Origin of the sequence: Roseospira goensis (assembly GCF_014197795.1) — a bacterium.
GTDB lineage: Bacteria > Pseudomonadota > Alphaproteobacteria > Rhodospirillales > Rhodospirillaceae > Rhodospira > Rhodospira goensis.
Genome location: NZ_JACIGI010000009.1, coordinates 55,245 through 111,633 on the forward strand (window position 1 = coordinate 55,245; position 56,389 = coordinate 111,633).

Below are 56,389 nucleotides of genomic sequence, written 5' to 3' on the forward strand. Positions count from 1 at the left end.
AGGCCCGGCTGGCGGTGCCCGGATTCGAGCGGAGGTCGCCGTGACCAAGAGCGACGAGGAGGTCCTGCGCGTCGAGGACCTGCACAAGCGATACGGCGATCACGCGGTGCTGCGCGGGGTCTCGCTGACCCTGACCCGGGGCGAGGCCAAGGTGGTCATGGGCTCGTCGGGCACCGGCAAGTCCACCCTGCTGCGCTGCATCAACCATCTGTCGCCGCCGGACGCCGGCCGGGTGCTGCTGGAAGGCCAGCCCCTCACCCCCGCCACCCTGAACGCCATGCGCCGGCACATCGCGTTCGTGTTCCAGGACTTCAACCTGTTCACCCACCTGAAGGTGATCGACAACGTCCGCCTGGGGCAGCGCCGCATCCTCAAGCGCAGCAAGGCGGCGGCCACCGAGCGCGCCATGCAGGAGCTGGAGCGGGTCGGGCTGGCCGACCGCGCGCACTACTACCCGGCGCAGCTCTCCGGCGGTCAGCAGCAGCGCGCCTCGATCGCCCGCGCGCTGGCGATGGACCCGAAGGTGATCCTGTTCGACGAGCCCACCTCGGCGCTCGATCCCGAACTGACCGGCGAAGTGGTCACGGTCATGAAGCAGCTCGCCAGCGAGGGCATGACCATGCTGGTGGTCAGCCACGAGGTCGGATTCGCCCGCACCGCCGCCGACGAGATCGTGTTCATGGACGGCGGCACCATCGTCGAGCAGGGGCCGCCGTCGACCCTGTTCGCCAACCCGGCGCACGAGCGCACGCGGGCCTTCCTGAAGGTCATCACGCATCAGGAGTCGGCGTGATGGAGTTCCTGGATTTCGCCGGCGAACACCTGCCCTTCATCCTGGAGGGGGTGCCGGTCACGCTCGGGCTGTGGATCCTGGCCATCAGCTTCGGGTTCGTCTTCGGGCTGGTGCTGGCCTGGTGCCGGATCTACGCGCCGACGCCGCTGTACCTGCTGGCGACCGGCTACATCGAGATCTTCCGCGGCACGCCCATGCTGGTGCAGATGTTCTTCATCTACCTGGGCCTGCCCGAAGTGGGCATCGTGCTGGACCCGTTCACCTCCGCGGTGGTCGCCATCGGCCTCAACACATCGGCCTATCAGGCGGAGTACTTCCGCGCCGCCCTGCTGTCGGTGCCGCAGGGCCAGATGCAGGCGGCGCGGGCCATGGGCATGGGCCAGACGCAGGCGCTGATCCACGTGATCCTGCCCCAGGCGCTGCGCCGGGTGCTGCCGCAGTGGTCCAACGAGGCGATCCTGGAGTTGAAGTTCACCTCCATCGCCTTTGCCATCGGCGTGAGCGAGATCACCGCCCGCGCCGAGCAGGTCGGCTACCGCACGTTCGAATTCTTCGACGTCTTCCTGCTGGTGGCGCTGGTCTACCTGGTGCTGACCGGGGTGGTGGCCGAGGTCCTGCAGTGGGTCGAGCGCCGCGTGCACGTGCCCGGCGTGACCACCACCGGCGCGGCGGCGGGCTGACCCCGGTCGCTGACCCCCGTCGCTGCCCCCCGTCGCTGACCCCGTCGCCCCGGTCCCCCGGGGCGCCAGCCTCAGCCGGCGCCGGTCGGCGCCGGCGCCCGACGGATCGCCGCCGCGACCGCCGCCCCGAACTCGGCCGTCGTCGCCGTGCCCCCGATGTCGGGTGTGCCGGTCCCGGCGGCCAGGGTGGCGGTGATGGCGTCGCGCAGGCGCCGCGCCGCGTCGGGCCGCCCGGCGTGGTCGAGCATCAGGCCGGCCGCCAGCAGGAGCGCCACCGGGTTGGCCTTGCCCTGGCCGGCGATGTCGGGGGCGGAGCCGTGCACGGCCTCGAACACCGCGGCATCGGGGCCGATGTTGGCGCCCGGGGCGAAGCCCAGCCCACCGACCAGCCCGGCCACCAGATCCGACAGGATGTCGCCGAACAGGTTGGTGGTCACGAGGACGTCGAAGCGCGCCGGGTCGAGCACGAGCTGCATGGCGCAGGCGTCGATGATGCGTTCGTCGAACGCCACCCGGCCCGCGTAGTCCTTGGCGACGGCCCGGGCCTCCTCCAGGAACAGACCGCTCAACACCTTCAGGATGTTGGCCTTGTGCACCACGGTCACGGTCTTGCGGCCGTGCGTCACGGCGTAGTCGAAGGCATAGGTGACGATGCGCCGGCACGCTTCGCGGGTGTTAAAGCCGGTCGCGACACCCACCGCATGGGGGTCGCCGGCCACCGGAATCCAGTGCTCCTGGCCGACGTACAGGCCGCCCAGGTTCTCGCGCACCACCACCAGGTCGACGTCCGAAAAGCGCCCCGGCACGATGGTCCGACAGGGCCGCAGGTTGGCGTAGAGCCCGAAGGCCTCGCGCAGGCGGACGTTGACCGAGCGGAATCCGGACCCCACCGGCGTGGTCAGCGGCCCCTTCAGCGCCAGGCGGGTGCGGCGGATGCTGGCGAGCGTCTCCTCCGGCAGCGGGTCGCCGCCGTGGCGCTCCATGGCGTTCAGGCCGGCCGGTCGCTCCTCGAAGGCGAACGGCGCGCCGAGCGCGTCCAGGGCTGCGAGCACCGCGTCCATGATCTCGGGGCCGATTCCGTCGCCCCGGATCAACGTTGCCGGAATGGGGGTCATCTGCGCTCTCCCGTCGTCTGTGGCGGACCCGCGGCTGTGGCGGGGCCGCGGTCCGCCGGCGACGATACGCGACCGGCATGGCGCGGGGGAAGCCGGCATGGGGCCGGGACCCGTCGCGACGGCCACGGCCCGGGGTCACTCCGCCGGGTAGGCCACCCGCGCCGCGTGCGGCACGCCCTTGCGACCCTCGGAGGCCCCCGGCCGGGTGCCGTCGCGCCCCCCGCGCCGGTCGTCGCCGGCCTGCCCGGCCCCGGGCGGACCCGCGCCCGGCCCGTCGGGTTCCGGGCCGCCGTCGCCGGTGAGCCCGTCCCCGGCCGGTCCGGCGTCGCCGTCGCCGGTGGCCGCATCGCCCGCCGCCGACCCCGCCGCCCCCTCCGGCGCCGGCATGGTCGCCCGCAGGGCGCGGCGGGCGCGCCGGCGTTCCATCCAGCCATGTGCGCGCGCCTGCAACATCAGCGCCGACGGCGTGACCACCAGCGTCAGCACGGTGGCGAACAGCAGACCCACGACCACCGCGGTGGCGAGCTGGGTCCACCATTGCATCGACGGCGCCCCGTAGCTGACCGCCCGGTTGATGAAGTCGATGTTGACCATGAACATCATCGGCAGCAGACCAAGCATGGTGGTCACCGAGGTCAGCAGCACCGGCCGCAGGCGCTGCACCCCGGTGCGCATGATGGCCTCGCGCGGGTCGGCGATCTCGCGTTTCAGACGCTCGTGGGTGTCCAGCAGCACGATGTTGTTGTTGACCACGATGCCGGCCAGGGCGATGACCCCGACCCCGGTCATGATGATGCCGAAGGCCTGACCGGTGACCAGCAGGCCGAGCATGACGCCGACCGTGGACATGACCACCGCGGACAGGATCAGGAAGGCGGAATAGAAGCTGTTGAACTGGGTGACCAGGATCAGCGCCATGATGAACAGGGCGACCGCGAACGCCTTGGACAGGAACGCCTGGCTCTCCTTCTGCTCCTCGTCCTCGCCCTTGAACTCGATGTCCAGCCCGGGCGGGAACCGCCCCCGGTTCTCCGCCAACCAGGCCCGGATCTCCCGCATCTTGTCGTCGGGCAGGATGCCGGGTGCGACGTTGGCCTTGACGGTCATGACGCGGCGGCCGTCGACGCGCTCGATCTGGCTGATCTTGGGCATTGCCGTGCGCTCGACGAAGGCCGACACCGGCACCAGCCCCTCGGCCGTATTCAGGCGCAGGCGATCGAGCTGCGCCATGGAGCGATCCTCCTCCGGGTAGCGCACCACGATGTCGACCTCGTCCTTGGCCGAGTCGGGCCGGAACGACGACACCTTGAGGCCGCTGGTGACGAGCTGGACGATGCTGCCGACGCTCTGCACGTCCCCGCCCAGCTTGGCGGCCTGGCCCATGTCCACGTCCAGTTCCCACTGGATGCCGGGAATCGGGCGGCTGTCCTCGACGTCCATGAAGCCGCCGATCTCGTCCAGGGCCGAGAGCACCAGGTCCACCGCCTCGGGCAGCACGGCGGCGTCGCGCGCCGTCATCTGGACCTGGATCGCCTTGCCGACCGGCGGTCCCTCGTCCGGCTCGTCGGGTTCCACCCGCACGCCGGCCAGATCGCTGGTGCGCGCCCGGATCAGCGCCAGCACGTCGTCGGAGGGCCGGCGGTGCTGCCAGTCCTTGTAGGTCAGGCCGATGATGCCGATGACGTCCTCGGCGGCATCCTGGGGCGAGCGGTTGAAGGTGCGGGCGTAGACCGCCTTGAAGTCGGGCAGCGCCAGCACGCGCTGTTCCACCTCGCGCACCAGGGCGTCCTTCTCGTGAATCGAAAGGTTGCCGCGGGCATGGACCAGGAGTTGCGCCTGCTGCGGCTCCACGTCGGGGAAGAACTCGACCCCGCGGCCGTAGGTGCCGTAGGCCCACCAGCTCGCCGCCAGCCCGACCACCGCCAGCGTGACCACCACGGCCGGCCGGCGCAGCGCCACGGCGAGCAGGCGGGCATAGCCGCCGGTCAGCCCCCCCAGCCGGGTCAGGTCGGTGTCGCCGTCGCCGGCCAGGGCGCGCGCGGTGACGCGCTCGCTGGCGCCGGCCTTGCCACCCTGCGGCCGCCCGATGTGCGAGCCCAGCGTGGGCACGAACACCAGCGCCATCAGCAGCGAGGCCGTCAGAGTGGCCACCAGGGTGATGGGCATGAACTTCATGAACTCGCCCACCACCCCGGTCCAGAACAGCAGCGGCATGAACGCCGCCAGCGTGGTCGCGGTGGAGGCGATCACCGGCCAGGCCATGCGCTTGGCGGCCAGTCCATAGGCGGCGCGGCGCGGCAGGCCCTCGGTCATCTTGCGGTCGGCGTACTCGGTCACCACGATGGCGCCGTCGACCAGCATCCCCACCGCCAGGATGAGCGAGAACAGCACCACCATGTTGACGGTCAGGCCCATGGCCGCCAGCAGCAGGATGGCGGTGAGGAACGACCCCGGGATGGCGATCCCGACCAGCAGCCCGGACCGCAGCCCTAGCGCCGCCACCACCACCACCATGACCAGCAGGATGGCGGCGATGACGTTGTTCTGAAGGTCGAACAGCATCGTCTGGATGTCGTCCGACTGGTCCTGGATGAAGTTCACCGACAGGCCGTCCGGCCACCGTGCGCGCTCCGCCGCCACCACGGCGCGCACCGCATCCACGGTGTCGATGATGTTCTCGCCGACCCGCTTCTTGACCTCCAGGGTCACCGCGCGCTGGCCGTTGACGCGGGCGAAGCCCTCCGGGTCCTTGTAGGTGGCGCGCACGGTGGCGAAGTCGCGCAGCCGCACCACCGCGTCGTCGGTGAACTTGACCGGCTGGTCCAGAATATCGGTGACGTCCTCGTACAGGCCGGGGACCTTGACGGCGAAGCGGCCCTCGCCGGTGTCCATGGTGCCGGCGGCCACCAGCCGGTTGAAGCGGGCGATGACCGCCGCCACGTCGGCATTGGCGAGGCCGTAGCTTTGCAGGCGGACCGGATCGACGATGATTTCCACCTGCTGCTCGCGGTCGCCGCCGATATCCACCTCCAGCACGGCGGGGATCTTCTCGATCTCGTCGGCCAGGGTGTCCGCGATGGTCAGCAGGGCGCGTTCCTGGATGTCGCCGGCCAGGGTGACGACGACGATCGGGAACAGGCTGATGTTGATCTCGTTGACCGTGGGTTCGTCGGTCTCGTCGGGCAACTCGGTCTTGGCGATGTCGACCTGTTCCTGAACGTCGCGCTTGGCCTGCTCGTTGTCGAAGCCGGCCTCAAACTCCAGCACCACGTTGGCGCCGCCCTCGAAGGCGGTCGAGCGCATCTCCTTGACGCCCTCGATGCCCTTCAACTCCTGCTCCATGGGGCGGATCAGCAGCCGTTCGGCGTCCTCGGGCGAGATGCCGCGGTGCGACAGGGCGACGTAGATGATGGGGATCGGGATGTCCGGCGCGCTCTCCTTGGGGATCTCGATGAAGGCCACCGTCCCGGCGACCAGCACCAAGAGCAGCGACGCCAGCACCGCGCGCGAGCGGTCCAGGGCGAAGTCGATCACCGGCTTCATGGCTGCGCGCCTTCCGGCGCCGTCACGCCGTCGACGGTGGCGTCGGGCGCACGTCCGGCCTGAAGGGCGGCGCGGTCGGCCTCGGCAAGAGCCGCGCTGTTGGCGGCGATGGTCTCGACGTCGACCGGCTCGACCCGCTGGCCGGCGCGCACGAATTCCTGGCCCACCACGATCAGGGTGGCCGGATCGGGCAGGCCCTCGACCCACAGGCCGTCGCGGCTGTCGCCGGCCACCTGCACCGGATGGAACACCACGCGGTTGTCGGCATCGACCAGCTTGACGCCGATGCGGCCCTCGTCGTCCAGCGCCAGCAGCGCCGGCGACAGCCGGTGCGCCCGCACCTGCTCCAGCGGCAGCCGCACCTCCGCCGTCATGCCCTCGGGCACGGTGGCGTCCGGATTGGGCACCTCCAGCTCGACCGCGAACGTCCGCGTGACGCCATCGGCGACCGGCGCGATGTAGGACACGCGCCCCTCCAGCCTGCGCCCCGTCACCAGGGTGGCGCGGCCGGGCTGGCCCACCTGAAGGCGGCCGATGTCGGCCTCGGCGACCTTGGCGACCACCTTGAGGGGATCGAGATCGACCACCCGGGCCACCGGATCGCCGATGCCCACGTAGTCGCCAACCTCGGCGAGCCGGGTCTCCAGCACGCCGGCGAACGGCGCCCGGATGGTGGTGCGGTCGATGTCCAGGCGCATCGCCGCCAGGGCGGCGCGGGCCTCCTCCAGCGCGGCCTTCGACTCGAGCACCCGCTGGCGGCTGGTGAAGTCGCGATTGGCGAGGCGCTGGTCGGCGGCGTAGCGGTCCTCCCAGCGCGCCACGGCGGCCTCGGCGCGGCGCACCCGCTCCTGGCGGTCGTCCAGGGCGAGGCGCACCAGCAGCGTGTCGGCATCGACCGTCGCCCCGTCCTCGGCGCCGGTCTCGACCACCCGGCCGCCGGTCTCGGCCTTGACCTCCACGAGGCGCGAGGCCCGCGTCTCGCCCAGCACCCGCAGGTCGGTGAGCCGCGTCTCGGCGGCGGCCCGGCGCACCCGCACCTGCGGCACCGGCGCCTCGCGCTGGATGGCGGCGGGCGGCCGCAGCGTCTCCTCCGCCGCCTGCGGATCCTCCTCGGCGCCGATCATGCCGGAGGCGACCCAGCCGACGGTCACCAGGGTGATGAGCACCGCGATGGCATAGGACGATTTCATCAGCGCTCTTCGTCGTTGTGGGGCCGCCTCCACCCCCGCCGCCCGGACGGACGCGCGGCGGCCGAAGCGGACGGGGCGGCTCAGTCGCCGGTGCCGGCACCAGCCGCGACCGCAGGGTCGCGCGCCGTCAGATCGGCTTCAAGCGCCGCCCGGTGTTTCTCGACACAGCGCGCCCAGGTGAGACAGCCCTCCTGCCCCAGCCGGACCAGGAAGCGCCGCCCGGGGGGCGGGTCGGCGTCGGTGCAGGCCAGGTCCTCGGCCAGCTCGCGATAGCCGCGGGCGTAGTCGTCGAGCAGCCGCGAGACCTGCCCCGGGCTCATCAGATGGGCGAACGCCAGGGCAAACATGAACTCGGAGCGCAGCCGGTCGAAACCCAGCGGCTGCAACAGGGCGGCCCGCAGGGCGGTCCGGCCGGCCTCGGTGATGGCATAGACCTTCTTGTCCGGACGCCCGTCTTGGGCCTGCTCGGTGCAGGTCACCAGACCGTCGGCCAGCAGGGCGTTGAGCGCCGGATAGATCGAGCCGTAGCTGAGGCTCTGATAGAGCTGGAACGGGCCGTCCTCGAACGCCTTGCGGATGTCGTAGCCGGTGTTGTACCCGGCGTCGAGCGCACCCAGGCAGAGGGTCTTCGAATCCAGGGGCATGGCGGACTCCCGGACGGGCGACGGGTCGCCGGGGAACGGTGCCGACGCCGCCGGGCCGCAGCGAACGGGATCGCGACGGCCAGCGCGACACGCGCCGGGTATATGTGACACCGCGATATATATCAAGCCAATATAGGGGCTCGGACAGCGCCCCGTGATCCCCCCGTGCCATGGGGGGACCGTGCGCCGGCCGCCCGAGTGCCCGGCCCTGATCCCAAGGTGCGATGTGGAATGGGGCCGGGCGTGGTATGGTCGACGTGTCACCGCAGCGTCACGGCTGCGTCACGCGCCTGTCGCTTCATCCCGGATTCCGCATGACCGTCATCACCCCGACCCGCCCGCGCCTTGAGATCTCGATTTCGCCCCCGGCCGTGGCGGCCGGCCCCACCTCGGTGGGGGCCGCCGCCGCCCGCGAGCGCCCGGCCCTGGTGTTCGTGCACGGCGCCTTCGCCGGCGCCTGGTGCTGGCAGGAGTATTTCGTGCCCTACTTCAACAACAAGGGCTACATGACGGCCACCTTCAGCCTGCGTGGGCACGGCAGCAGCGAGGGCCGCGAGCGCCTGGACCTGGCCAGCCTGTCCGATTACGCCGACGACCTGGGCCATGTCATGGGGCTGGTCGACCGGCCGGTGGTTCTGATCGGCCATTCCATGGGCGGCATGGTGGTGCAGAAGGTGATCGAGCGCGACCGGCCTGCCGCCATGGTGCTGATGGCGTCGGTCGGCCCCTGGGGGCTGCTGGAAAGCTCCTGGCACATGATGCTGGCCAGCCCTGGACTGGTGCAGGGCATCTCGTTCATGCAGACCGTGGGCAAGTCGTTCATCAATCCGGACGTCTTCTACGCCGGCCTGTTCGCGACCGACGTCCCGCCGGAGCGGGCCGAACGCTACTACCAGGGTTTCCAGCGCGAGTCGCAGCGCGTGATCCTGGACATGGCGTTCTGGGACGTGCCGCGCCAGCCGCCGCGCGAGCCGGTGCCAACGCTGGTGATGGGCGCGGCCGAGGACGCCTTCATCCCGCGCTCGATGGTGCGCCGCACGGCGCGCTACTACGACGCCGAGCCGGTGATCGTGCCCGGGATGGCGCATGCCATGATGCTGGAGGAAACCTGGCGCCACGCGGCCGACCCGATTCTGCACTGGCTGCACGAGAACGGGCTGTAGGGCAGATCCGGATCACTCTGAATCACAGTGTGGATCGGATTGATCGCGTGACTCTGCCCTAAATCAGATGGCCTAGCGCCGATCGCTCGAAATCGGAACCGCAGATGCGGTCCGATTTCGAACGTGACTCGACTCTACCGCGGCGCCATCACCATGATCATCTGACGGCCTTCCATCTTGGGAAGCTGCTCGACCTTGGCCAGCTCGGCCATGTCGTCGCGGACCCGGGTGAGAACCTTCATGCCGAGATCCTGGTGCGCCATCTCGCGACCCCGGAAACGCAAGGTCACCTTCACCTTGTCGCCCTCGGACAGGAAGCGGTGGCAGTTGCGCATCTTGACGGCATAGTCGTGTTCATCAATGTTTGGCCGGAGCTTGATCTCCTTGACCTCGATGACACGTTGGCGCTTCTTGGCTTCGTTCTTCTTCTTCTGCGCCTCGTATTTGAACTTGCCGTAGTCCAGGATCTTGCACACCGGCGGGTCGGCGCTTGGCGAGATCTCGACGAGATCCAGCCCTGCCTCCTCGGCCCGGCTCAAGGCGTCGCGCACGGACACGACGCCGACGTTCTCCCCCTCGGCATCAATCAGGCGAACCTGCGGAACCCTGATCGCTTCGTTGACGCGCGGCCCATCGCGGGTCGGCGGCGCCGTCATCGGTGGTCTAGCTATGGCACTGCCTCGTTCGTTGTGGTCATTGGTCCGGCGCGACCTGGCGGCCGCGTCCCGCGTCCCTCGATCCCCAGTCTCGGGGTCCCCAGTCCCGGGGTCCCCAGTCCCGGGGTCCCCAGTCCCGGGGTCCCCAATCTCGCGGAACCCCGGTCTCGCGGAGACCCGGTCTCGAAGACCTTGACCGTCCGCCCCCCAGCCCCTCCGGCTTCCCGGCGGGAGCCCGGGCGGGCGGTCAGGCCACCCGGTCCATGCCGCCGGGTCCGGCTTCGGCCGACTGGCGCACCAGATCGGGCGGCATTGCCTCCTCTTTGAGTGTATTCAGCGTGTCTTCGAGCGCAAGCACTTCCTGTCGCGCCCCGCCCAGGCGGCGCAGCGCCACCGTGTGGTCCTCGGCCTCGCGCTTGCCGACGACGGCGATCACCGGGACCTTGGCCGCCGAGTGTTCCCGCACCTTATAGTTAATCTTCTCGTTGCGGGTATCCATCTCGGCCTTCAGGCCGGCCCGGCGCAGCGCCGTCACCACCGCGCTGGCGTAGGCGTCGGCATCGCTGGTGATGGTCGCCACCACCACCTGGAGTGGCGCCAGCCACAGCGGGAAGCGCCCAGCCGTGTTCTCGATCAGGATGCCCAGGAAGCGCTCGAAGGTGCCCAGAATGGCCCGGTGCAGCATGACCGGGCGGTGCTTCTCGCCGTCCTCGCCGACATATTCGGCGTCCAGGCGCTCCGGCAGCACGAAGTCCACCTGCAAGGTGCCGCACTGCCAGTCGCGGCCGATGGCATCGCGCAACACGAACTCCAGCTTGGGGCCGTAGAAGGCGCCCTCGCCCGGGTTCAGGGTCCAGTCCAGGCCGGCGGCCTCGGTGGCCTCCTTGAGCGCGGCCTCGGCCTTGTCCCAGGTGGCGTCGGCGCCGGCCCGCACCTCGGGCCGGTCGGAGAACTTCACGGCCACCGACTCGAAGCCCAGGTCCTGGTAGACGCTCTTCAGCAGGTCGCAGAAGGCGCGGGTCTCCGAGACGATCTGGTCCTCGGTGCAGAAGATGTGGGCGTCGTCCTGCACGAAGGCACGCACCCGCATCAGGCCGTGCAGGGCGCCGTGGGCCTCGTTGCGATGGCAGGAGCCGAACTCGGCCATGCGCAGCGGCAGATCCCGGTAGCTCTTGATGCCCTGGCGGAAGATCTGCACGTGCCCGGGACAGTTCATGGGCTTGAGCGCCAGCATGCGGTCGTCGTCGGTCGAGGTCGTGAACATGTTCTCGCGGAACTTGGCCCAGTGCCCCGAACGCTCCCACAGCGAGCGGTCGACCACCGACGGCGTGTTCACCTCGACGTACTCCGCCGCCTCCAGGCGCCGGCGCATGTAGGACTGCAGGGTGCGATACAGCGTCCAGCCCTTGGGGTGCCAGAACACCGCGCCCTGCGCCTCCTCCTGGAGATGGAACAGGCCCATCTCGCGGCCCAGGCGGCGGTGGTCGCGCTTCTCCGCCTCCTCCAGCATGTGGAGGTAGTCCTTGAGCTGCTTGTCCGTGGCCCAGGCGGTGCCGTAGATGCGCTGGAGCTGGGCGTTGCGGGCGTCGCCGCGCCAGTAGGCGCCGGCCAGCTTGGTCAGCTTGAACGCCTTGCCGAGGCGCCCCGTGGACGGCAGGTGCGGCCCCCGACAGAGGTCCTTCCAGTCCCCCTGGCGGTAGACCGTGATGGGCTCGCCCGCCGGCAGGTCGGCGATGATCTCGGCCTTGTACTGCTCGCCCAGCCCCTTGAAGTGGGCGATCGCCGCGTCGCGATCCCAGACCTCGCGCGTGATGGCCTCGTCGCGGTCGACGATCTCGCGCATGCGGGCCTCGATGCGCTCCAGGTCATCCGGCGTGAACGGCTCGTTGCGGGCGAAGTCGTAGTAGAAGCCGTTCTCGATCGCCGGCCCGATCGTCACCTGGGTGCCGGGGTACAGCTCCTGCACCGCCTCCGCCATGACGTGGGCGGCGTCGTGGCGGATCAACTCCAGCCCGGCCTCGTCCTTGGCGGTGATCAGCGCCACGGTGGCGTCGTGCTCGATCGGTCGGGTCAGATCCCACATCTCGTCGTCGACCGTGCAGGCCAGCGCGGCCTTGGCGAGGCCGGGACCGATGTCGCGGGCGATGTCCAGGCCGGAGACCGGCCCCGGGTAGTGACGTCGACTGCCGTCGGGCAGCGTGATGGCAACCATGGGAAACACCTTCAGGACGGGCGACGCGGTCGCGCCGGCATCGGGGCCGGGCGGCACGCGGGCAACACAAGCGGCGGGCGGAAGAGGGACCCCCACGCGGACCGTCCACGCGGCCATACGGCCACCGGTCGGCCTGGGGGTCGAGCGTGACGTCTCACCCCCACACGGGGGTTCGCCGGCCCGCGCACGGCGCTGCGGTCGCGCCGCCGAGGGCGGACGACGGGGGGCAGGACCGGAGGGCAGCGGGCGCGATCATGGCGTCTAGCATCACGAGACGGGGTGGGGACGGCGACCGCCGGGCAGACCGCCGCCTGCGCTCACCTTAGTCCGCCGGACTCCGATGTCAAGGCGACGCCGCGGTGCAACACGCCGGATGCCCGCCGGATGCCCGCCAGATGCCCACCGGACACGCCGCAGGGCGGGCGACGCTGGGCCGCCCGCCCCGCCTCCGGGTGGGGGGTCACCCGACCCGCTCGCGCGGCGCCGGCCGCCCGGCGCCGCACCGTGATCACGCCGCCTCGACCGGAATCTTGCGGGTGTTCTCCTTGGCCTCGGCGCTGCGCGGCAGGGTCACCGTCAGCACGCCGTTCTTGAAGGCGGCCTTGATGCCCGCGGCGTCGACGCCGGCGGGCAGCGGAACCGAGCGGTAGACCGAGCCGTAGCTGCGTTCGGCGACGTAGTACCCGGTCTTCTCCTCCTTCTTCTCAATCTTCTTCTCGCCCTTGATCACCAGGCTGTCGCCGACCACCGACAGGTCGATGTCCTTCTCTTCCATGCCGGGCAGCTCGACCGTCACTTCGACGCCGCCGTCGGTCTCCACCACGTCGGTGGCGGCGCGGGCGCCGAAGCCGGGGCCGAACGGGCCGAAGGGCCGGTCCAGGGCGCCCCAGAAATCATCGAAGGCCCGGTTCATGTCGCGCTGCAAGGCCATCATCGGATGGTCGGACGCACCTTCGCGTCCCCCGTCACGCCCCTTATGGGCCCAGGGAATGATGTCATGGAGTCTCATGATCCGCCTCCCTCTCGCATATCGTGAGCGGACGGATCGTCCCTGCGGATCGCGGGGTCGGCACGGCGGATGCCGGGGCCTGGGCCGGGCGGACGCGGCCGGATCAGCGCATGACGCCAGTCGTTCGGCACAGGCACGGGCCCGCCGCAGTCGCCCACCCGATGCCCCGGGGCGGTCTTCCGGCCGGGCGCGATCCAGCGGACGTCCTCGGTCAAGATGGACCCCGCCCGGCGGGGGATCAAGATATCCGTCCATGCAGCGAATGCATGACAATATCGCCCGTCATGCGGGCAGGCCGCCGCGGCGGCCCCCACTGCAGGACTTCGGTGCAGGACTTCAGTGCAGGCCGAGCACGTCGGCCATGGAATACAGGCCGTTGGGCCGGTCCGCCGCCCAACGGGCGGCCCGCAGCGCGCCGCGGGCATAGATGGCGCGATCGCTGGCCTTGTGGGTCAGTTCCACGCGTTCGCCCGGCCCGGCGAAGACGACGCTGTGGTCGCCCACCACGTCGCCGCCGCGCAGCACGGCGAACCCGATGTGGCCATCCGCGCGCGGGCCGGTGTGGCCGTCGCGTCCGCGGTCGGCCACCGCGTCCAGATCGACCCCGCGGCCGTCGGCGGCCGCGCGCCCCAGGCCGAGCGCGGTCCCAGAGGGCGCGTCGACCTTGTGTCGATGATGGTGTTCGACGATCTCGATGTCGTAGTCGACGCCCAGGGTGGCCGCCACCTGACGGGTCAGCGCGAACAGCAGGTTGACGCCGACGCTCATGTTGGGTGCCTGCACGATGCGGGTGTCGCGGCCGGCCTCGGCCAGCCGCGCCAGCCCGGCGGCGTCCATCCCGGTGGTCCCGACCACCAGGATGGTGCCGGTCTGCGCCGCCAGGTCGGCGTGGGTCAGGGTCGCGGCCGGCGCCGTGAAGTCGATGACGGCATCGACCGCCGCGAACATCTCGGCCGGATCGGCGGTGATCGTGGCGCCGACCGATTCGGCCCCGACCACACCGGCGACGTCGGCGCCCACCAGGGCGCTGCCCGCCCGCTCGGTGCCGCCGGCCAGACGCACCCCCTCGCCCTCCAGGGCCGCCTGGATCAGCATGCGGCCCATACGCCCGCCGCAGCCGGCGATCCCCACCTTCAGCATCGTGCCCCTCTCGTTGGTCGTGACCGGACCCGTACCGCGGGTCGCGGCGATCTACTGTTCGGTGAACGCCTTGGCGAAGTAGTCGGTCATCGGCTTGACGATGTAGTCCAGCATGGTGCGCTCGCCGATCTTCACCACCACGTCGGCCGGCATGCCGGCGGTCAGCCGCTGGTCGCCCAGCTTGGCCAGCTCCTCGTCCGGCACGATCACCTCGATGCGGAAATAGGCGGTGTTGTCGCGCTCGTTGACGATGCGGTCGCGCGACACGGTCGTGACCTCGCCCAGGATGATAGGCGTTGTGCGCATGTTGAGCGCGCTCAGCCGCACCTCGGCCTCCAGGCCGGGATGCACGGCGTCGATGTCGGTCGGCGAGACCTGCCCCTCGATCACCAGCCGGTCGTCCAGCGGCACGATTTCCATGATCGCATCGCCCGGCCGGATGACGCCGTTCTCGGTGTGCACCTGGAGGTTCTGCACCGTGCCGGCGAGCGGCGCGCGCACGTCGATGCGGTCCAGGGTGTCGCGCGCCACCACGACCTTTTCGCGCAACTGGCCGATCTCGTTGCGCACCTCGCGGAGCTGGGCCACCACCTCCTCGCGGAACTTCTGGCGGGTCTGGATGATCTGCAGTTCGGCCTCGCCGATGCCCTTCTCGGCGCGGGCGATGTCGGCCAGGGTGGAGCCGATGGTGCCCTCCAGGTTGGCGACCTCGCGCTCCATCGCCAGGATACGGGTGCGCGGGTAGTAGCCCTTCTCGTACAGCTCACGCAGGCCGACCAGCTCCTCGCGGAAGATATCGCGCTGACGCAGCTTCGAGTCGTGCTGGGCCTCCAGGCCGGCGATCTCCTGGCGGAACTGCTGGATGCGCTGGCGCAGGATGGCGACCTGTCCGTCCAGCGAGCGTTTGCGCTCGCGGAACTGCTCGCGCTGATCGGCGATGATCTCGGCGACATCGGGATCGTCGGCGCGCTCCAGCAGCTCTTCCGGGAAGGTGATGTCCTCGGCATCCCGCTGCTCCGCCACCAGGCGGGCTTCCAGGGCCATGGCCTCGTTCAGGCTCTTGCGGTTGACGGCCTCGACCGCGGCGGCCTTGGTCGGGTCCAGCCGGACCAGGACGTCGCCGGCCTGGACCACGTCGCCCTCGTCGACCAGGATTTCCTTCACGATACCGCCTTCGAGGTGCTGGATCGTCTTGCGATTGCTCTCGACGATCACGGTCCCGGGGGCGATCACGGCGCTGTCCAGCGGGGCCGTGGCGGCCCAGGTGCCGAGCCCGCCGAACATGACCAGCACGACCATCAGGCCGAGCAGGATGACGGGCTTGGCGTTGGTGGGCGGATCCGGGTCGGCGGCCGGCCGGGCGGCGTCGGTGCGGGCCGGCAGCCCGCGCTCCTGGAGCGGAACGATGTTGCCTTGGTTCGACATGGCGCGCGGCGCCCTCCTTCACGGCGGTGCGACGGGCGGTCTTTCACCCGTGCCGGTGTTCGCGTCTGGATACGGACCTTGCAGGCGGAGTCAACCGCCTCTCGATGGCCCTGTTCGATGGCCCTGTGATGGCGGGGCGGCCCGATCAGGCGCCCACGCCCCCGGCCTGACCCCCGGCCTGACCGCTCGCCTGACCGCTCGCCTGACCGCTCGCCTGCCCCCCTGTCCCGGGCAGGCTGCGCGGCCCTGCGCCACCGCCACCGGCCCCGCCGGCCTGGGCCACCGGCTTGGGCTGCATGACCTTGGCCAGGATCTCCTTGCGCGGTCCGATGGCATCGACCATGCCACCCTTCAGGACCAGGATGGTGTCGACGGCGTTGAGCAGGGTCGGGCGGTGGGTGATGACGATGACGGTCTTGCCGGCCTCCTTGAGCCCGCGCAAGGCGTGCATGAGCGCGTTCTCGCCCTCGGAGTCCAGGTTGGCGTTGGGCTCGTCGAGCACCAGGAGCTGGGGCTCGCCGTACATCGCCCGGGCCAGCGCCACGCGCTGGCGCTGGCCGCCCGACAGCACCGCGCCGCTGGCGCCGATCTGGGTGTCGTAGCCCTCGGGCAGCGTCAGGATCATCTCGTGCACGCCGGCGCGCTGGGCGGCGCGCACCACCGCCTCGGGGTCGATCTCGGTGAAGCGGGCGATGTTCTCCGCCACCGTGCCCTCGAACAGCTCGACGTCCTGCGGCAGGTAGCCCAGGTGCTGACCCAGCGCCAGCTTGTCCCAATGCGCCATGTCGGCGCCGTCCAGGCGCACGGTGCCCTGGGCCGGCGGCCACACCCCCACCAGGACGCGCGCCAGCGTCGACTTGCCGGCCGCGCTGGGGCCGATGATGCCCAGCACCTCGCCCGGGGCGACCGCGAACGAGACCCCGCGCAGCACGATGGTGCGGCCGTCCGGCGGGCCGGCGACGACGCGTTCGGCGCTCAGGTTCCCCTCGGGCGCCGGCAGCGCCATACGCTCCTCGTCCATGCGGGTGCTCAGCAGCAACTCGCGCAGCCGGCCGTAGGCGGCGCGGGCGTTGGTGAAGTTGCGCCACTGCGAGACCGCCTGCTCGACCGGCGCCAGCGCCCGGCCCATCAGGATGGACGCGGCGATCATCACACCCGGGCTGACGATCTGCTCGATCGCCAGGAAGGCGCCCGTGCCCAGGATGGCGATCTGCAGGAACATGCGCACCGACTTCGACGTCGCGATGATGACGCCGGCGCGGTCGCTGGCCTGGGACTGCAGCGCCAGCACCTTGCGATGGCGGTCCTTCCAGCGTTTCAGGATGCCAGGCATCATGCCCATGGCTTCCATGGCCTCGGCATTGCGCACGCTGGTGGAGACGTAGTTGTTGGCGTTGATGCTGGCCTGGTTGGCGCCCTTCAGCGGCTCGCGCGACCACAGCGCGTTCGCCAGCGCCAGACCGAAGATGACCACCGCGCCGGCGGTGGCGACCGCGCCCAGGAGGGGGTGCAGCAGGTACACGGCGGCCAGGAACAGCGGCACCCAGGGCGCGTCGATGAAGGCGATGAGGCCGGCGCCGGTCAGGAACTCGCGCACCGAATCGAGGTCGCGCAGGGCCTGCGCCTGACCGCCGCCGGGGGCCACCACACTGCGCCGGAACACCGCCGAGAACAGCGACGTGCCCACCTGGCCGTCGAGCCACGCCCCCGCGCGCACCAGGATGCGACTGCGAATCGTCTCCAGAACGCCCATGATGATGAGCAGCCCGCCGGCCAGGATGGTCAGGCCGATGAGGGTCGGCTCGGAGCGGCTGGTGAGGACGCGGTCGTACACCTGAAGCATGTACAACGGCGCCACGAACATCAGAAGATTGATAAAAAAGCTGAAGACGAAGATCGACAGAAACGCGCCGCGACAGGCGCGCAGGGCGCGGTCCAGCTCGCTATGAAAGGTTTTCGCCACGCCTTGCTCCGTCTCGCGGCCCGGCGTCGCGGGCCGTTGTCATTATCTTGCACGGGGCGTCGCACCGAAGCGGTCTGCCCCACCCCTCGGGTCCGACCTCGAGTCAGCCTTGAGACCGTCCCGCACCCGTCCCGCTGCCGATCACGGCGCGCGCCGGATCGTCGCCACGGCCGCAGCCGGTCATGTCATGGCCGGTCATGGTCGGGGGATCATGCCGGCCGAACTCCCCCTCCGGCGCCGGCGGCCCTCCCGAATTGGGCCTCTGGCGCCGCTTGTCAAGCGACGTGTGGTCGGCCGCCTGGTCCGGCGAAGCCCGGCTCCGGCAGGGCTTGAGTCCGCCCTGGCGACGCGTGTACAGTAACTGTTGAAGGGGTGGCGGATCCAGACTATTGTCCAGGACGCTTCCCGGGAGCGGGGTGCGCCCGATGGGGCCGACAGGGCCGACAGGGCCGGCGCGAGACCGGCGGCGGACGGCACGGTGGCGGACGGCACGGTGCGGACGGCACCGTACGGGCACGCGCCGGAACGGGCCAATCGCCAGCGGCCGGAGCCACCGGAATCGCCGGAGTGCACGACCGTGCCTGCGGTGGTGTCGTATCATCAACTCGTATGGTCAACCATGGGGACCTTGAACCGTGTATTCCCATCCGCAACAAGGGGCCGGCCCTGACGCACAGAAGCTGCGCCGCGCGGCGGGCCGATGGCTCAAGGCCCTGCGCGAAAAGCGCCAGCTTTCGCAGCGCCAGCTCGCCGCCCTGGTCGAGGTGGAGTACTACACGTTCATCTCCCAGATCGAGGCCGGGCGCGGCCGCATCCCGCCGGACCGCTACGAATCCTGGGCCGCCGCCCTCGACGTCCCCGTGATCCCGTTCGTGAAGACCCTGATGGGCTTCTATGATCCGGTCACCCATCGCATCCTGTTCGGCCACGAGGCGCCGGCCCTGCCCGAAGACCTGCGTCCCCAGCCGGTGGCCGACGACGCCGCGGACGGCGGCGATGCGGCCGACGACGCCAAGGGATCCGGCGGCGCCCGGGTGGCCACCACCGGCGGTCACGGCTGACCCGCGAGCCACCGGCCACGTCCTCCACGCTTCACGCGACCCCCGGCGACACGAGTCGATCGGGCGCCGCGACCCGGCTCAGCCGGCCCGCCGCACTGCCAGCACCGCGTTGAGCCCGCCGAAGGCGAAGCTGCTCGACAGCGCCGTCTGAAGCGCGGCCGCCCGGCCGGTATTGGGCACCACGTCCAGCGGACAGTCCGGATCTGGCGCGGTGAAGTTCAGCGTCGCCGGGATGAAGCCCTCCTGCAACGCCACCACGCAGGCCACCAGTTCCAGCCCGCCGGCCGCCCCCAGCCCGTGGCCGTGGAACGACTTGGTCGACGACACCGGCACCGTTGCCGCCCGCTCCCCGAACACCGCGGCGATCACCTTGGCCTCGGTCGCGTCGTTGGCCATGGTGGCGGTGCCGTGGGCGTTGATGTAGTCCACCTGGTCGGGCGCCAGCCCGGCGTCGTCGAGGCAGGCCCGCACCGCTCGCGCCGCCCCGTCGACCGACGGGAAGGTGATGTCGCCGGCGTCCGCGCTCATGCCGAACCCGGCCATCTCCGCCAGCACCGGCGCCCCGCGCGCCGCCGCCGCCTCCCAGGCCTCCAGCACGAACACCCCGGCGCCCTCGCCCACGACCATCCCGGTGCGGTCCTTGCTGAACGGCCGGCAGGTGTCGCGCGAGACCACGCGCAGCGCCTCCCAGGCCTTCAGGTTGCCGAAGTTGACCAGGGCGTCGGTGCCGCCCACCACGGCGCGATCGACCATCCCGCTGCGCACCATGTGGACGCCCAGGCCGATGGCGTGGTTGGCGCTGGCGCAGGCGCTGGTGACGGCGAACGCCGGGCCGGTGATGCCGTGCGCCATGGTCACATGGCTGCACGCGGCGTTGCCCATGTAGCGCGGCACCGTGAACGGATTGACGCGGGTCTTGCCCTCCTTGAACAGGCGGGTGAACCCGTCCTGAAGGGTGGCGATACCCGCGCCGCCGGTGCCGATGATGCAGGCCGTGCGCTGGCCGGCCGCCGGATCGGCGCGCAGATCCAGGCCGGCCATGGCGATGGCCTCGTCGGCGGCGGCCAGGCCGAACTGGGCGAACGGATCCAGGAGCGGCAGGCGGTCCTTGCCGAGCCGGGCCTCGGCGTCGAAGCCGCGCACCTGGCCGACAACGGTGATGCCCTTGGGCACCTCGTCCAGGCCCTCGGGGGGGCGCAGCCCGCCCGCCCCCTCAAGCAGGGCACGACGGAAGGTGGCGACGTCGGTCCCGATGGCGGACACGACGCCCATGCCGGTGATGGCGACGCGGGTCATGGACTGGGGTCCCGGACTGGATGGCGGCACGGGCGTGACCCGTCAGCCTTGCTTCTCGATCTCGGCGGCGACGGCGTCGATGACGTCGCCCAGGGTGCCAAAGTCACTGTCGAGGGTGTTGGCGTTGTAGGGGACCTCGATGTCGAACGCCTCCTCGACCGCGAACACGATCTCGACGAAGTCGAGGGAGGAGATCTCCAGGTCCTTGATGCGGGCCTCGCGGCTCAGGCGCTCGCGCGGCAGGTCGGTCTTCTCGACGACGATGTCGAAGATTTTCTGATCCAGATCGCTCATGATTCCCGGCCGTTGTTCTTGATCGTGGAAGACGCCCGTCCGCGCCTCACCCGGCGCCGTTGGCCCCGTCGTCGGCGTGCCGCCCCGGACGGACCGCCGCCTTGAGCGCCCTGACGTCGCGGAACAGCCCCTTCAGGCGCTGGGTGAGCATGTAGGTCTCAAAGGCCCGTTCGCGCTCCACCGCCGGCGTGCCGGCGTAGACGGCGCGACCCTTCAGGCTGGTGCCGACCCCGCTGCCCGCCGCCACCACGGCGTCGTCGCCGATGGTGACGTGGTCGGCCACGCCGACGCGTCCGGCCAGCACCACGCGGTCGCCGATGACGGCGCTGCCGGCTATGCCCACCTGCCCGCAGAGCATACAGTGGGCGCCGACCCGCACGTTATGACCGATCAGCACCAGGTCGTCGATCTTGGTGTGGTCGCCGATGCGGGTATCGCTGAGGGTGCCCCGGTCCAGGCAGGCGCAGGCGCCGACCTCGACGTAGTCGCCCAGGGTGACCGCCGCCAGCGAGTGGATCCGCACCAGGCCGGTGTTGGTGGCGTCCACCCGCCCGGTCTCTTTGGCGCTCTCGACGCTGCCCTTCTCCGGCGTGACGAAGCTGAAGCCGTCGGCGGCGATGCTGGCGTTGTGATGCAGGATGACATGGGCGCCCAGGGTGCTGCCCGACCCGATGCGGGCGCCGGCATGGATCAAGCCGTGCGGCCCGATGCGCACCCCGGCGCCGATGGTGACATGGGAGCACACCACGGTTCCGGCGCCGATCTCGGCGCCGGCCCCGACGTGGACGAACGGCCCGATCGCCACCCCCTCGCCCAGGGTGACGCCGTCCTCGATCACCGCGCTGGGATGGACCCCGACCGGCACCGGCGGCGGCGGCGCGAACGCGCCGGTCAGCCCGGCCATCGCCAGGCGCGGCCGGCCGACGGCGACCAGCGCGCCGACGGCGCCCGCCGGCACCCGCGCCACGGCGTCGGCGGCGACCACCGCCACCTTGGCGGCGCTGTCCGCCAGCAGCGCGAGCAGCGTCCCGTCCATGGCGACCGCCACGTCGTCCGGCGCCCGCGCCTCGGCCGGATGGCAGGGCCGACGCACGGGCAGGGTTCCGTCGCCATGAAGGTCGGCGTGCAACAGGGCGGCCAGGTCAGCGGCATTCATGCGCAGGGATCCGGGAGACTCGGGGGCAGGGGCGTGATGGGTCGACCATAGAGGCTCGCCCCCGCCCTGGCAACGGGCGCCGGCCGTGGACGCCTCCGCCCGCCGCGGTCACGGGGCCAGGACGTCGGGCAGCGGCACGCCCGCCGCCCGCAGGGCCGTCCCCAGCGCGGCGCGCAGGCGCATCAGGCCGGCGGCGGTGTCGGACTCGCAGCGCGCCACCAGCACCGCCTGGGTGTTGGACGCCCGCAGCAGCCACCAGCCGTCGGGCGTGCTGACCCGCACCCCGTCCACCGCGCACACGGTGGCGCCCTCGGCGCGCAGGCGGGCGCGGATGCGGTCCATGACCGCGAACTTCTCGGCATCGGGACAGGGGAAGCGCAGTTCGGGGGTGTTGACCCGGCGCGGCATGGCATCCAGGCGGGTCGCCAGGGTCTCGCCCGCCGGCCAGCCCGCCACCATCCCCAGCAGCCGTACCGCCGCGTACAAGGCATCGTCGAAGCCGTAGTAACGGTCGGCGAAAAACAGGTGCCCGCTCATCTCGCCGGCCAGCGGGGCGCCGGTCTCGGCCATGCGGGCCTTGATGAGCGAATGCCCGGTGCGGACCATTTCCGGGCGCCCGCCCAGGGCGGCGATGCGGTCGAACAACACCTGACTGGCCTTGACGTCGGCCAGCACCAATGCCCCGGGATGCGCGGCCAGGACCGGCTCGGCCAGCAGGGCCAGGATCTGGTCGCCCCACAGGATGCGGCCCTGCCCGTCGATCACGCCCAGGCGGTCGCCGTCGCCGTCGAAGGCCAGGCCCAGGTCGGCGCCCTCCTGGGCCACCGCGGCGCGAAGCTGGTGCAGCGTCTCCGGGTCCGTGGGGTCGGGGTGATGGGCCGGGAAGGTGCCGTCCACCGCCCCGTTCAGCACCACATGCCGGCCCGGCAGGCGCGCGGTCAGGCCCTCCAGCACCGCCGCGGCGGCGCCGTTGCCAGGATCCCAGACCACCGTCAGGGCGCGGTCGCCCCCATCCCAGTCCGCCGCCAACCGGTCCAGATAGGCGTCCGCGACCGGAGTCTCGTCCACCGTCCCGGCCGGCGGGGTCGACGGCGGCGCCTCGGCCGCCAGCCGGCCCAGCGCGGCGATATCGGCGCCGTACACCGGCCGCTCGGCCCGCGTCATCTTGAAGCCGTTGTGGTCCGGCGGGTTGTGCGAGCCGGTGACCATGATGCCGGCGTCGGCCGCCAGGTGGCGCACCGCGAAGTACAGCATCGGCGTCGGCCCCAGCCCGACGCGGCGGACCCGCGCGCCGGCCTCGACCAGGCCGAGGACCAGGGCGTCGTCCAGGGCCGGGGAACTCAGCCGCCCGTCGCGGCCGACGCAGACCGTCGCCCCGCCGCCCGGGGCGACCCAGCGGCCGAAGGCGCGCCCCAGGGCGCGGGCATCGGCGGCCGACAGGGTCTCGCCGACGATGCCGCGGATGTCGTATTCGCGCAGGATGGTGGGGTGCAGGGCGTGGCCTCCCTCGGGGTCCGGCATGGCGTGGTGCGCGATCAGGTGATGACGGTGGGGCCGCTGCGCCCGGTGTGCGCCTGGATGCCGGCCAGGGCGTCGGCGGTCGCGATCAGGTCGGCCAGGGCGGCCTGGGTGTCCACGTCCTGGCGCGCCGGGTCGTCCTCCGGCCGCTCGATGTACACCCTGAGCGTCGCCCCCTCGGTGCCGGTCCCCGACAGGCGGTAGACGATGCGCGATCCATCCTCGAACAGCACCCGCACCCCCTGCTTGCCCGCGGTCGAGCCGTCCACCGGATCGGTGTAGCCGAAGTCGTCGGCCAGCATGACCAGCCGCCCGCCCTGGGTGGTGCCGAACAGGTCGGGCAGGCAGGCGCGCAGGTCGGCCATCAGGCGCTCGGCCCGGGGCGTCTCGATGCCCTCGTAGTCGTGGCGGGTGTAGTAGATGCGTCCCACCTGGCGCCACATGTCGCGCACCAGGTCCTCGACCGAGCGGCCGGTGACGGCCACCAGGTTGAGCCAGAACAGCACCGCCCACAGGCCGTCCTTCTCGCGCACGTGGTCGGAGCCGGTGCCGAAGCTCTCCTCGCCGCACAGGGTGGCCTTGCCGGCGTCCAGCAGGGTGCCGAAGAACTTCCAGCCGGTGGGCGTCTCGTAGCAGTCGATGCCGAGCTGCGCGGCCACCCGGTCCACCGCCCGGCTGGTCGGCATGGAGCGCGCCACCCCGGCCACGCCGCGGGCATAGCCGGGGGCCTGCGTCGCGTTCAGGGTCAGCACGGCGAGGCTGTCGCTGGGGGTGACGTAGAACCGCCGGCCCAGGATCATGTTGCGGTCGCCGTCGCCGTCGCTGGCCGCACCCATGTCGGGGGCGTCGTCGCCGAACAGGGCCGCAACCAGGTCGTGGGCATGCACCAGGTTGGGGTCGGGATGGCCGCCGCCGAAGTCGTCCAGCGGCACGCCGTTGATGACCGTCCCGGCGGGGGCACCCAGGCGGCGCTCCAGGATCTCGGTGGCATAGGGGCCGGTCACGGCGTGCATGGCGTCGAAGCACATCCGGAAGCCGCCCCGGAACAGCGCCCGGATGGCGTCGAAGTCGAACAGCCGTTCCATCAGCGCGGCGTAGTCGGCCACCGGGTCGATGACCTCCACCACCATGTCGTCGACATGGTGGGTGCCGAGCGCCGACAGATCCACCTCGGGGGTGTCCAGGATGCAGTATTCCCCGATCTCGCGGGTGCGGGCATAGATGGCGTCGGTGATCCGCTCCGGCGCCGGGCCACCGTTGGCCGGGTTGAACTTGATGCCGAAGTCACCGTCCGGGCCGCCCGGGTTGTGGCTGGCCGACAGGATGATGCCGCCCCAGGCCTTGTGTTCCCGGATCACGCAGGACGCCCCCGGCGTGGACAGCAGGCCGTCCCGCCCCACCAGCACGCGGGCGATGCCGTTGGCCGCCGCCATGCGCAGGATGGTCTGGATGGCGCCCGTGTTGTGAAAGCGGCCGTCACCGCCCAGCACCAGGGTGGCCCCCTGGCGGCCCGGCACCGCGTCGAAGATGGCCTGGACGAAGTTTTCCAGGTAGTGCGGCCGGCGGATGGTGGTGACCTTCTTGCGCAGGCCGGAGGTGCCCGGCTTCTGGTCGTCGAAGGGGGTTGTCGGCACCACGCGGATGGCGCTCATGGGTCGGTCCTCCGGAGAGCGGACGTGAGGGGCTCAGATCACGGGCGACGGCGACGTGGCATGCACCGCCGCCACCGCCTCGGCGTCCGGGGCCGGGGTGGGGCGGCCGACGCTGACGTAGCGGAAGCCGGCCGCCACCATGTCCGCCGGGGTGTAGACGTTGCGCAGGTCGATCATGACGGGGGCGGCCAGAGCCTCCTTCATGCGCGCGATGTTGAGGGCGCGGAACTCGTTCCACTCGGTCAGGATGACCACCGCGTCGGCACCGGTCATGGCGTCGTAGGCGTCGTCGCAGTAGGTGATGTCCGGCAGCAGCGGGCGCGCCTCGCCCATGCCCTCGGGATCGAAGGCGCGCACGGTCGCCCCGGCCTCGACCAGAGCGGGCACGATGTCCAGGCTGGGGGCGTCGCGCATGTCGTCGGTGTTGGGCTTGAAGGTCAGCCCCAGGATGGCGACGGTCTTGTCGGCTACCGTGCCGTCGCAGGCGGCGATGATGCGATCGGCCATGGCGCGCTTGCGCCTGGCGTTGATGTCGACCACGGTCTCGACGATACGCAGCGGGCTGCCGGCCTCCTGCGCCGTGGTGACCAGGGCCAGGGTGTCCTTGGGAAAGCACGAGCCGCCGTAGCCCGGCCCGGGGTGCAGGAACTTGCGGCCGATGCGGCCGTCGAGGCCGATGCCGCGGGCGACGTCGTGCACGTCGGCGCCGGTGTGCTCGCACAGGTCGGCGATCTCGTTGATGAAGGTGATCTTGGTGGCCAGGAAGGTGTTGGCCGCGTACTTGATCATCTCCGAGCTTTCCAGCGTGGTGAACAGGATCGGCGTCTCGATCAGGTACAGCACGCGATAGAGCTGGCGCATCACCGCCTGGGCGCGCGGGCTGTCGGTGCCGATCACCACCCGGTCGGGGCGCATGAAGTCCTGAATGGCCGAGCCCTCGCGCAGGAACTCGGGGTTCGAGACCACGTCGAAGTCGGCGTCGGGCCGTTCCTCGCGGATGATGCGCGCCACCGCGCGGCCGGTGCCGACCGGCACCGTGGACTTGGTCACCACCACGGTATAGCCGGTCATGGCGCGGGCGATCTCGCGCGCCGCGGCGTAGACAAAGGACAGATCGGCGTGGCCGTCGCCGCGCCGGCTCGGGGTGCCGACGGCGATGAACACCGCCTGGGACTGCGCCACCGCGTCGGCCAGGTCGGTGGTGAACGACAGCCGCCCGGCGGCCACGTTGCTGCTCACCAGGGCCTCCAGGCCGGGCTCGTAGATCGGGATCTCGCCCTGCCGCAGGCGCTCGATCTTGGCGGCATCCTTGTCGACACAGATGACGTCGACGCCGAATTCGGAGAAGCAGGTGCCGGACACCAGACCGACGTAGCCGGTGCCGATCATCGAAATGCGCATGACGGACGGGTCCCCCTTCGCCGCGGGTAAGCTTCGGGCGCCGGACCCGAGCCGCCGGTCGCCCTTCGTCGACGCTCTACAGGGAAGCCGACCGGCAGGCCAGCGTCAATCCGATGATGGCGGTCCTGCGGCCCGCCCTCTCCTCGACCGGCAAGACCCGCCCGCCCCCGCTCCTGCGTGGGCCGCCTGCAAGAATCTCCCGCCCCCGTTCCCGCGTGGGCAACCTAAAAGATTCTCCCGCCCACGTTCCCGCGTGGGCGACCTGACAGGATCTCGCGCACACGCTCCTGCGTGGGCGACCTGACAGGATCTCGCGCCCACGCTCCTGCGTGGGCGCCTGGACGTCACGCGGTCCCACGCCGGAGCGTGGGACCGAGAAAGGTGGGGAGTCTCCCGCCCCCGCTCCGGCGTGGGCGACCTGACAGGATCTCCCGCCCACGCTCCTGCGTGGGCGACCGGGCGTCACGCGGTCCCCCGCCGAAGCGTGGGACCGAGAAAGGTGGGGAGTCTCGCGCCCACGCTCCTGCGTGGGCGCCGGGCCACCGCGCGGTCCCACGCCGGAGCGTGGGACCGAGAAACCGGATCGTGCGCCCCCGCTCAGAGACCCGCCGCCATGTCCCGGACGAACCCGGCCACCGCGTCGCGCATGTCCGGCCGCTGCAACGCGAAGGCGAGGTTGGCCTGCAGGAACCCCACCTTGTCGCCGCAGTCGAAGCGGGTGCCCTCGAAGCGCAGCCCATGGAACGGCACGCCGTCGTCGAGGGTGGCCGCCATGCCGTCGGTGAGCTGGATCTCGCCGCCCGAGCCCTCCCCGATGCGGCCCAGGCGCTGCATCACGCGGGCGTCCAGCACGTAGCGGCCGATGATCGACAGCGTCGACGGCGCGTCCTCGGGCTGCGGTTTCTCCACCAGACCGTCGGCGCGGGCAAGGCGGCCGTCGTCGTCGGCCACCTTGAGGATGCCGTACTTGTTGGTCTGATCGCGCGGCACGTCGATGGCCGCCACCACGTTGCCGCCGACCTCGGCGTGCGCGGCCATGAGCTGGCCGATGGCCGGGGTTTCCGCCATGATCAGATCGTCGGGCAGGATGACCGCGAACGGTTCGTCGTCGCCGATGAAGGCGCGCGCGCACCACACCGCGTGGCCCAGGCCGAGCGGGTTGTGCTGGCGGGTGGAGATGACCCGGCCGGCCTCGGGAATGGCGGCCTGCAGGTCGGCCAGCGCATCGGTCTTGCCGCGCGAGTCCAGAAGCTGTTCGAGTTCGAAGGCATGGTCGAAATGGTCGACCAGGACGTGCTTGCCGCGCCCCGTGACGAAGATGAAGTACTCGATGCCGGCGGCCGCGGCCTCCTCCACCGCGTACTGGATCAGCGGCTTGTCGACTACCGGCAGCATTTCCTTGGCCATCGTCTTGGTCGCCGGCAGGAACCGGGTGCCCAGGCCGGCGACCGGGAAGATGGCCTTACGGACGGGTTTGCTCATGGTTGGTCTCTCCCTCCCCAGGGCGGAGTCAGGACGGCTCGTCATCCCTCTGACACGCGCCGTGAGACAGAGGGATCCTGCGCCGTCCTCGGCGCCCGCGTCGGCCGGCCTGTCCGGCGGCGCGGACGCGCGCGTTGTGCCACGGCCCATGGTGCAGCGCAAGACGGCGCTACCGTGCGTGGCTTCCCAGCAGGACGTCGCGTGCCTGGTTGAGACGGGCCGCCAGATAGGGCGTCCCCCCCCGGTCCGGGTGCAGCAGCACGATCAGGCGGCGGTGGGCCGCCTTGATGTCGGCCGGGCTGGCGCCCTCCTCCAGGCCGAGCACGGCCAGGGCCTCGGCCCGGGTCATCGGACCGCCGCCCGTCCCGCCCGCGTTCGCGCCCCCGCCCGCGCCGGCCTCGCCCCCCGCCTCGGCGGCCTCGCGCCAGTCGGGATGCACCCGGTCCAGCCAGGCGTCGAACACCCGGGCGCTTTCCGGGTCGGCCTGCACCTGCTGCCACAGCGACAGCGCCTCGGTCCGGCTCAGGTCGTCGAGCGCGCGGCCCTCGTAGGGACCCTCGCGCACCTCGCCGGTCATGGCGCCGCTGGCGTGCGACAGCGTCATGCGAAAGAACCGGGTGGTGACTTCCGAGCGGTCGCCCGGATCGGGATCGGGACCGCCGCCCAGACCGCCGAACCCGCGCGCCGCGCCGGCACCGCCGGAAAATCCGAGAGACGCCAGCAGCCGGGCCAGCCCGCGCCCCCAGGAGACGAAGCGCAGGACGCGGGCGATCCAGGGCAGCAGCGCGGCCAGGCCCACCAGCGCCCAGTTCAGGCGTCCGGTCACGGCGAGGAACAGGACCCCGATCGTCAGCAGGCCGCCCAGGGTCCACACCAGCACCCGCAGCAACTGGCGCGGCTCGACCGCCACCGCCCAGCGCAGCACGAGCACAAGCCCGAGGGCGACGATCACACCCAGGATGAGCAGCGGCAGCATGGATCAGCGGTCCCCGTCCCCGCCCGCGCCCGTCCCCGGGTCGCCCCCCATCTGATGGGTCAGCCGCAGCACCGCCCCGCCCGCCTTGCGGGCGTGGTCCTCCAGCGCGACCCGCCCGCCGGCGGCGTACACCGCCACCGCCCCCAGCAGGCGGCGCAACTCGTCGGGTCCGCGGGCGTCGAACTTGCAACAGGCGCCGCCCGACAGCCGCGCCACATGGGTCAGCACCCGCTCGGCCTGGGGCTCGTGGCCCTCGTGGAAGATGAAGGCCGGCAGCTTGCGCAAGCCCATCTCGCCGGCAAGGCCATAGAGACCGTCCGGCTCCTCCTCGACGCAGTCGCCGATGAACACCAGCGCGCTGACCGGCGCCGTCTCGTGCACCGACAGGGCGTGCCGCAACACGCGCGCGATCTGCGTCCGGCCGGCGCGGCAGCCGACGGACGTCATACGGCGGATCATGTCGTCGGGGCGGGTGACGAAGGGGCCGGCCTTGCATTCGCCGATCCCGCGGTAGAACACGAGCTGCACCGCGAGGTCGCCGATGCCGGTCGCGGTCGCGAACATAGCCGCCTGCGTCTCCATCGCCAGGTCCCAGGTGGGCTGGCGGCTGGCGGTGGCGTCCATGGCGAAGATCAGGCGGCCGCGCCCGCTGCGCGGCGTCGACCGCACACGCTCCAGAAAGGCGTCCACGGCCGCCTCTGGCGCCTCGGCGGCGGCCGGCGCTGTGCGGGCGCGCGCCAGGAAGGCGTCGACGTCGGTGGTCTCGCCGTGCCCGGACGCCTCCGTCGGCGTCGGCGCGGTGCTCTTGTTCCGCTGGCGTCGTTGCGACGTCACCCGCTCACCCTATTTCCCTGCCAGTCCCTGGCCGCAAGGTCCCCTGTGCGCCCCCGAGAAGCGTGCGCCCCCGAGAAGATGGGGCCTTTGGCAGCCCCAGGAAAGGGGAGGCCCCGCCGGAACCCCCGCCCCTACTCCGCTGCCGCCTCGGCCAGCGGGTTGGCGTGCTGCGGCACGCCCAGCGCGTCCAGCAGCCGGCGCAGCTCCTGGCGCGCCGCGATGTGCGACATGGACAGGGTGATGTCCGTCCCCTTGTCGCGCAGGTCGAGCAGGGTCAGGCCCTTCAGGTACATTTCGCGGTAGATCACGCGCTCGCACAGGCCCTCGATGAGCTGGAAGCCGATGCGCCGGGCGAGGTCGCGCAGCAGCCCCTCCATGTCGCGCTTGTTGCGGGCGTCGAGCTGGGACAGCCGGTTGCGCAGCACCACCCAGTGGATCGAGCCCCCGTCGCGCAGGCCGCGCTGCTTCTTGATGTCCCACACCATCTCGCTGTAGTGGCTGGGCCGCAGAATGCGCATCGAGGCCGGGTCCACCTTGGCCAGCACGTCCAGGTCGATGAAGCTGTCGTTGAGCGGCGTGACCAGGATGTCGGCCCAGGCGTGACCGGCCCGCGACAGGTGGTTGTCGGCGCCGGGGGTGTCGATCAGCACCAGATCGCATTCCGCCAGCAGGGCTTCCACCGCATCGTCGAGCCGGTTGCGGTCGCCGCTCTCGAACCCCGAAAGCTGGATCGACTGGTGCGTCGGCATCGGCAGCGGCAACTCGAACCGACTGGCGTAGGACTCGCGGTTGCGGACATAGGTGCTGAGCGTGCCCTGGCGGGCGTCCAGGTCGATGCTGCCGACCGTGAAGCCGGCGCGCAGGAAGCCGATCAGCAGGTGCATCGCCACCGTCGACTTGCCCGAGCCGCCCTTCTCGTTGCCCACGACGACCACGCGGGGGGCGGACGGGCTGCGGGGCGTGAGGGGGGGCATCATGGTCATGGCACTCGGGCCTCCGGTCTGGGGCGCGGGGCGGGCGGCCGTCTCAGGCCGCCGCCTGATCGCCGCCGGCGCGCGCCGCGGCCGCCGGCCGCAGCCAGACGGCGCTGTCATGGAAGGCCGCGCCGCCGTTGGGCGGGCCGGGATCGGACCCCACAAGGGCGTTGATCCCCACGCCCTCGACGAAGGCGGCGTTGGGCCACAGGCTCTCCACCACGAGGGTGCCGGGATGCAACCCGGCGAAGCGGCGCACGTGCAGCGCCACGCTGGCCCGGCCGTTGCCGATGCGGGCCAGGTCGCCGTCCGCCAGCCCGAGCGCGTCGGCGTCGTCGGGATGGACGAACACCTCGGGGCGGCCCTCCTGGCGGCGGCTGGACGGCGTTTCGTTGAAGCTGGTGTTGAGGAAGTTGCGCGCCGGCGCAGTCACCAGACGGTAGGGGTGGTCGGCGTCGGCGGCCTCGATGACGGCGAGTTGATCCGGCAGGTCGGGCATGACCGCCGCCTGCGCCCCCTGCCAGGCGGCGTGGAAGCGGAAGCGGCCGTCGGCATGGCCGAAGCCGGACAGGAAGTGCTGGGCCTCGAAGCCGGCGTCGCAGTCGTGGCCGCCCGTGGCCGCGATCTCCTCGGCCGGCGGCAGCCCGGAGCGGCGCAGCGTCTCCTCCACCATCTCCCGCGCCGTCAGGGCGGCGGCGGGATGGGCGGGCGCGTCCAGCCGCGCCAGCAGGGCGGTGACGACGTCGTGATTGCAGCGCGCCTCGCCGACAGGGTCGATGGCCCGCAATCCGACCTGAAGGAAGCTGTGGCCGCCGGCCTTGTAGAGGTCGTCGTGCTCCAGGAAGGTGGTCGCCGGCAGCACCACATCGGCCATGCGCGCGGTCTCGGTCATGATCTGCTCGTGCACGCAGACGAACAGATCGTCGCGGGCGAAGCCTTGCGCCACCGTTCCGCTGTCGGGGGCGACCACCATCGGGTTGGTGTTCTGGATCAGCATGGCGTGGACCGGCGGGCCGTCGCCCAGGGCGGCGCGGTCGCCGGTCAGCACGGCGCCGATGCGGGACTGATCGAGCCAGCGTTGGCCCGGGTCGCGGCGGTCCGCGGCGGTGATCAGGCCCATGTCGACCGGCATCAGGCCGGACATGCTGTACAGCGCGCCGCCGCCCCGGTGCGCCCAGGCGCCGGTGACCGCGGGCAGGCAGGAGACCGCATGCATGGCGGCCGCCCCGTTGCGGCTGCGGGTGAAGCCGTAGCCGAGCCGCAGGAAGGCCCGTTTGGTGCCGCCGTAGAGGCGCGCGAAGCCCTCGATCTGCGCCACCGACAGGCCGGTGATCGCCGCCGCCCAGGCCGGCGTCCGATCGGCCAGGTGGGCCTCCAGGCCGGCCGGGTCGTCGGTGAAGCGCGCCAGATAGGCGCGGTCGGCGAAGCCGTCGCGGAACAACACGTGCATGACCGCGCAGGCCAGGGCGGCGTCGGTGCCCGGACGCAGCATCAGATGCAGGTCGGCCTTTTCCGCCGTGGCGTTGCGGTACGGGTCGACCACCACCAGCCGGGCGCCACGCCCCTTGCGCGCCTTGGCCACCCAGTGCATGACGTTGACCTGGGTGTGCACGGCGTTCAGACCCCACAGCACGATGACGTCGGACTCCGCCATCTCGCGCGGATCCACGCCCCGCTTGGCGCCGACCCCGGCCGACCAGCCGGCATCCGCCAGGGCGATGCAGATGGTGCTGTCCTGGAGCGACGTTCCGAGCAGGTGCCGCATCCGGTCCAGGCCGTCACGCTGCACCAGCCCCATGGTGCCGGCATAGTGGTACGGCCACAGCGCCTGCGGACCATGGCGGCGGCGGGCGGCGTCGAAGGCCTCGGCCACGCGGTCCAGCGCCTCGTCCCAGCCGATCGGGCGGAAGCGGCCGGAGCCCTTGGGGCCGTCGCGCAGCAGGGGCGTGGTCAGGCGGTCCGGGTTGTGTACGCGCTCGGCGTAGCGCGCGACCTTGGCGCAGATCACCCCATCGGTGTATGGATTGGCCCGGCTGCCGTGCACCCGGCCGATGCAGTCGGGCGCCGGCCGCTCCACCGACAGCGCACAGACGCTGGGGCAGTCGTGGGGACAGGTGGACCGGACGGTCTCCACGGCCATCGTCGGCGCTCCTCTGGCAGGCGTCGGGTTGCGGCGTCCGGTTTGGGCGTCCGGTTTGGGCGTCTGGTCCCCGCATCGCGGCGGGCTCCGGCCCGCGACCAAGACCTGGGGGGCGCCGCACAATCGGCACCCAAGACATGGACGCACGCGACTCTACAGCGACTCGCGGGCCGGCCGCAACGATGATCGCCGGGCGGCCGCCGGACGGGACCGCCACGAAGCGGTCACAAAGGCTCGCTAGGACCGAGGGAACAGCGGTAGCGCGGAAGCGGCGGGGATGTGTCCGCGGGTCATGTTGCCCAGGCCGTTTGCCCAGGCCGTGACGAGGGAAGAGGCCCTGCCATGACCGACACCGGACCGACCGGCGCCGCGCACCGCGACGCCCGGGCCGCCTGGATGGATCTGTTGCTGCCCGTGGCCGCCATGGCCGTGGTGGTGGTGGCATCGAACATCCTGGTCGGCTACCCCATCAGCGACTGGCTGACCTGGGGCGCCCTGACCTATCCGGTCGCCTTCCTGGTCACCGACCTGACCAACCGCCGCTTCGGCCCGGCGCGGGCGCGGCGCGTGGTCTACGTGGGCTTCGCGCTCGCCGTGGTGCTGTCGATCGCGCTGGCCTCGCCGCGCATCGCGCTGGCCTCCGGGGTCGCCTTCCTGACCGCCCAGGTGCTGGACGTGGCGGTGTTCGACCGGCTGCGCGACCGGGTGTGGTGGTTGCCGCCGCTGGTCTCGTCCACCGTCGGCTCGGCCCTCGACACGGCGCTGTTCTTCACCCTGGCGTTCGCCGGCACCGGCCTGCCCTGGATCGGCTGGGGCATCGGCGACTTCGGCGTCAAGATGGCGGTCGCCCTAGCCCTGCTGCCGGCCTTCCGGGTGCTGTCGCGGGTCCGGGTCACCGCGGTGGCGCGATGACCCGGCGGATGACACGCCGGCGGCGCGCGCCCCGGGCGGCGGCCGGCGCCCTCACCCTCGCCGCCCTCGCCCTGGCCGCCCTCGCCCTGCCGGCGGGGCCACCGGGCTGGGCGGCCGACCCGGACACCATGCCGGGACCGCGGGTCATGCTGTGCCTGTACGGGGCCGACGGCACCATCCTCGCCGGCAGCGCCGACTGCCCGCCCCGGGTGCGGCCGGAGGACGCCATGCTGGCCGACGCGCATTGTTTCTACGACACGAAGGGCCGCCTGTGGCGCGGCCTGCCCCGGTGTCCGCGGACCGCCCCGGCCTTCCTGATGGACGAAGCGGACAGCCAGCGCTGAGCCGCTGCGCCAGGGCCGTCCCCCCAGGGCGCAGCGAAGGGGGATCGGCGGGCCGGCCGCGCCCTGTCCACGCGCCCGGGCCAGCGTCCCGGACCTCCCCTCGCGTTCCGGGCCGCCGCGTGGTAGGCACGGGGCAGTGTCGACCGTCCCCGAGAGAGAGTGCCGCCATGCCCGCCCGAACCGGCCCCATCGTCGTCCTCACCGGCGCCGGGATCTCCAAGGAATCCGGCCTGGACACCTTCCGCTGCGCCGGCGGCATCTGGTCCCAGGTCAGCCTGGAGGACGTCGCCACCCCCGAGGGCTTCGCCCGCGACCCCGACCGCGTGCAGGCGTTCTACAACGACCGCCGGCGCGGCCTTCAGGCCCAGGATATCCGCCCGAACGCCGCCCACGAGGCCCTGGCGCGCCTGGAGCGGGACTGGCCCGACGAGGTGCTGCTGGTGACCCAGAACATCGACGACCTGCACGAGCGCGCCGGCTCGCGCCGCCTGCTGCACATGCACGGCGAGTTGCGCAAGGTGCGGTGCACGAGCTGCGAGGCGGTGCACGCCTGGGACGGCGACCTGGGCGCCGCGGACGCCTGCCTCGCCTGCGGCACCGCCGGCCGGATGCGCCCGCACGTGGTGTGGTTCGGGGAGATCCCGCTCGGCATGGAGCGCATCGCCGATGCCCTCGACCGCTGCGCCCTGTTCATGGCCGTGGGCACCAGCGGCACCGTCTACCCGGCCGCCGGGTTCGTCGCCGAGGTCGAGCAGATCGGCCGCGCCCACACGGTCGAGCTGAACATGGAGGCCGGCCACAGCGCCTCGTTGTTCCGCGAGGTGCAACAGGGGCCGGCGACCCGCCTGGTGCCGGCCTATGTGGACCGACTGCTGGCCGAGGGCATCCCGGGCTAGGCGCGCGTGGCCGCGGACCTCGACGCGACGGTCGCGGCGGCGCGCGCCTGCACCCTGTGCGCCGACCACCTGCCCTTGGGGCCGCGCCCGGTGCTGCGCGCGCGGGCGACGGCGCGGCTGCTGATCGTCGGCCAGGCCCCCGGCACCCGGGTGCATGCCACCGGCCTGCCCTGGACCGATGCCTCGGGCGACCGCCTGCGGCAGTGGATGGCGGTGGACCGGGCCACCTTCTACGACGACGCCCGCATCGCCATCATCCCGATGGGCCTGTGCTACCCGGGGCGGCTGCCGCGCGGCGGCGACGCCCCGCCGCGCCCCGAGTGCGCCCCCACCTGGCATCCGCCGCTGCTGGCCGGGCTGCCGGATCTGGCGCTGACGCTGCTGATCGGGCAGTACGCCCAGGCCCGCTACCTGGGAGGCCGGCGCGCCGCCACCATGACCGAGACGGTGCGCGGCTTCGCCGCGCCGCTGGCCGACGGCGGGCTGCTGCCGCTGCCGCACCCGAGCTGGCGCAACACCGCCTGGCTGCGCCGCAATCCCTGGTTCGAGGCCGAGCTGCTGCCGGTGCTGCGGGCGCGCGTCCACGCGCTGCTGGGCTGAGGGGGGCGGCGCGGCCGTCAGGCCCCGCCCCCGCCCGCACCGGAGCCGAGGCCCCCGGCATCACCCCCCGGCATCATCCCCGTCATCGCCGCCGTCGTCGCCGCCGGTCTCCACCAGCCGGTCCAGGACGAGGGCCTGGAAGGTGGCCGGCGCGGTGTCCGCGATGGCGTGGTACATCCAGCCCAGGTGACGGGCGCAGGTGCCGCAGGCGGTGACCACCCAGTCGTAGCCGCGGAACCAGGTGAAGCGCCCGGTGCGCGGGCCGACGGCGCGGACGCCCGGCGCATCCCGGAAGCAGCCGATGTGGAACACGATCCCGGCCGGGTTGAAGACGTGATGGCTGTGCGCCCCGCCGACGGCGATGGCGTCCTCGGGCCGGGCGATCACGGCGCCGCAGGCCCGGCAGCACAAGCGGCGCCGGCCCCGGGCCGCCGGATCGGCCGCCGCCACGCCCGGTGCCGGGGCCGCGGGGCGGTCCGGCGGCGGGCCGTGACGCGCCCGCGCGCGTGCCCGCTCCGGCGGTGCCGACGCCAGAGCCGCCCGCATGCCTACTCCTTGGGGACCATGCGGCCGAGCTTGCGGCCGGCGAAGATGTGGGCGTGCAGGTGCGCGACCTCCTGGTTCGCGTTCACGCCGGCGTTGGACAGCACGCGGTAGCCGTCCTCGGCGACGCCCGCCTGTTTGGCCACGGTGGCGATGGCCCGCACAAACCCGGCGATCTCGGCATCGCTGGCGGTCTCGCTGAAGTCGGTCCAGTTCACGTAGGCCCCCTTCGGCACCACCAGGATGTGCGTGGGGGTCTGCGGGTTGATGTCGTGGAAGGCGAGCGCGTGCTCGTCCTCGTAGACCTTATTGCAGGGGATCTCGCCGCGAAGGATCTTGGCGAACACGTTGTTGGGATCGTAGGCCATCGGGCCGGGTCTCCTTTCAGGTCCATGCGGGTTGGCCGCGCAACGGAAAACGGCGCGCCGGGAGAACCGGCGCGCCGCCTTCTGTCAGGTTACACTCCGCTTGCTGCGGATCCCGAACGATACCCTGACGGGGATCAGTTCTGGAACATGACCTCCACGCGACGGTTCATGCGCTCGACGGTGCCGTCCGGAGTCGGAACCATCAGGCGCTCTTCGCCGTAGGCCTCGAGCTGCATGACCTCGGAGGCGATACCGCGGGCGGCCAGGGCACGCGAGACGCTCTCGGCGCGGCGCTGCGACAGCACGACGTTGTAGTCGCTCGGGCCGCTGGTGTCGGTGTGGCCGACGACCAGGACGCGCGGCGGCACGACCTGCTGGTACTCGGCGGCGACCTCATCCAGGGTGGCCATGGCCTCGGCGTCGAGCTGCGCGGAGTCGAGATCGAAGAACACGGTGAACGGCGTCGCCGGCATCGCCGGGGTCTTCAGCTCGTTCATCGCGATCTCGAAGTTCTGCTTGCAGCGGGCGATGTCGTCGGGCTGACGATCTTCCTCCGCCTCCTGCATCCAGCAGTCGAACATGGCCTGGGCGCGCGCCGCGACCGGCGGGTTGGCCTCGGCGGCCCCCTGGCCCATGACCATCATCAGATCCTGGCGGGCGGCCGACAACTCGTCGACGTACTTGGCCGGGAGGTCGCGCTCGTCCAGGGTGGTGGGGGCGACGGCCTCGCCCATGGCGGCGGCCTTCGCCTTGGCGACGAAGTAGGCGGTGTCCGGCCAGTCGCCCTCGTTGCGCTCGGCGGCGGCCAGTTCGGCGTACTCACTCTGCAGGGCGGCCTGGAACGGCGAGCCCATGCTCTCCATGGTCTGGGCGCCTTCGACATCCCACTTGTTGGCACAAGCGGACAGGAGGCCGGCCGCAGCAACTGCGACGATCACCTTCTTGAACATTTAGGCATCTCCTCCATCACCTGATCAGATGGGCAGCCGCATTTGGCAGGTTGCGACCACTCTCCAGAAAATGACAAACATATGCTGCCGTGAACCGTCAACGGGCTACCCCGGGCGGAGCGCCGTTCGACGGGCGGCGTGACCATATTGTCGCACCGCCGTGACGACGCGACCGCTATGGCTTCCGGTATAGCGAAAAACACACCCGTTTGGTACCGGAAATCCGTTGACCGCCCGGGCCTGCGGGCTCATTTGGGGCCTCAGGGGGCCCGTTGGGCCGGCCCGGCTTGCAGAGACGACGACCCATGAACCTGATCGGCCTGACCCGCGCCGAACTGGCTACCGTACTCGCCGACATGGGCGAGAAGCCCTTTCGGGCCAAGCAACTGTGGCACTGGATCTATTTCCGCGGCGCCACGGACTTCGCGCAGATGTCCACCCTTTCCAAAGACTTGCGCGCCCGCCTGGCGGACCGCCACAGCCTGGAGCGGCCGGCGGCGAGCCGCGAGCAGACGTCCGACGACGGCACGCGGAAATGGCTCCTGCGGTTTTCCGACAACCGAGAGGCCGAGGCGGTGCACATCCCGGAGGACGACCACGGCGCGGTGTGTGTGTCGTCGCAGGTCGGCTGCACCCTGACGTGTCGTTTCTGCCACACCGGGACGCAAATGCTGGTGCGGAACCTGACCCCGGCGGAGATCGTCGGGCAATTCCTCGTGGCCCGCGACAGCTACGGGGAGTGGCCCACGCCGACCGACGAGACTCGGCTGTTGTCCAACGTCGTCTTCATGGGCATGGGCGAGCCCCTGTTCAATTTCGACAACGTGGCGAAGGCGGTCTCGATCCTGGTGGATGGGGAGGGGCTGGCGCTGTCGCGCCGGCGCATCACGCTGTCGACCGCCGGTGTGGTGCCGATGATCGAGCGCTGCGGCCGCGAGATGGGCGTCAACCTGGCCGTCAGCCTGCACGCCGCCACCGACGCGGTGCGCTCCGAGATCATGCCGATCAACAAGAAGTACCCGCTGGACGCGCTGATGGCGGCGCTGCGGGCCTATCCGGGGGCCTCCAACGCGCGGCGCATCACCCTGGAATACGTCATGCTCAAGGGGGTCAACGACTCCCCGGCCGACGCCCGGGCGCTCATCGAACTGGTCCGCGGTCTGCCCTGCAAGTTCAACCTGATCCCGTTCAACGCCTGGCCGGGCGCGCCCTACGAGAGTTCGTCGATGCGCACCATCGAGCGGTTCGCCGACCTGCTGGCCGACGCCGGGCTGACCGCGCCCATCCGGCTGCCGCGCGGGCGCGACATCCTGGCCGCCTGCGGCCAGCTCAAGAGCGCCTCCGAGCGCGAACGGCTGCAAGGCTACCGGGCCCGCCTGGCGGCCATGACGCCGGCGGAGCGCGCCGCCGCCGAGGCCGCGCACGGTCGCGCCCCGGCGGCTGCCGATTGAAGGCAGCCAAACGGGCCATCGTGGGCGCCCGAAGCGGCAAGGGGCGCGCACCGATCACCACGTGTGCGCGATTTTGCCTCGCCTGCCGCCGCAGTTGGCCTTACCATGGGTCACCAGCCGGGGAGGGATGAGGCCATGTACAGCGCCATCACCATCGCCGATGAGATCCTCAAGATCGCCAAGCGCGCGGGGCGCGCGCTGACGCCCCTTCAGCTCATGAAGCTCGTCTACATCGCGCACGGCTACAGCCTTGCGGTCCTGAATCGCGATCTGTTTCCGGATCGGATCGAGGCCTGGAAGTATGGTCCCGTGATTCCCGACCTCTACCGGGCGACGAAACGCTTCGGGCGCCGGGAGATCCCCTTTTCCTGCATCGACGATGGAGACACCGCCGTCGATTCCGAAACGCGCCAGTTCCTAGAAGAGGTTTTCTCAAAGTACGGGCACTTGAGCGGTTATGCCCTCTCGAGCCTGACTCACCGCAGCGGCACGCCCTGGGATCGGGTGTACAGGGACGGTGCCTTCGGGTTGGAGATCCCGGATGACCTGATCCGCGACCACTACGTGATGTTGGCCCATGAGCACGCCCAGGATCCCGGGGCCACCGCCTGACGCGGAGCGCGCTCCCCGCTGGGCCGAGGACACCACGGCCCGCAAAGAGGTCCGGTACTGGGCGGACGAGGAAACCCTGCGTGGTCAGAGGGCCCTGAACGACCTTTGGTGGCTGCGGACCTACGGTTGGGCCGTCGTGGCGCTGACCGCGATCATCGCCGCCGTTTTCGGGGCTGCGATCGTTGTCTGGGCCGTGCACCACTTGGCGCCTGAATCCTGGCGCTGGCTCACCGAGCAGCAGCTTTCGAAGATCCAGTCCCTGGTGTTCAGCGGCACATTGGGGGCCATCGTCTCGGCGGTGCTCCAGAAACAGCTCTCACGATAGCGCAGCTCGGTGCGCCCCTGATCTTGTTCCACGCCGCCGTTGCCCTATACTCCCGGCCTTTCTCCGACGGTCCGGAACGCAAAGGCACGAGGACATGAGCACAGGCACGGGCAAGAGCGACGTCAGGAAGGTGGTGCTGGCCTATTCGGGCGGCCTGGATACCTCCATCATCCTGCGCTGGCTGCAGGACACCTACGGCTGCGAGGTGGTGACCTTCACCGCCGACATCGGCCAGGGCGAGGAACTGGAGCCGGCCCGCAAGAAAGCGGAAATGATGGGGATCAAGGAGATCTTCGTCGAGGACCTGACGGAAGAGTTCGTGCGCGACTTCGTGTTCCCGATGATGCGCGCCAACACGCTCTACGAGGGGGTCTACCTACTCGGCACGTCCATCGCCCGGCCGCTGATCGCCAAGCGCCTGATCGAGATCGCCGAGGCCACCGGCGCCGACGCCATCAGCCACGGCGCCACCGGCAAGGGCAACGATCAGGTGCGCTTCGAGCTGACCGCCTATGCCCTCAAGCCCGACGTCACCGTGATCGCGCCCTGGCGCGAATGGGATCTGAACAGCCGCGCCACGCTGATCGCGTACGCCGAACGCCACCAGATCCCGGTGCCCAAGGACAAGCGCGGCGAGGCGCCCTACTCCATGGACGCCAACCTGCTGCACGTCTCCTACGAGGGCAAGGCGCTGGAGGACCCCTGGGTCGAGCCCGACGGCGACATGTTCCGCATGACCGTGAACCCGGAACAGGCCCCCGACACCCCGGAGTATGTCGAGATCGACTTTGAGCGGGGCGATGCCGTGGCCGTCAACGGCGAACGCCTGACCCCGGGGGCGTTGCTGCGCCGCCTGAACGACCTGGGCGGCAAGCACGGCTGTGGTCGCGTCGATCTGGTCGAGAACCGCTTCGTCGGCATGAAGTCGCGCGGTGTGTACGAGACCCCGGGCGGCACCCTCTTGCTGACCGCGCACCGGGCGATGGAGTCCCTGACGCTGGACCGCGAGGCGGCGCACCTCAAGGACGAGGTCATGCCGCGCTATGCCAAGCTGATCTACAACGGCTTCTGGTATGCGCCGGAGCGCGAGGCCCTGCAGGCGCTGATCGACCACACCCAGGCCGGGGTGACCGGCACCGTGCGCCTGAAGCTGTACAAGGGCAGTGCGACCGTGGTCGGCCGCAAGGCGCCCAAGAGCCTGTACAGCATGGAGCACGTCACCTTCGAGGAGGACGCGGTCTACGACCAGCACGACGCCGAGGGCTTCATCAAGCTGAACGCCTTGCGGCTGCGCCTGGGCCGGCTGACGCGGTAGGCAGGCCCGTCCGGCCCTCCGCTGGCGCGGGCGTGCGGCGCCGGTGGTGCTGTACACGCTGGCGTGAGGGGCGGGATAGCGCGGGAGCGTTCTCGACCGGCGGCGGGCCTGGGATGGCGGATGCGGTCAACCGATCGCGGGTGAGCAATGCCAACCATCAGTATGTTCTATGGTATCCTGGTTTCGATGTATGTCCTGGATACCGACAAGCATCATCTGCCCCACATTCACGTGCGCTACAATGAGTTCAAGGCTGTCCTGGGCATTCCAGAAGGCGAGGTGCTGGACGGTGGGTTGCCGCGCCGCCAGATGAAGCTGGTCCAAGCCTGGATCGAACTGCGGCGGGACGAGTTGATGGCGGACTGGACGCTCGCCAGCGAAGGCCAGACGCCGTTCAAGATCGATCCATTGCGTTAGGAGGCCGGCCCATGAGCCCGGATGCCATTTCCGTGACGCCCCACCCGGACTTCACGCTGGAAGTCACCTTCGCCACCGGTGACCGGCGGCGGTTCGACATGAGGCCCTATCTCGCGTATCCGGCCTTCGCCCCGCTGGCCGAGACCGGGCTGTTCATGAAGGCCCACGTCGTGAACGGCGTGGTGACCTGGACCGACACCATCGACCTGTCGCCGGATACGCTGTGGATCAAGGGGGAGAGGGTGGAGGGGAATGTCATTGGGTAGCTTGACTTGGGAGGCGGTGGCGGCTCTTTATGCCTCCGTTGTTGCAACGGCCGCGCTTGCGCTGGAATTAAGGCGATGGTTCGTTTCTGGTGTTCGCCTCACTTTATCGGCCAGCTATCCGATGATAGCCATCGGCATTCCCGAAGCGAAAAACAGAGATTACTTAATTTTGTTTGTAGAAAATAGAGGCGACAAGTCAACTACAATAAAATGCATGCACTTACGCAATCGACGTTCCATAAAGCATGTTCTGAAAAAACAAAAAAGTTGGCATGCATTTGTTCCTCATCCGTCCATAAGTCCCGATGAACCTGGAGTCCCGCATTTATTGAGCTCAGGAGGGAAATGGGAGGGCGTGATTGAAGTGAACGAAGAGCTTAAAAGATGCATCGAGTCAGGTAACCTGCAAGTCGGTATTGGCGCCACCCATGCCAACAAGCCTGTATTTATTTCAGTAAAGCCGAGTACCCCGCAGGGTGAGTCTGACCGCTGCGAACGAGGCGGGCGACGCACCGGCTGATAGTGCGTCGCGCGTTTCGGCCCGGACGCCTCCTACCCCTCCCCATACCCCCCGCCGCCCGGGGTTTCGATGACCAGCACGTCGCCCGGGGCCATTTCGGCCGAGCCGGTGGCGGAGAGTGCTTCCACCGTGCCGTCGGCGCGTTCCACCGCGTTGCGGCCGCAGGCGCCGGGCTGGCCGCCGTTGAGGCCGAAGGGCGGCACCCGGCGGCGGTTGGACAGCACGGCGGCGGTCATCGCCTCCTGGAACCGCAGGCGGCGCACCACCCCGTCGCCGCCCCGGTGCGCGCCCGCGCCGCCGGAGCCGTGGCGGATGTGGAAGTCCTGCAGCCGCACCGGGAAGCGGCTTTCGAGAACCTCCGGGTCGGTCAGGCGGCTGTTGGTCATGTGGGTGTGCACGGCCGACGCACCGTCGAAGGTCGGGCCGGCGCCGGCGCCGCCGCACAGGGTCTCGTAGTACTGGTGGCGGGCGTTGCCGAAGGTGACGTTGTTCATGGTGCCCTGCGCGGCCGCCATCACCCCCAGCGCCCCGTACAGGCAATCCACCACCGCCTGGCTGGTCTCCACGTTGCCCGCCACCACCGCCGCCGGATAAGTGGGGTTGAGCATGCAGCCTTCGGGCACGCGGATGTCGATCGGCTTCAGGCAGCCCTCGTTCATCGGGATCGGCTCGTCGACCAGGGTCCGGAAGACGTACAGCACGGCCGCCCGGGTGACCGGCAGCGGCGCGTTGAAGTTGCCGGGCTGCTGCGGCGCCGTGCCGGCGAAGTCCACGGTGGCCCGGCGCGCGGCCCGGTCCACGGTGATGGCGACCCGGATCACGGCGCCGTCGTCCATCTCGACCCGGAAGGTGCCGTCCTGCAGCACGTCCAGCACGCGGCGCACCGTTTCCTCGGCGTTGTCCTGCACGTGGCCCATGTAGGCGCGGACCACGTCCAGCCCGAAGTGGTCCACCATGCGGCGCAATTCCCGCACGCCCTTCTCGTTCGCGGCGATCTGGGCCTGGAGATCGGCGATGGTCTGGGCCGGGTTGCGGGCCGGCCAGCGCCCGCCCTCCAGCAGCGCGACCAGCGCGTCTTCCCGGAATCCGGTCTCGGCGTCGACGAGATGGAAGGCGTCGATCAGGACGCCCTCCTCCTCCACCGTGGCCGAGTGCGGCGGCATCGACCCGGGCGTCAGGCCGCCGATGTCGGCGTGGTGGCCGCGCGCGCCGACGTAGAACAGCAGGTCGCGCCCGGCGTCGTCGAACACCGGGGTGACCACGGTGACGTCGGGCAGGTGGGTGCCGCCGTTGTAGGGCGCGTTGGTGACGTAGACGTCGCCGGACCGCATGGCCGCCCCGTGCACGGCCACGATGGCGCGCACCGACTCGCTCATGGAGCCCAGGTGCACCGGCATGTGCGGGGCGTTGGCGATCAGGTTCCCGTCGGCGTCGAACACGGCGCAGGAGAAGTCCAGCCGCTCCTTGATGTTCACCGACGTGGCGGTGTTCTGGAGCGTGGCCCCCATCTGCTCGGCGATGTTCATGAACAGGTTGTTGAACACCTCCAGCATCACCGGGTCGGCGCCGGTGCCGATCGCCTCGGTGCCCGGCCGCGCTGTGGCGCGGTCCAGCACGATGTGGCCCTTGCCGGTGAAGCGGGCGCGCCATCCGGGCTCGACCACGATGGTCCCGGTGGGCTCGACCACGATGGCCGGGCCGGACACCACGTCCCCCGGCAGCAGGTCGGCGCGGTCGTACAGCGGGGCGCCGTGCCAGGCGCCGCCGCTGAAGAGTCGCACCCGGTCGCGCGCCGCCGGCGGGCCGTCGCGCCCGGGCAGGTCCAGGTCCGCCTCCTCGATGCCGACGCTGGTGGCGATGGTCTCGGCGGAGACCGCCTCGATCACCACCGGCTTGTCGAGCCCGAAACCGTAGCGCGCCCGGTGCGCCTCGGCGAAGGCGGCGGCCATCTCCGGCACCGGGCCGGCGTCCACCGCCAGCGCGGTGTCCGAGCCCTGGTAGCGCAGGTGGGCCTTGCGCAGCACCCGGCTGGCGGCGGCGTCCAGGCCCTGGCGGGCGATGTCGGCGCGGCCGGCCTCGGCCAGATCGTCGAGCACCCGCACCGCCTCGGCCGCCCCGGCCTCGTCCAGGGGCGCGCCCACGGTGCGTTCGCCCATCGCCCGCACGTCCGCGAGCCCCATACCGTAGGCCGACAGCACCCCGGCGAAGGGATGCAGCACCACGGTGTCCATGCCCAGCGCGCCGGCCACCAGGCAGGCGTGCTGCCCGCCGGCGCCGCCGAAGCAGACCAGCGCGTATTCGGTGACGTCGTAGCCGCGCTGGATGGAGATCGTCTTGATCGCGTTGGCCATGTTCTCGACCGCGATCTTCAGGAACCCCTCGGCGACGTCCTCGGCCGCGCGGCCGTCGCCGATGCGCGCGGCCATGGCGGCGAAGCCGGCGCGGGCGGCGTCGGCGTCCAGCGGTGCGTCGGCGCCCGGGCCGAAGACGCGCGGGAAATAGGCCGGCTGGATCTTGCCCAGGACCACGTTGCAGTCGGTGACCGCGAGCGGCCCGCCGCGGCGGTAGCAGGCCGGGCCGGGATCGGCCCCGGCGCTGTCCGGTCCGACCCGGAAGCGGGCGCCGTCGAAGTGCAGGATGGAGCCGCCGCCGGCCGCCACGGTGTGGATACGCATCATCGGCGCCTGCACCCGCACCCCGGCCACCTGGGTATCGAAGGTGCGTTCGTACTCGCCATCGTAGTGCGACACGTCGGTTGAGGTGCCGCCCATGTCGAAGCCGATCAGCTTGGTATAGCCCGCCATCTCCGCCGTGCGCACCATGCCGACCACCCCGCCGGCGGGGCCGGACAGGATGGCGTCCTTGCCCTGGAACAGGCGGGCGTCGGTCAGGCCGCCGTTGGACTGCATGAACATCAGTCGCACATCGCCCAGATCGGCGGCGACCCGGTCGACGTAGCGGCGCAGGATGGGCGACAGGTAGGCGTCCACCACCGTGGTGTCGCCGCGCCCGACCAGCTTCATCAGCGGGCTGACGGCGTGGCTCACCGAGACCTGGGGAAACCCGATGGTGCGGGCGATCTCCGCCACCCGGGCCTCGTGGGCGGGGAAGCGGTAGCCGTGCAGGAAGACGATGGCGGCGGACCGGATCCCGGCGTCGTACGCGGCCTGGAGGCCGGCGCGGGCGGCGGCCTCGTCCAGGGGCGCGATCTCCTCCCCCGCGGCGGTGACCCGGCCGGGCACCTCGACCACGCAGGCGTACAGCATCTCCGGCAGCACGATCTCGCGCGCGAACAGGTGCGGCCGGTTCTGGGTGCCGATGCGCAGGGCATCGCCGAAGCCCTGGGTGGTGACCAGAACCACCGGATCGCCGGTGCGCTCCAGCAGGGCGTTGGTGGCGACCGTGGTGCCCATCTTGACCGCCTCGATGCGGTCGGCGGGGATGGGGTCGTCCGGGCCGACGCCCAACAGGTCGCGGATGCCCTGCAGGGCCGCGTCGGCGTACTGCTCCGGGTTGTCGGACAGCAGCTTGTGGGTGACCAGCCGGCCGTCCGGGCGGCGCGCCACCAGGTCGGTGAAGGTGCCGCCGCGGTCGATCCAGATCTGCCAGCGGTCGGCGTGGCCGGCGGCGCGGGGGGCGGTGTCGGCGGCAGCGGTGGCAGCGGTGGCGGGCATGGGGTCTCCGGCGGTCGACGTGGACGGCGAAAGTCCTCCGTTCGTAGACCGGACCGCCCCGCCCTGGCAACGATGGGGGACCGGACGGGGCGCGACGCCGCGACGGCCGGCCGCTACACCTTGAAGCGGTTCGACAGCCGGCCGTGGGCGAAGTCCCAGTACAGCTCGCGCGCCCGGCGCGCGAACGGGCCGTAGATCAGTTCGCGGTCCTCGTAGCGGCGCACCGGCATGACCTTCAGGTGGTTGCCGGTCGAGAAGATCTCGTCCGCCTCCATCAGGTCCTCGGGCGCGATCTCGCGCTCCAGCACCACGTGGCCGTCGAGCCGCAGCAGCTTGAGCACGCGTTGGCGCGTCACCCCGTTCAGGAACGTGCCGCTGACCGCCGGCGTGCTGACCACGCCGGCCTTGGCCATGAACAGGTTGGCGGTGGCGAACTCGGCCACGTTGCCCCAGGGGTCGGTCAGCACCGCATTGTCGAAGCCGCGCGCCGCAGCCTCGCGCAGGGCGCGGCCGGCCAGCGGATAGAGGCAGGACGCCTTGCAGTCCACCGGCGCCTGATCCGGGGCCGGCCGGCGGTAGCTGGACAGGCAGGCGGTGAAGCCGCCCGGCTCCTTCATCGGCGTCTCGACCAGGGTCAGGATGAAGCGGGTGCTGTCCGGATCGGGCGAGACCCAGCCCTCCTCGCAGTAGAACAGCGGCCGGATGTACAGCTCGGCGTCGGCGGGGAAGCGCGCGATGCCCTCGCGGGCCAGCCGCTCGATCTCGGTGGCGTCCACCGGCGGGCGCATGCCCATGCGCACGGCGGACTCGACGCAGCGCTGGCAGTGCAGGTCGAGATCCGGGGCCACGCCCTCGAACGCGCGGGCGCCATCGAAGACGATCGACGACAGCCACGTGGCATGCGTGAGCGGACCCAGAACGGGAGGGTTGCCCTCCAGCCACTCGCCGTCGACATAGCTCCAGGCCTGGGTCATCGCGCCGCATGCTCCTCTTGACGGGGCCGGGGACCGCGCCGGCGCGGCCGTGGGCCGGATGGGGACGCCCCGGGGCCGGCGGCACGGTGGCGCCCGGCGGCCGGAGCCCGGTCTGGCGGCCCGCCGGAGCGGGGCGGCGCGCCGCCAGCTTCGGTGTAGTATGGCGCGGGGCCGGGCCGCAAGTATCCTGCGCCGTCCGACGCCGCGACCGCCGGCCGCCGGCGCACCACCACCCCATCACGGGACCGCGTGACATGCACGACCACGAGTTCGGGACGGCCCTCGCGAGACGGCACCTGCTGCGCGGCGGCCTCGGCCTGCTGGTTGCGGGCACCTGGGCCGGCGCGGCGGTTGCCGTGGCGCCACCGCCGGGCCGCAAGCCCGCGCCGCCGGCCGGGATCGGCCCGCGGGCACCGGCGGCGCCCGTCCGGCCGGTCCGCCCCCCCGGCCCCGACGACCCGATCAAGGTGTTCGCGCCCGACACCTGGGGCTACCGCCTGGAGCTGCCGGCCGACTGGACCGTGGACACCCCGGCCCCCTACACCGTCGTCCTGTCCGGGCCGCAGGGCAGCGATGCGTATTTCGCACCCGTCAGCGTACAGAACCGGCGCGCCCCGCGGCCGGACAACCCGGCGGCCTCGGCCGCCGCGGTCCTGGCCGCACACCGGGAGGCCCTGCGGGCGCGCTATCCGCGCCTCAGGGTGATCCGCGAGACCCTGTTCCGGCCGCCCCCGGGTGCGGCCGACGGCGGCCGGGCGGATCTGCCGCCCGGGCGCCAGCTGGTGGTGGACTGGCCGGGCGAGGGCGGCCCGGTGCGGCGCTGGGCGGTGGCGCGACCCCGGCCCCGGGCGGCGGTCGTGCACCTGTGGACCTACACCGCCGAACGCCGCCTGTTCGACGCCTACCTGCCCATCGCCCGCGCCATCCTGGACGGCTGGCGGCTGCTGGAGCCGTGACGGCCGTCGGGGGGGGATGACACGGCCGCCGCGTCACCCTGGCTGTCACTCTGAGACGCCAACCGACGCTCCGGGCGCCATGATCGCCCCCGAAGGGCTGGCGAACCGCAGGCGGGGCGTCGGCCCAGGCCCCTTTTCACGCTGGCATTCCGCTTGCTTGCGCGCATGGGGTGCGGCGGCGTCCGCCGCGCTCGCCCCCTCTTGCCGGGTCTCCTCCATGCGTCTGCCGTCCGCCGTCTCCGCCCTGGCCGCTGCGGCACGCCACCGGGTTGTCTGCATCGGCCTGCTGATGATGCTCGCCCTCCCCGGCTGCGACGCCTCCGACACCCGCACCGCATCTGACGACCCGACGCCGCTGCTCATCTACTGCGGCGTCACCATGCTGCATCCGATCCGGGCCATCGCCGAGGTCTTCGAGGCCGAGACGGGCGTGCCCGTCGTCATCAGCCAGGGCGCCTCCGCGGATCTGTACCGCAGCCTGGAGACGGCGCGTCTCGGCGACATGTACTTTCCCGGGTCCCTGTCCTACCGCATCGACAACCTGCACGCCGGCCTGCTCGGCGAAGGGGCGCATGTCGGCTATAACGTCGCCGCCCTGCTGGTACGGGCCGGCAACCCGAAACGGATCCCTGCGTCCTTGGCGGCGCTGACGGATCCGGCGCTGGCGGTGGTCGTCGCCAATCCCGACAGCGGCAGCATCGGCCGCGAGACCCGGCGCATCCTGCGGCTGGCGGGGCTCTACGACGCGGTGCTCCGGAACACGGTCCTGATGGCGACGGACTCGCGCAACCTCAATCAGGCGCTGCTGGACGGCAGCGCCGACGTCGTCCTGAACTGGCGCGCCACGGGGCGCTTCCCGGAGAACCAGCCCCACGTCGAGGTGCTGGACATCGACCCCGCCCTGGCCGCGCGCAAGAAACTGGTCATCAACCTCCTGACCTTCTCGCAACAGCCCGCGCTGGCGCGGCGGTTCATGAAGATGGCGACCTCGCCGCGCGGGCAGGCCATCTTCCGCGACGCCGGGTTCATCGACGCCCGCGGCCGGACTGGGTGAGGGGGGCACCATGGGCGGACCCTCCACCACCGCCACCGGCGGAATCCCGACGCGGCCGATCCTGGTGCTGTTCGTGGTGTACGTGTTCGGCGTGCTGGCGCTGGTCGGCCTCGAGGTCGGGTTCTCCCGGCTTATCGACGACCTCAACGCCGAATCGCGCAACGAGAGCAACCGCGTCCTGATCGGCGAGGTGCTGGTCAAGGACCTGGTGCGGCTGGAGGCGCTGACCTACCGCATGGCGGCGGCCTCGGCGAACCGGAAGGGCCGGGTCTGGGTCCGGGCCGCCATCCAGGACACGGTGGACAACCTGCGCAAGGCCCTGGCCGTGCTCCAGGCCGGCGGCGTGCTGCGGCGCGAGGCCCGCCTCAACATCGAGACCCAGAGCGTCATGCACCGGATGATTCGCTACGAGCGCGGCGACACCGGGGACCCGTTCGTCCTGGAGGTGATCGAGATCAGTCCGAAGCTGGACGACGTCGAGCGCCTGGCCGATGCGTTGATGACCCGCCTCAATCGTCACGACCGCCTGCGGCAGACGGCCGAGCCGCAGGCCTACATGGAGCTGGAACGGGATCTGGAACGGTTCATGGCGGGCCTGCCGCCGCGGTTCATGCGCATGAAGGAGAACGCCAACCGGTTGTTCTTCCGAAGCCAGCAGCGCCTCGCCGATCTGACCCGCGACATCGCCGACCGCACCGAGACCTACCGCGTCGCCCGCATCGGCCTGTCCACCGCGGTCATCCTGTTCGTGATCGCCACCGGGCTCTGGATGCTGCGCTCGGTGCGCAGCACCAACCGCCGCCTATCCGAGATTCAACGCGACCTGGAGTTCCAGAAGTTCGCGCTCGATCAGCACGCCATCGTCACCGCCACCGACCGCAACGGCACCATCACCTATGCCAACGACAAGTTCTGCGCCATCAGCGGCTATGACCGCGACGAGGTGATCGGTCAAAGCCACCGCCTGGTGCGCTCGGACGAGCATGATACGGCCTTCTTCGCCGCCCTGTGGCACACCATCACCGCCGGCCGGGTCTGGCACGGCGAGGTCAAGAACCGCACCAAGGACGGCGGGTTCTACTGGGCTGCCGCCACCATCGTGCCGTTCCCGGACGAGCACGGCACGCCGTTCAAGTACATCGCCATCCGCACCGACATCACCGAGCGCAAGCGGATCGAGGCCCGCTTCAGCGACCGCAACCGCTTCCTGGGCAGCCTCACCGATGCCATGGGCGAAGGGGTCTTCGCGCTCGATGCGGACGGCCTGTGCACCTTCGTCAATCCCGAGGCGGAACGCCTGCTCGGCTGGACCTGGGACCAGCTTCTCGGCCAGGACATCCACGCCATGGTGCACCTCGACTGTACCGGGGAGACGGCCCTGCCCCGGCAGCGGTGTGCCGCGTTGCAGGCCGTCGCGCAGGGCCAGTCGCATCGGTCGGACACGGAATGCTACCGCCGCGCCGATGGCTCCCGGTTCCCGGTGGCCATCACCGCCGTGCCGATTCTGGAGGCGGGCCGCATCACCGGATCGGTGACGCTGTTCCAGGACATCTCCGAGCGCAAGCGCGCCGAGGAGGCCATGGCGCAGGCCCGCGCCGCGGCCGAGCAGTCGAGCCGCTTCAAGAGCACGTTCCTGGCCAACATGAGCCACGAGCTGCGCACGCCCATGAACGCGGTGATCGGGCTCAGCCACCTGGCCCTTCAGACCGAGTTGTCGCCGCGCCAGCGCGACTACCTGGAGAACATCAGCACGGCGTCCCAGAACCTGCTCGCCATCCTGGACGACATCCTCGACTTCTCCAAGGTCGAGGCCGGCAAGATGACGCTGGAGCGCGTGCCGTTCCGCCTGTCCGAGGTCCTGGACACGGTGGTGACCCTGATGCGGCCCAAGCTGCGCGACAAGAGCCTGACGCTGGACGTGCGGGTCGCGCGCTCGGTCCCGGACCAGCTCCTGGGCGATCCGGTGCGGCTGTCGCAAATCTTCACCAACCTCATCGGCAACGCGGTGAAGTTCACCGCCGACGGCGAGGTGACGGTCAGCGTCACCCTCGATGCGCCGGCCCCCCCGGACGGCGGCGCGCCGCGCTTGACGTGCGCGGTGCAGGACACCGGCATCGGCATGACGGCGGCCCAGCAGGCGCGGCTGTTCCAAGCTTTCACCCAAGTGGACAGCTCGACCACGCGCCGCTTCGGCGGCACCGGCCTGGGCCTCGCGATCTGCCGCGAAATCGTCACGCTGATGGACGGCAGTATCGGCGTCGAAAGCGCACCAGGGGTGGGCAGCACCTTCCGCTTCACGATCCCGCTCGCCGAGCCCCCGCCCGAGGCCCGGACGCCATCGCTGCCGGTGGCCCTGGCCGGGGCGCGGGTCCTGCTGGTGGCGGCGCCCGGAGCGGTGCGCGAGAGCCTGGTGCTGATGCTGGAGCGGCTCGGCCTGGGCGTGGAGACGGCGGCCGACGCGGCCGAGATGGTCGTGCGCATGGCGACCGCCGCCGCCCGCGCGCCGGATGGCGATGGCGTCCTGCGGCTGGTGGTGCTCGACGGCGCGCTGCGGGACGAGGCCGGCCGGCCGATCGGCGAGCGCCTGGCCCACGATCACGCCCGGCCGCCGCTGATCGTGATCGACGACGACGAGCCGCGGGCCGATCCCCCGCGCATGACGCGCCTGCCGGTCCCGGTGACCGAATGGGGCCTGCGGACCGCCCTGCTGCGCCTGACCGGTCACGGCGGTGACGACGCGGCCGGCGGGGCGGATGCGGAGGAGCAGCGCAGCCGCGCCAGTCTGGCCGGGGCGCGCGTGCTGCTGGTCGAGGACAACCCGGTCAATCAGACCGTGGCCGCCGAACTGTTGCGCACCGCCGACATCGAGGTCCTGGTGGCGGATACCGGCCTGGAGGCGTTGGAGATGCTGGACCGCGAGCGCGTGGATCTGGTGCTCATGGATATCCAGATGCCCGGCCTCGACGGTCACGAGACCACGCGCCAGTTGCGCCGGCGCTGGGACGCCGACGCGCTGCCGGTGATCGCCATGACCGCCCACGCCATGGCCGACGACCGGGCGCGCAGCCTGGACAGCGGTATGAACGACCACATCACCAAGCCGATCCATCCGCCAACCCTGTTCTCCACCCTGGCGCGCTGGCTCAACCGCGATTTCGTCGCGCCGCAGGCGCCGGCGCCGCTCGACGACACGCTGGAGACCGAGATCCTGCACACCCTCAGCAAGGACATCCTCGACGTCCTGGACGTGCGCCAGGCGTTGCGCTCGGTCTCGGGCAACGTCGATCTGCTGCGCCGCCTGCTGATCGACTTCGGCCGCAATCAAGGCGTTCAGATGTTCGTGTTGCAGCAAGCTTGCCGTGCCGGCCGCCTGCAGGAGGCGCGCCAGATCGCCCATACCCTCAAGGGCACCGCCGCCACCATCGGCGCCGCTGCCGTCTCACGCCGCGCCGCCGCCCTGGAGGCGGCCCTGGACGGGCCGGCGCCGCCTCCGCAGATCCTGGTGGACCGGCTGGGCGCGGCGCTGTCGCCGCTGCTGCGGGCGATCCTGACCCTGGACCAGGGACGGCACCAGACCGCCGAGGCCGAGGCTGCGCCCGCGCCCGCGGGGGCGACGGCCCCCACCCTGGGCGCGATCATCAACACCCTGCGCGCGGCGCTCCTGGCCGCCGATCCCGGCGCCGAGCGGCACGCCAAGGCCCTGGTGCAGGCCGCCCCGCCGGCCCTCAAGGGGCGGGCACGGGCCGTGCTCGCGGATGCCGAACGCTTCGATTTCTCCGAGGCCCTGACGGCCCTGTGCGCGCTGGAAGCCGAGCTCGCCGAGGCGGCGAGTTGACCCGAGCATGCCTGCCCACCGCCCGGCCACGATCCTGCCAGGCACGATCCCGCTAAGGATGCCCTGATGACGACTGCCTCCGACTCCCGGCCCCTGGTTCTGGTCGTCGACGACGAGCCGATGAACATCAAGGTCCTGGTCGATCTTCTGGAAAACGACTACCGCTTGGCGGTCGCGAAGACCGGCCACCAGGCCCTGCAACGCCTGGAAAGCGGTCCGGTCCCGGACCTGATCCTGCTCGACGTCATGATGCCGGGCATGGACGGCCATGACCTGTGCCGGGTCATCAAGGGCACCCCGCGCTACGCCGACATTCCGGTGATCTTCGTCACCGCCCTGGCCGACGCCGGCGACGAGGCCCAGGGCTTCGCGCTGGGGGCGGTGGACTACCTGACCAAGCCGATCTCGCCGGCGGTGACCCAAGCCCGGGTGCGGACGCATCTCAAGTTGCGCCAGGCACGCCGCGTGCTGGAGGACTACAGCCATACCCTGGAGGCCGAGGTCCGCCAGCGCAGCGAGGAGCTGATGGCCCGGACGCGCGAGGTGGTGCAGGCTCAGGACGTTACCATCCGCGCCCTGGCGTCGCTGGCCGAGACCCGCGACAACGAGACCGGCAACCACATCCGGCGCACCCAGCATTACGTCCGCATTCTCGCCGAGGCCCTGGTGGCGCATCCGCGCTTCGCCCCGCACCTGGACGGCGACACCATCGACCTGCTGTTCAAGTCGGCGCCGCTGCACGATGTCGGCAAGGTGGGCATCCCGGACGCGATCCTGTTGAAGCCGGGCCGGCTGACCGACGACGAGATGGCGATCATGAAGAGCCACGCCGAGCTGGGACGACAGGCGTTGCTGGCGGCGGCCGAGGACGGCGACCCGCACCGGGTCGGCTTTCTGCGCTTCGGCTGCGACATTGCCGGCGGCCATCACGAGAAATGGGACGGCTCGGGCTATCCACGCGGTCTGGCGGGTGAGGACATTCCCTTCGCCGCCCGCCTGATGGCGGTGGCGGACGTCTACGACGCGCTCATCTCCCGGCGCGTCTACAAGCCGGCGTTCCCGCACGACAAGGCCATGGCGATCATCCGCGAGGGCCACGGCACCCACTTCGATCCGGCGGTGGTCGAGGCCCTGCTGGCGCGGGAGGACGAGGTGCGGGCGATCGCCACCCGCTACGCCGACCCGGACACGGACACGAACCCGGACACGGACACGACCTGACGGCGACGGCGCCGGGTCAGGTCGCGGCGTGTGCCCGGGTCACGGCCGCCCGCACATCGTCCGGCAGCGGCCGGGCCGCGGCCTCGGCGAGGGCGGCGATGTGGGCCGGGTCCGTGGTGCCGACCACCGCCGACGCCACCCCGGGATGGTCCAGCACCCAGGCCAGCGCGAGTTGCGCCGGGGTCCAGCCGGGCGCCGTCAGCGCCGGCCGCAGCGCCCGCGCCCGCAGCAGCGGCGCCGGCCCATGGCGCAGCGCGCGGGCCAGGTACCACAAACCACTGGGCCGGGTCAGCCAGCGCGCCAGCGGCGGCGCGAAGGCCATGCGGGCCAGCGGTCCGGCCACCAGGACGCCCTGGCCGGCGGCCTGCGCGTCGGCCACCAGGGCGGCGCTGCGCGGCTCCATCACCGACAGGAACGGCATCAGCACGTCGAACGGCGCCATCCCGATGGCCTGGCGGATCACCGGCGCGAAGCCGTTGATGCCGAACAGCGCCACCTTGCCGGTGGCCCGCAGGTCCTCCAGGGCGCGCCGCAGGTCGTCGGTCAGGTCGTCCGGCGCGGGGCCGTGAAGCTGGAGCAGCGGCAGCCGCTCCAGGCCCAGCGCCCGCAGGCTGGCCTCGGCCTGGGCGATGACCGACTCGGCGCGGAACTCCTTGACGAGCCGGCCATGGCGGTCGCGCACCGTGCCGGCCTTGGTCCCGATCAGCAGCGCCTCGGGATCGGCGCCCAGCTCGCGCAGCAGCCGGCCGAGACGGCGTTCGGCGTGGCCGTGGGCATAGGAGGCCCCGGTATCGAGCACCGTCACCCCGGCCTCCAGGGCCGCCGCGAGCACCGCCCGCGCGCGCGCCTCGGCGAACCGGGGCTTGGCCCAGTAGCTGGCGCAGCCCAGGCCCAGCACCGAGACCGACCGGCCGGTGCGGCCCAGCGGTCGACGGGGCAGGCCGCTCATCGGTCGGCGGACGGTCGCGCCGCCAGCAGCGCCCGCGCCCGCTCCAGGTCCGCCGGCGTGTCCACGCCGAGCGGGACGGTCTCCACCAGCACGGCGTCGATGCGCATGTGGTTCTCCAGCGCGCGCAACTGCTCCAGGCGCTCGCGCTGCTCCAGAACGCCCGGCGGCAGCGTCACGAACCGCGCCAGCGCGGCGCGCCGGAACGCATATAGGCCGATGTGGTGGTAGTGCGGCCCGTCGCCGGACGGGATCGCCTGGCGGCTGAAGTACAGGGCCGGGCCGACGCGCTGGCCGGGCGCCAGCGCCACCGCCGCCTTGACCACGCCGGGGTCGGCCAGTTCCGCCGGATCGGTGATGCGGGCGACGGGCGTCGCGATATCGACCGCCGGGTCGGCCAGCGGCGCCAGGACGTCGCGGATCAGCACCGGATCGAGCGTCGGCAGGTCGGCCTGTACGTTGATGACCAGATCGTGGTGGCCCTCCGGGTCCACCGCCTGGACCGCGGCCCACACCCGGTCCGAGCCCGAGGGCAGGTCGGGATCGGTCATGACCGCTTTGGCACCGGCGCGGGCGGCGGCGCGCGCCACCGCCTCCTCGCAGCAGGCCACGACCACCGGCCCCAGGTGGGCGGCCAGCGCGCGCTCGACCACGTGGGCGATCATCGGCTTGCCGGCGATGTCGGCCATCGGCTTGCCGGGCAGGCGGGACGAGGCCATGCGCGCGGGCAGCACGATCAGCGGCGGTTGGGAGCGGAGCGGCAGGCGGGGCATGGCGGGGGTCTCGGCTGAGGCGGACGCGGCCCTTGTGGCACAGGCGCGTCGCGGGGGGAAGGCGCGATGGGGTGTCGGGGCCGGGAGGACCGACGCCGAGGTCATGTCTTGACGGCTGATATCTATTTCGATATCAAACCGCAACGGGAACCAACAGGCGGGGTCACCAAGTTATGCCGGTGTTCAGGCGTTTGGCTTGGGCGAGCGGGACCAAGCAAAAATTGAAGGAGATGCCAGATGCCGTTCGCGACACTATCGGCTACGCCCTTCACCTCGCACAAAGCGGCGGCAAGTCCCCCAGGGCGAAACCTCTCACGGGCTTCAAAGGGGCTGGCGTGCTGGAGGTCGTGGCCGACCACGATGGCGATACCTATCGGGCTGTCTATACGGTCCGATATGCGGATGCCGTGTATGTTTTGCATGTGTTTCAGAAAAAATCCAAACGCAAAGCCGAAGTTCCCGCCAGCGACATGGACCTTATTGAAAAGCGTTTGAAGTTCATTGAGCAAGAAAGAAAACACAAGAGCTGACTCGATTTATTATGTAATTTTTCGGTTGATGGATGGGTGATATGACACATGATATGACGGAGTTCGAGGCAGGTAGTGGCAACGTCTACGCCGACCTGGGCGATCCCGACGCGGACACCATGCTGCGCAAGGCCCATATCGCCATGGCCATCGAGGATCGCATCCAGGCGCGCGGCTTGACCCAGCGCGCCGCGGCGGCGCTCACCGGCATCCCGCAACCGCGTCTGTCGGCCCTGCGCAACGGCCGCTTCCGGGGCATCAGCGAAACCCGCATGCTGGATGCCTTGCGCGCTCTGGGCAGCGACGTCGAGGTGATCGTTCATCCCCCGCGCAACGAGGAGGGACCCGGTCGCATGACGGTGACCTTCGCGGCCGAGTAGGACCACCAAATTGCCGCTCCCGCCTTGATCGCGCCGCATGGTGCCCGCACTATCTGTGCCATCGTTGACGTTCTGGCCCCCACCAGCGGGAGTGTCCCCATGCGCCGTTCCGGCCCGTTCCTGTCGCCGCGGTCCGTCCTGGCCGGCCTGATGCTGGTGCTGGCGGGCACGCTGACGGCCCCCGCCGCCGCCGAGCCCAGCCATGCCATC

At 71.2% G+C, this 56,389-nt stretch carries 51 protein-coding genes (2 of these 51 only partly in view); 23 read left to right on the forward strand and 28 right to left on the reverse strand.

The genetic code is table 11. The annotated features are described in order from the left end of the window. The 3 genes in view from GGD88_RS07115 to GGD88_RS07125 are tightly spaced (each overlapping or abutting the next) and all read left to right on the forward strand, a layout consistent with a single transcriptional unit that may run on beyond the window. On the forward strand, nucleotides 1-44 hold the 3' portion of the coding sequence (locus GGD88_RS07115; RefSeq protein ID WP_184433411.1) for an amino acid ABC transporter permease. 625 nt of this gene lie to the left of the window's left edge; 44 of the gene's 669 nt are visible here — the last part of the coding sequence; its start codon lies beyond the left edge, outside the window; it ends in the stop codon at nucleotides 42-44. Further along, complete coding sequence (locus tag GGD88_RS07120) at nucleotides 41-793, forward strand: ATP-binding cassette domain-containing protein (protein ID WP_184433414.1); 753 nt, start codon at nucleotides 41-43, stop codon at nucleotides 791-793. Before GGD88_RS07115 ends, GGD88_RS07120 begins: the two co-directional genes overlap by 4 nt. Further along, the gene (locus GGD88_RS07125; protein WP_221237043.1) at nucleotides 793-1,473 is read left to right on the forward strand and encodes an amino acid ABC transporter permease; all 681 of its coding nucleotides are present in this window, start codon (nucleotides 793-795) and stop codon (nucleotides 1,471-1,473) included. Before GGD88_RS07120 ends, GGD88_RS07125 begins: the two co-directional genes overlap by 1 nt. 71 nt (nucleotides 1,474-1,544) lie before the next feature. Here the strand turns inward: GGD88_RS07125 and GGD88_RS07130 are convergent, their stop codons facing one another. The 4 genes from GGD88_RS07130 to GGD88_RS07145 form a co-directional block, all read right to left on the reverse strand. Further along, nucleotides 1,545-2,588: an isocitrate/isopropylmalate dehydrogenase family protein gene (locus GGD88_RS07130; protein ID WP_184433420.1), complete on the reverse strand. Its 1,044-nt coding sequence runs from the start codon at nucleotides 2,586-2,588 to the stop codon at nucleotides 1,545-1,547. A gap of 135 nt (nucleotides 2,589-2,723) precedes the next feature. Then, nucleotides 2,724-6,131 carry an efflux RND transporter permease subunit gene (locus GGD88_RS07135; protein WP_184433423.1) on the reverse strand — a complete coding sequence of 1,136 codons (3,408 nt, stop codon included), beginning with the start codon at nucleotides 6,129-6,131 and terminating at the stop codon, nucleotides 2,724-2,726. Continuing rightward, nucleotides 6,128-7,321, reverse strand: coding sequence for an efflux RND transporter periplasmic adaptor subunit (locus GGD88_RS07140; RefSeq protein WP_184433426.1), 1,194 nt, complete (start codon nucleotides 7,319-7,321; stop codon nucleotides 6,128-6,130). The genes GGD88_RS07135 and GGD88_RS07140 overlap by 4 nt, the downstream gene beginning before the upstream one ends. Nucleotides 7,322-7,401: 80 nt before the next feature. Further along, on the reverse strand, nucleotides 7,402-7,965 hold the full coding sequence (locus GGD88_RS07145) for a PadR family transcriptional regulator (RefSeq protein WP_184433428.1): 564 nt from the start codon (nucleotides 7,963-7,965) through the stop codon (nucleotides 7,402-7,404). 314 nt (nucleotides 7,966-8,279) lie between these two features. Here GGD88_RS07145 and GGD88_RS07150 point away from each other — a divergent pair, with 314 nt between their 5' ends. Next, entirely contained in the window at nucleotides 8,280-9,128 is an 849-nt protein-coding gene (locus tag GGD88_RS07150) for an alpha/beta hydrolase (RefSeq protein WP_184433430.1), read from the forward strand. Between the two features lie 134 nt (nucleotides 9,129-9,262). On the opposite strand, the gene infC is transcribed toward GGD88_RS07150, so the two are convergent. The 6 genes from infC to GGD88_RS07180 form a co-directional block, all read right to left on the reverse strand. Beyond that, nucleotides 9,263-9,784: a translation initiation factor IF-3 gene (gene infC / locus GGD88_RS07155; protein ID WP_184433432.1), complete on the reverse strand. Its 522-nt coding sequence runs from the start codon at nucleotides 9,782-9,784 to the stop codon at nucleotides 9,263-9,265. A 247-nt stretch (nucleotides 9,785-10,031) separates the two neighbouring features. After that, nucleotides 10,032-11,996 (reverse strand): threonine--tRNA ligase, encoded by a 1,965-nt coding sequence (thrS, locus tag GGD88_RS07160; RefSeq protein ID WP_184433434.1) that lies wholly within the window; start codon nucleotides 11,994-11,996, stop codon nucleotides 10,032-10,034. Nucleotides 11,997-12,504: 508 nt separating this feature from the next. Continuing rightward, a complete protein-coding gene (locus GGD88_RS07165; RefSeq protein WP_184433436.1) occupies nucleotides 12,505-13,005 on the reverse strand; it encodes an Hsp20/alpha crystallin family protein in 501 nt (166 codons plus the stop codon). Between the two features lie 336 nt (nucleotides 13,006-13,341). Further along, the gene (dapB, locus tag GGD88_RS07170) at nucleotides 13,342-14,142 is read right to left on the reverse strand and encodes a 4-hydroxy-tetrahydrodipicolinate reductase (protein ID WP_184433611.1); all 801 of its coding nucleotides are present in this window, start codon (nucleotides 14,140-14,142) and stop codon (nucleotides 13,342-13,344) included. A gap of 54 nt (nucleotides 14,143-14,196) precedes the next feature. Beyond that, nucleotides 14,197-15,570: an HlyD family type I secretion periplasmic adaptor subunit gene (locus GGD88_RS07175; RefSeq protein WP_184433438.1), complete on the reverse strand. Its 1,374-nt coding sequence runs from the start codon at nucleotides 15,568-15,570 to the stop codon at nucleotides 14,197-14,199. Nucleotides 15,571-15,715: 145 nt separating this feature from the next. Continuing rightward, complete coding sequence (locus tag GGD88_RS07180; RefSeq protein WP_184433440.1) at nucleotides 15,716-17,533, reverse strand: type I secretion system permease/ATPase; 1,818 nt, start codon at nucleotides 17,531-17,533, stop codon at nucleotides 15,716-15,718. A gap of 635 nt (nucleotides 17,534-18,168) precedes the next feature. Here GGD88_RS07180 and GGD88_RS07185 point away from each other — a divergent pair. Then, nucleotides 18,169-18,594, forward strand: coding sequence for a helix-turn-helix domain-containing protein (locus GGD88_RS07185; protein WP_184433443.1), 426 nt, complete (start codon nucleotides 18,169-18,171; stop codon nucleotides 18,592-18,594). Between the two features lie 78 nt (nucleotides 18,595-18,672). Here GGD88_RS07185 and GGD88_RS07190 read toward each other — a convergent pair whose 3' ends face one another. The 11 genes from GGD88_RS07190 to GGD88_RS07240 form a co-directional block, all read right to left on the reverse strand. Then, on the reverse strand, nucleotides 18,673-19,890 hold the full coding sequence (locus tag GGD88_RS07190; RefSeq protein ID WP_184433445.1) for a beta-ketoacyl-[acyl-carrier-protein] synthase family protein: 1,218 nt from the start codon (nucleotides 19,888-19,890) through the stop codon (nucleotides 18,673-18,675). A 42-nt stretch (nucleotides 19,891-19,932) separates the two neighbouring features. Then, complete coding sequence (locus GGD88_RS07195; RefSeq protein ID WP_184433448.1) at nucleotides 19,933-20,184, reverse strand: acyl carrier protein; 252 nt, start codon at nucleotides 20,182-20,184, stop codon at nucleotides 19,933-19,935. A gap of 46 nt (nucleotides 20,185-20,230) precedes the next feature. Continuing rightward, entirely contained in the window at nucleotides 20,231-21,340 is a 1,110-nt protein-coding gene (locus GGD88_RS07200) for a UDP-3-O-(3-hydroxymyristoyl)glucosamine N-acyltransferase (protein ID WP_184433451.1), read from the reverse strand. A gap of 108 nt (nucleotides 21,341-21,448) precedes the next feature. Further along, entirely contained in the window at nucleotides 21,449-22,861 is a 1,413-nt protein-coding gene (gene pgmG / locus GGD88_RS07205) for a phosphoglucomutase/phosphomannomutase PgmG (protein WP_184433455.1), read from the reverse strand. A gap of 14 nt (nucleotides 22,862-22,875) precedes the next feature. Further along, entirely contained in the window at nucleotides 22,876-24,510 is a 1,635-nt protein-coding gene (locus GGD88_RS07210; protein ID WP_184433458.1) for an alpha-D-glucose phosphate-specific phosphoglucomutase, read from the reverse strand. Nucleotides 24,511-24,543: 33 nt separating this feature from the next. Then, nucleotides 24,544-25,911, reverse strand: coding sequence for a UDP-glucose dehydrogenase family protein (locus tag GGD88_RS07215; RefSeq protein WP_184433461.1), 1,368 nt, complete (start codon nucleotides 25,909-25,911; stop codon nucleotides 24,544-24,546). A gap of 597 nt (nucleotides 25,912-26,508) precedes the next feature. Beyond that, the gene (locus tag GGD88_RS07220) at nucleotides 26,509-27,393 is read right to left on the reverse strand and encodes a UTP--glucose-1-phosphate uridylyltransferase (RefSeq protein ID WP_184433463.1); all 885 of its coding nucleotides are present in this window, start codon (nucleotides 27,391-27,393) and stop codon (nucleotides 26,509-26,511) included. Nucleotides 27,394-27,562: 169 nt separating this feature from the next. Continuing rightward, complete coding sequence (locus tag GGD88_RS07225; protein WP_184433466.1) at nucleotides 27,563-28,369, reverse strand: J domain-containing protein; 807 nt, start codon at nucleotides 28,367-28,369, stop codon at nucleotides 27,563-27,565. Nucleotides 28,370-28,372: 3 nt separating this feature from the next. Further along, complete coding sequence (locus GGD88_RS07230; RefSeq protein WP_343056303.1) at nucleotides 28,373-29,203, reverse strand: VWA domain-containing protein; 831 nt, start codon at nucleotides 29,201-29,203, stop codon at nucleotides 28,373-28,375. Nucleotides 29,204-29,334: 131 nt separating this feature from the next. Further along, nucleotides 29,335-30,186: a division plane positioning ATPase MipZ gene (locus GGD88_RS07235; protein ID WP_281392864.1), complete on the reverse strand. Its 852-nt coding sequence runs from the start codon at nucleotides 30,184-30,186 to the stop codon at nucleotides 29,335-29,337. Nucleotides 30,187-30,229: 43 nt separating this feature from the next. After that, nucleotides 30,230-32,317 (reverse strand): molybdopterin oxidoreductase family protein, encoded by a 2,088-nt coding sequence (locus GGD88_RS07240; RefSeq protein WP_184433470.1) that lies wholly within the window; start codon nucleotides 32,315-32,317, stop codon nucleotides 30,230-30,232. A 342-nt stretch (nucleotides 32,318-32,659) separates the two neighbouring features. Between GGD88_RS07240 and GGD88_RS07245 the strand changes: the two genes are divergently transcribed. From GGD88_RS07245 to GGD88_RS07260, 4 genes are all read left to right on the forward strand, one after another. Continuing rightward, nucleotides 32,660-33,229: a queuosine precursor transporter gene (locus GGD88_RS07245; RefSeq protein ID WP_184433473.1), complete on the forward strand. Its 570-nt coding sequence runs from the start codon at nucleotides 32,660-32,662 to the stop codon at nucleotides 33,227-33,229. Nucleotides 33,230-33,237: 8 nt separating this feature from the next. Continuing rightward, nucleotides 33,238-33,573 (forward strand): hypothetical protein, encoded by a 336-nt coding sequence (locus GGD88_RS07250; protein WP_184433476.1) that lies wholly within the window; start codon nucleotides 33,238-33,240, stop codon nucleotides 33,571-33,573. Between the two features lie 167 nt (nucleotides 33,574-33,740). Further along, on the forward strand, nucleotides 33,741-34,469 hold the full coding sequence (gene cobB, locus GGD88_RS07255; RefSeq protein ID WP_184433479.1) for a Sir2 family NAD+-dependent deacetylase: 729 nt from the start codon (nucleotides 33,741-33,743) through the stop codon (nucleotides 34,467-34,469). Between the two features lie 6 nt (nucleotides 34,470-34,475). Continuing rightward, nucleotides 34,476-35,069 (forward strand): uracil-DNA glycosylase family protein, encoded by a 594-nt coding sequence (locus tag GGD88_RS07260; protein WP_184433482.1) that lies wholly within the window; start codon nucleotides 34,476-34,478, stop codon nucleotides 35,067-35,069. A gap of 60 nt (nucleotides 35,070-35,129) precedes the next feature. Here the strand turns inward: GGD88_RS07260 and GGD88_RS07265 are convergent, their stop codons facing one another. From GGD88_RS07265 to GGD88_RS07275, 3 genes are all read right to left on the reverse strand, one after another. After that, complete coding sequence (locus GGD88_RS07265) at nucleotides 35,130-35,615, reverse strand: cereblon family protein (RefSeq protein WP_184433485.1); 486 nt, start codon at nucleotides 35,613-35,615, stop codon at nucleotides 35,130-35,132. A 2-nt stretch (nucleotides 35,616-35,617) separates the two neighbouring features. After that, nucleotides 35,618-35,980, reverse strand: a complete 363-nt coding sequence (locus GGD88_RS07270; protein ID WP_184433488.1) for a histidine triad nucleotide-binding protein — start codon at nucleotides 35,978-35,980, stop codon at nucleotides 35,618-35,620. 134 nt (nucleotides 35,981-36,114) lie between these two features. Next, nucleotides 36,115-36,930 (reverse strand): OmpA family protein, encoded by an 816-nt coding sequence (locus tag GGD88_RS07275; protein WP_184433491.1) that lies wholly within the window; start codon nucleotides 36,928-36,930, stop codon nucleotides 36,115-36,117. Between the two features lie 305 nt (nucleotides 36,931-37,235). On the opposite strand from GGD88_RS07275, the gene rlmN reads away from it, so the two are divergent. The 7 genes from rlmN to GGD88_RS07310 all read left to right on the forward strand — a co-directional run bounded on the left by rlmN (nucleotide 37,236) and on the right by GGD88_RS07310 (nucleotide 41,836). Then, complete coding sequence (rlmN, locus tag GGD88_RS07280) at nucleotides 37,236-38,381, forward strand: dual-specificity RNA methyltransferase RlmN (RefSeq protein ID WP_184433494.1); 1,146 nt, start codon at nucleotides 37,236-37,238, stop codon at nucleotides 38,379-38,381. 135 nt (nucleotides 38,382-38,516) lie between these two features. After that, nucleotides 38,517-38,993, forward strand: coding sequence for a Panacea domain-containing protein (locus tag GGD88_RS07285; RefSeq protein ID WP_184433497.1), 477 nt, complete (start codon nucleotides 38,517-38,519; stop codon nucleotides 38,991-38,993). Further along, complete coding sequence (locus tag GGD88_RS07290) at nucleotides 38,959-39,318, forward strand: hypothetical protein (RefSeq protein WP_184433500.1); 360 nt, start codon at nucleotides 38,959-38,961, stop codon at nucleotides 39,316-39,318. The genes GGD88_RS07285 and GGD88_RS07290 overlap by 35 nt, the downstream gene beginning before the upstream one ends. Nucleotides 39,319-39,412: 94 nt before the next feature. Beyond that, nucleotides 39,413-40,633: an argininosuccinate synthase gene (locus GGD88_RS07295; protein WP_184433503.1), complete on the forward strand. Its 1,221-nt coding sequence runs from the start codon at nucleotides 39,413-39,415 to the stop codon at nucleotides 40,631-40,633. Nucleotides 40,634-40,780: 147 nt separating this feature from the next. Then, entirely contained in the window at nucleotides 40,781-41,050 is a 270-nt protein-coding gene (locus tag GGD88_RS07300) for a DUF4160 domain-containing protein (RefSeq protein ID WP_184433506.1), read from the forward strand. 11 nt (nucleotides 41,051-41,061) lie between these two features. After that, on the forward strand, nucleotides 41,062-41,316 hold the full coding sequence (locus tag GGD88_RS07305; protein ID WP_184433509.1) for a DUF2442 domain-containing protein: 255 nt from the start codon (nucleotides 41,062-41,064) through the stop codon (nucleotides 41,314-41,316). Beyond that, nucleotides 41,303-41,836, forward strand: coding sequence for a hypothetical protein (locus GGD88_RS07310; protein WP_184433512.1), 534 nt, complete (start codon nucleotides 41,303-41,305; stop codon nucleotides 41,834-41,836). The genes GGD88_RS07305 and GGD88_RS07310 overlap by 14 nt, the downstream gene beginning before the upstream one ends. A gap of 32 nt (nucleotides 41,837-41,868) precedes the next feature. On the opposite strand, the gene GGD88_RS07315 is transcribed toward GGD88_RS07310, so the two are convergent. Both GGD88_RS07315 and GGD88_RS07320 read right to left on the reverse strand, forming a co-directional pair. Continuing rightward, complete coding sequence (locus GGD88_RS07315) at nucleotides 41,869-45,510, reverse strand: hydantoinase B/oxoprolinase family protein (protein WP_184433515.1); 3,642 nt, start codon at nucleotides 45,508-45,510, stop codon at nucleotides 41,869-41,871. Between the two features lie 113 nt (nucleotides 45,511-45,623). Next, nucleotides 45,624-46,484: a branched-chain amino acid aminotransferase gene (locus GGD88_RS07320; RefSeq protein ID WP_184433518.1), complete on the reverse strand. Its 861-nt coding sequence runs from the start codon at nucleotides 46,482-46,484 to the stop codon at nucleotides 45,624-45,626. A 254-nt stretch (nucleotides 46,485-46,738) separates the two neighbouring features. Here GGD88_RS07320 and GGD88_RS07325 point away from each other — a divergent pair, with 254 nt between their 5' ends. The 4 genes from GGD88_RS07325 to GGD88_RS07340 all read left to right on the forward strand — a co-directional run bounded on the left by GGD88_RS07325 (nucleotide 46,739) and on the right by GGD88_RS07340 (nucleotide 53,550). Continuing rightward, on the forward strand, nucleotides 46,739-47,440 hold the full coding sequence (locus GGD88_RS07325; protein ID WP_184433521.1) for a hypothetical protein: 702 nt from the start codon (nucleotides 46,739-46,741) through the stop codon (nucleotides 47,438-47,440). Nucleotides 47,441-47,657: 217 nt separating this feature from the next. Beyond that, nucleotides 47,658-48,494 carry a substrate-binding domain-containing protein gene (locus GGD88_RS07330; protein WP_184433523.1) on the forward strand — a complete coding sequence of 279 codons (837 nt, stop codon included), beginning with the start codon at nucleotides 47,658-47,660 and terminating at the stop codon, nucleotides 48,492-48,494. A 10-nt stretch (nucleotides 48,495-48,504) separates the two neighbouring features. Next, nucleotides 48,505-52,329, forward strand: coding sequence for a PAS domain S-box protein (locus tag GGD88_RS07335; RefSeq protein ID WP_184433526.1), 3,825 nt, complete (start codon nucleotides 48,505-48,507; stop codon nucleotides 52,327-52,329). A gap of 66 nt (nucleotides 52,330-52,395) precedes the next feature. Further along, nucleotides 52,396-53,550 carry a response regulator gene (locus GGD88_RS07340; protein ID WP_184433528.1) on the forward strand — a complete coding sequence of 385 codons (1,155 nt, stop codon included), beginning with the start codon at nucleotides 52,396-52,398 and terminating at the stop codon, nucleotides 53,548-53,550. Nucleotides 53,551-53,566: 16 nt separating this feature from the next. Here the strand turns inward: GGD88_RS07340 and GGD88_RS07345 are convergent, their stop codons facing one another. Further along, entirely contained in the window at nucleotides 53,567-54,499 is a 933-nt protein-coding gene (locus tag GGD88_RS07345; RefSeq protein ID WP_184433530.1) for an aldo/keto reductase, read from the reverse strand. Continuing rightward, nucleotides 54,496-55,269: a 3-deoxy-manno-octulosonate cytidylyltransferase gene (locus tag GGD88_RS07350; RefSeq protein ID WP_184433532.1), complete on the reverse strand. Its 774-nt coding sequence runs from the start codon at nucleotides 55,267-55,269 to the stop codon at nucleotides 54,496-54,498. The genes GGD88_RS07345 and GGD88_RS07350 overlap by 4 nt, the downstream gene beginning before the upstream one ends. A gap of 173 nt (nucleotides 55,270-55,442) precedes the next feature. On the opposite strand from GGD88_RS07350, the gene GGD88_RS07355 reads away from it, so the two are divergent. From GGD88_RS07355 to GGD88_RS07365, 3 genes are all read left to right on the forward strand, one after another. Further along, nucleotides 55,443-55,799 (forward strand): type II toxin-antitoxin system RelE/ParE family toxin, encoded by a 357-nt coding sequence (locus GGD88_RS07355; RefSeq protein ID WP_184433534.1) that lies wholly within the window; start codon nucleotides 55,443-55,445, stop codon nucleotides 55,797-55,799. 41 nt (nucleotides 55,800-55,840) lie between these two features. After that, nucleotides 55,841-56,179 carry a helix-turn-helix domain-containing protein gene (locus GGD88_RS07360; RefSeq protein ID WP_221237044.1) on the forward strand — a complete coding sequence of 113 codons (339 nt, stop codon included), beginning with the start codon at nucleotides 55,841-55,843 and terminating at the stop codon, nucleotides 56,177-56,179. Nucleotides 56,180-56,278: 99 nt separating this feature from the next. Then, nucleotides 56,279-56,389, forward strand: partial view of an extracellular solute-binding protein gene (locus GGD88_RS07365; protein ID WP_184433536.1) — the start only. Its footprint extends 1,740 nt past the window's final position; only the first 111 of its 1,851 coding nucleotides appear in the window; the start codon lies at nucleotides 56,279-56,281; its stop codon lies off the right edge, out of view.

Coding starts and splice junctions, on each gene's coding strand:
- GGD88_RS07290 (WP_184433500.1), top strand. CDS start 38,959: ATGAGCACGCCCAGGATCCCGGGGCCACCGCCTGACGCGGAGCGCGCT.
- GGD88_RS07175 (WP_184433438.1), bottom strand. CDS start 15,570: ATGTCGAACCAAGGCAACATCGTTCCGCTCCAGGAGCGCGGGCTGCCG.
- GGD88_RS07270 (WP_184433488.1), bottom strand. CDS start 35,980: ATGGCCTACGATCCCAACAACGTGTTCGCCAAGATCCTTCGCGGCGAG.
- GGD88_RS07335 (WP_184433526.1), top strand. CDS start 48,505: ATGGGCGGACCCTCCACCACCGCCACCGGCGGAATCCCGACGCGGCCG.
- GGD88_RS07330 (WP_184433523.1), top strand. CDS start 47,658: ATGCGTCTGCCGTCCGCCGTCTCCGCCCTGGCCGCTGCGGCACGCCAC.
- pgmG (WP_184433455.1), bottom strand. CDS start 22,861: ATGCCGGACCCCGAGGGAGGCCACGCCCTGCACCCCACCATCCTGCGC.
- GGD88_RS07360 (WP_221237044.1), top strand. CDS start 55,841: ATGACACATGATATGACGGAGTTCGAGGCAGGTAGTGGCAACGTCTAC.
- GGD88_RS07145 (WP_184433428.1), bottom strand. CDS start 7,965: ATGCCCCTGGATTCGAAGACCCTCTGCCTGGGTGCGCTCGACGCCGGG.
- GGD88_RS07190 (WP_184433445.1), bottom strand. CDS start 19,890: ATGACCCGCGTCGCCATCACCGGCATGGGCGTCGTGTCCGCCATCGGG.
- GGD88_RS07320 (WP_184433518.1), bottom strand. CDS start 46,484: ATGACCCAGGCCTGGAGCTATGTCGACGGCGAGTGGCTGGAGGGCAAC.
- GGD88_RS07355 (WP_184433534.1), top strand. CDS start 55,443: ATGCCGGTGTTCAGGCGTTTGGCTTGGGCGAGCGGGACCAAGCAAAAA.
- GGD88_RS07135 (WP_184433423.1), bottom strand. CDS start 6,131: ATGAAGCCGGTGATCGACTTCGCCCTGGACCGCTCGCGCGCGGTGCTG.
- GGD88_RS07325 (WP_184433521.1), top strand. CDS start 46,739: ATGCACGACCACGAGTTCGGGACGGCCCTCGCGAGACGGCACCTGCTG.
- GGD88_RS07125 (WP_221237043.1), top strand. CDS start 793: ATGGAGTTCCTGGATTTCGCCGGCGAACACCTGCCCTTCATCCTGGAG.
- GGD88_RS07275 (WP_184433491.1), bottom strand. CDS start 36,930: ATGTTCAAGAAGGTGATCGTCGCAGTTGCTGCGGCCGGCCTCCTGTCC.
- GGD88_RS07150 (WP_184433430.1), top strand. CDS start 8,280: ATGACCGTCATCACCCCGACCCGCCCGCGCCTTGAGATCTCGATTTCG.
- GGD88_RS07215 (WP_184433461.1), bottom strand. CDS start 25,911: ATGCGCATTTCGATGATCGGCACCGGCTACGTCGGTCTGGTGTCCGGC.
- rlmN (WP_184433494.1), top strand. CDS start 37,236: ATGAACCTGATCGGCCTGACCCGCGCCGAACTGGCTACCGTACTCGCC.
- GGD88_RS07265 (WP_184433485.1), bottom strand. CDS start 35,615: ATGCGGGCGGCTCTGGCGTCGGCACCGCCGGAGCGGGCACGCGCGCGG.
- GGD88_RS07295 (WP_184433503.1), top strand. CDS start 39,413: ATGAGCACAGGCACGGGCAAGAGCGACGTCAGGAAGGTGGTGCTGGCC.
- GGD88_RS07130 (WP_184433420.1), bottom strand. CDS start 2,588: ATGACCCCCATTCCGGCAACGTTGATCCGGGGCGACGGAATCGGCCCC.
- GGD88_RS07305 (WP_184433509.1), top strand. CDS start 41,062: ATGAGCCCGGATGCCATTTCCGTGACGCCCCACCCGGACTTCACGCTG.
- thrS (WP_184433434.1), bottom strand. CDS start 11,996: ATGGTTGCCATCACGCTGCCCGACGGCAGTCGACGTCACTACCCGGGG.
- GGD88_RS07165 (WP_184433436.1), bottom strand. CDS start 13,005: ATGAGACTCCATGACATCATTCCCTGGGCCCATAAGGGGCGTGACGGG.
- GGD88_RS07195 (WP_184433448.1), bottom strand. CDS start 20,184: ATGAGCGATCTGGATCAGAAAATCTTCGACATCGTCGTCGAGAAGACC.
- GGD88_RS07245 (WP_184433473.1), top strand. CDS start 32,660: ATGACCGACACCGGACCGACCGGCGCCGCGCACCGCGACGCCCGGGCC.
- GGD88_RS07235 (WP_281392864.1), bottom strand. CDS start 30,186: ATGACCATGATGCCCCCCCTCACGCCCCGCAGCCCGTCCGCCCCCCGC.
- GGD88_RS07340 (WP_184433528.1), top strand. CDS start 52,396: ATGACGACTGCCTCCGACTCCCGGCCCCTGGTTCTGGTCGTCGACGAC.
- infC (WP_184433432.1), bottom strand. CDS start 9,784: ATGACGGCGCCGCCGACCCGCGATGGGCCGCGCGTCAACGAAGCGATC.
- GGD88_RS07140 (WP_184433426.1), bottom strand. CDS start 7,321: ATGAAATCGTCCTATGCCATCGCGGTGCTCATCACCCTGGTGACCGTC.
- GGD88_RS07220 (WP_184433463.1), bottom strand. CDS start 27,393: ATGAGCAAACCCGTCCGTAAGGCCATCTTCCCGGTCGCCGGCCTGGGC.
- GGD88_RS07345 (WP_184433530.1), bottom strand. CDS start 54,499: ATGAGCGGCCTGCCCCGTCGACCGCTGGGCCGCACCGGCCGGTCGGTC.
- GGD88_RS07200 (WP_184433451.1), bottom strand. CDS start 21,340: ATGAATGCCGCTGACCTGGCCGCCCTGTTGCACGCCGACCTTCATGGC.
- GGD88_RS07225 (WP_184433466.1), bottom strand. CDS start 28,369: ATGCTGCCGCTGCTCATCCTGGGTGTGATCGTCGCCCTCGGGCTTGTG.
- GGD88_RS07315 (WP_184433515.1), bottom strand. CDS start 45,510: ATGCCCGCCACCGCTGCCACCGCTGCCGCCGACACCGCCCCCCGCGCC.
- GGD88_RS07285 (WP_184433497.1), top strand. CDS start 38,517: ATGTACAGCGCCATCACCATCGCCGATGAGATCCTCAAGATCGCCAAG.
- GGD88_RS07300 (WP_184433506.1), top strand. CDS start 40,781: ATGCCAACCATCAGTATGTTCTATGGTATCCTGGTTTCGATGTATGTC.
- GGD88_RS07250 (WP_184433476.1), top strand. CDS start 33,238: ATGACACGCCGGCGGCGCGCGCCCCGGGCGGCGGCCGGCGCCCTCACC.
- GGD88_RS07210 (WP_184433458.1), bottom strand. CDS start 24,510: ATGAGCGCCATCCGCGTGGTGCCGACAACCCCCTTCGACGACCAGAAG.
- cobB (WP_184433479.1), top strand. CDS start 33,741: ATGCCCGCCCGAACCGGCCCCATCGTCGTCCTCACCGGCGCCGGGATC.
- GGD88_RS07310 (WP_184433512.1), top strand. CDS start 41,303: ATGTCATTGGGTAGCTTGACTTGGGAGGCGGTGGCGGCTCTTTATGCC.
- GGD88_RS07350 (WP_184433532.1), bottom strand. CDS start 55,269: ATGCCCCGCCTGCCGCTCCGCTCCCAACCGCCGCTGATCGTGCTGCCC.
- GGD88_RS07240 (WP_184433470.1), bottom strand. CDS start 32,317: ATGGCCGTGGAGACCGTCCGGTCCACCTGTCCCCACGACTGCCCCAGC.